Genomic DNA, 57,671 nt, shown 5'->3' with positions numbered 1-57,671 from the left:
CCTTTCGTACCCAGCCACAGTGTTCCTTTGGCGTCCCAAAAGATTGAACGGATCGGTTTTCCTATACTTTGATTCAAATCCTGATAAGTTACAGACAAAATAGAATATTTTCCTTCAGAATAAACAAATACACCTTGCCCGTCGGTAGCAATCCAAACAATATCCTGAAAACGGTCTTTCAGAATCCGGAAAACCCCTGATTTAATTCCTAAATCATCGACAGCATATTCATTATTTGCCTGCAAAGATATTTTCAGCAAACCATTCGTCTGAAAAGCAACAAAAAAAGATGTGCCATCGCGAAGTATATCTACAACAGTACCCCTTCCCTTCAAAGCTTTTTCCCAATTACAAACAAACTGCTTTTCTTGTCTTACCAAGTTATATCCAAACAAATTACAATTTCCGTCGAGCCAATAAATCTGATTATTATCCCCGAATCCATAACATACATCTGTTTTCTCACGATTACTTACAGCAGAAAGCCTGTATTCTCCCTCCGGAGAATGCTCCATTTGGTAACATACAATCTCATCTTTCAGGAAAAGGACCAAATAATGCTCATTCACGTAAAGATTAACAATGTCTTCTTTATTCAAGGTGCCTATCGGAAGTTGGTAAAACTCCTGCTTCATCGCGTTGAAAGCATAGAGAATATTACTGCTCGAAAAGAAAAACAAATCGCCCAATTCGTTCTTCACCATCATGTCGCTGCCTTTAAACTGAGAATACTCTTCTACCCGATGTTTGTTCCGGTCTACCTTAGTAAGTCCGTAATTGGTCTGCACCCAAATCACACCCTCATGAGTTTCAAGCATTTCCTCTATCACATAGCCTGAGAGGTTCAGCTGCCCCCAGCCATTCCAACTATATGCTTTCGTACCATCGTATATATTCACCCCGTCACACGTTCCCATCCATAAAAAGCCCTTGTTATCTTGCAACAAAGAAAGCACAGCGCTGCTGGTTAGTCCGTCGGCATTTGTTATTTGCCTGATGTTATAAGCCGATAAAGAATTTATTGTACATAAAAGGAGAACAAACAATCCTCCCATAAATTTCAACACAGTATTCATAGCATCATTTTTATCAATAACCGGATACAAAGGTATAGAAAATTAACAAATATTCCGACTTTACAGTAAGTACAAAAAAATGGGCGAACCTTACGGAAACGCCCATCTCGCCTATGGAAAGAAATGCCTACTTTTTTTAATTTATGGGCTTATTTTAACTTAATCCTGCATAATCAATAACCTGAAAAAACGCTACCCATAGGACTTATCTGTTCTATGGGTAGAACAGGACAACCCATCCGCATGAAATGACCAACACTAACGGTAGCGTTTTGACGACATAACAGACGTAGAATTTCTACCGTACTTCCGTGAGCAGAAAAGTGTATCCCAACCATTGTTTCGACATACTCATCCGTATGTTTCAGACACACCTACCGAATTAATTATCACGTCATTGACTGCTAATCATAAGGGCTGAAGCACACACATGGCCTCCATCAACATACAGCCGGTCAGATGAGGAGTCAGCCCTACGCTTTCATTATCTTCGGGTGCCTTTCTCCAACGTCCGCCATACAACATAGTTTTGGAATTAATACCTTGAGTAGCCATAACCGTAGCGCAACGGGTAATGTAATCATGAAACTTTTTACGGTACGTAATATCTAAATCCGATTCGTTTATCAGTTTCACGAAATAACGGAAAAAGATTCCATGAAACAAACCGCCGTCACCTTTTTCCGCATCAGACAGCACGCCGTCATTATCAGAAAGGTGTTCAACAACGTAATTAGCCGCTTTTACCGCATCGTCAAGATACTGTTTGTCGCCCGTAATTTTATAAAGCTCATGCGCCGCCCCCAGAAACGTCCCGACATTGTAAGTAAACACCCAGTTTTTCTGGATTTCACCCTTTCCGTTGATATTGTCATAAACAGCACCAGTCTCACGGTCGAACAAATAATTCTTCTCCCATACGAAAATCTTGATAGCCTCATTCAGATAAGCATTTTTCACCTTCCCGCCGGTAAACCCTGCCTTATCGAAAAAGTTATACAAACGAGCTGCAATCAGAGCCGCCGGTCCGTTTGAACAAGCATTCTTCGATTTTGCCACATCCGTTTTCCATGTAATGCCTCCATACCACGGCGCTTCATCTTCAGGTCCCCACGTAGGCCAAATCCAATCGTCATATACTTGCCTTGCCTTTGCTATATACTGTTTCTCTCCCGTACATTCAAACATCCGGATTTGCGCCAATACAATCCACTCCATATCATCGACAAACACATTCCACCACGGGTCTTTGGGGTTCATCTTTCCGGCGAAGTTATACCGGGGCATCCCTTCCCACCACAAAGGGAAAATCTCCTTGTAACGTACGTCGCCTGTACGCATATACGCATCAACCAGCACATCCATCGCATGTGCCTGCGGCCAATAATTATTGGTCGACATATCGGAAAGATCGCTGCCATAGTTGAAATAAAAACGGTCTTCATAATCTTCGAAGCCTGCTCCCCAAAAATGCTTGATAAGCGCTTCCGACGTACCGTCCGCCATCTTGTTCCAATACGCCTTATCTTTCTGCGCAAATGCTCCCAAAGCCAGACAGAGCGCAAATAAAATTGTAAAAGTCTTTTTCATAATCAGTTATCTTTATATTAAATTTCATTCCACGGTTATCACAAGTTCTTTCCCCTCTTGCAGTTGGGCATGGGACACAAAATAGCCGTCGATAACCTTACCTCCACAAGTTATCTGCCGAATCTTTTTTCCGCTTCCCTGCTTGGTAATGGTGAAAGGCTTGCCTTGCAATTCAAAAGTAACTTTGTCGAACAGCGGAACGGTAACAATATACTCGGCATCGGCAGGAGAATATGTGTACAGACCAATGGCATTAAACACATACCACGACGACATTTCTCCGGCATCGTCCATACCGGCGTATGCCAACTTGTCTTGCCCCATATCGTAGTAATGTCCCATCAACGAATCGAGTACCGCCTGTGCTTTTTCCTGCTTACCTATGAAGTAATAAGTATAAGGGATGCTATGCCCCGGCTGATTTCCATGACAATAGTTCCCGATGAATCCCGTCATGTTATCCACTTCATATCCGCGCCACGGTTCTGTGAAAAGAGAGTCTAATTTGGCCTCAACCGCAGCGTTATCAGGATAGAGTTTAATCATTCCCTCCGGGTCATGTGGTGCAAAGAAGAGTGCATTCCAAGCATTAGCCTCGCGATACATATACTGATAGTAAGGATAATAAGGGTCAAAGTCTTTTATCCAACTACCGTCATCAATCTTACCTCTCCAAAAGCCTGTACTTGGATCGAACAGCGTCTTATAGTTTTCAGAACGTTTCATCAGTAGTTTATAATTAGCCTCATCGCCCAATTCTTTCGCTACGAGTGCCACTGCATAATCGTCATAAGCATACTCTACGGTTTTCGTCACCGCACCTTTATATTCGTCCTGCGTAGGGACATTCACTGTATCTTTCTCGGCTATCCAACCACGCTCAATATATTCATCCAAATACCGACGTCCTCCCTCACCCGGAACGGTAGCATTTTTCAGAATCAGCTTATATGCCCTGTTAAGATCAAAATCATGTAATCCACGTAACCAGCTTCCCGAAATAAAAGTTGAGGCATGATCGCCATGAAAAAATGTTGGCATGTATCCATTGCTCTTTTCTCCTTTGTCAATGATAGATTTAATTACATCTGTGGTTACTTCGGGCGAGAGCATCCCTAACAGAATCAGCTTATTGCGATAATCGTCCCAAAAAGACGGATTTGTATAGTAATTAAATCCGTTATTAACCACGTTGCCCTGAATGTCTGTGTAGTCAAAATTCACATCACTACGCAACGCAGGCCATTTGAAAGAGTTATACAGACAGGAATAAAACAAATTCTTTTCGCGATCTGTACCTCCTGAAACTTTGATTTTAGACAACAGTTTTTCCCATGTATTATCCGCTTCGCGAGCCACTTGTGCAAAATCTTTATTCAGCATCTCCTGTTCAAGGTTCATTTTCGCATTCTCTACGCTGACGAACGAGAATCCAATTTTCATTTCCAATGGCTGAGTACCTTTACTATCAACAAAGCGAACGATAGCCACTTCGTGTTTATCGTCTTTCTCCATCGTCACATCCGCTATTGGATAATTGGTTATACCATAGAAGTAAATTTTACCTTCTCCAGCCTGATACCCCGTAAGCACTTTTTCACCGGATTTCTCAATGTTCCATTCTGTCACCGCATTGTTTGAACGACGAATATCTACCAGCAAAGCTTTATCATCGTCTTTACGATAGGTATATTTATGATAGGCACACCGCAACGTACTGGTAAGTTCCACATTTACACCATACCGAATCAAATAAACCTGATAATAACCCGGATGCGCCGTTTCGTTCTCATGACTGAAAGGCGAACAGTAATCACTTGGAGAAACCTTACCGACCACAGGAAGCATCGGAACATGCAACAAATTCCAATGCCCCTTGTTCGTATGAGAAAATCCATAAATAACGCTATCCTCATATTGATAACCAGCCCCACTACGATATTGAGTTACCGGACTTACTTGCACCATAGCATTAGGCAAAGTAGCTCCGGGAAACGTTTCTGCTCCCCAAGTCCGGGCTTCTTTTTTACGCTCGTATCCCAAATCTTCCTTTTCCCACAACGTTGCAGTACCTAAAAAAGGATTTACATACTCCGTCAATCTACTCTGATTCTCACAATTCGTAAATAGTATGAGAGAAATTATATATATAAAAATACGATTCTTCATTTTGTATCTTATTTGACGTTTTCTTAAAAAGATATATTACAAAACCTTATCAATAGCTTTTTTTATCAATTCTTCCATGACCAAATATCCTTCAGATGTAGGATGAACTCCATCTTTCGTGTATTGAGGATTCAATGCCCCATTTTCTCCATAAACCATTTTCTCGTAATAATCAACATACATTATCTTATGCTTACGAGCATACTTCTTAAGACGTGCATTAAGAGACAATATCTTAGCTTGTGCATCCAGCACAGACGGATTCCAGCCAAAAGAAGCGGCAGGCAATGTAGAGGTCAATATAACTTTAATTTTATGTGCTTGGGCCAACTCTACCATCGAAACAATATTGCCAAAAGTATATTCTTCATTATAAGGACATGTGTTTTCTGCAATGTCATTAGTTCCGGCATTGATAACAACCAATGTCGGAAGTAGCTTAATAACGTCTTCGCGAAAACGCAACAAGAACTGATAAGATGTTTGTCCGCTAATACCACGCCCTATATAGCCGTTGTCGGTAAAGAAATCAGGATGTGCGTTCACCCACCCTTCGGTGATGGAGTTTCCCATAAAGACAACCCGCTTTGATTTTTTCCCAAGAATCGGCACGTTTTTATTTTCTTGAGCATAACGGTTTAAACCGCCAAAATCACGATTTTGCGCATTGACTTCTGTACAAATTAAAGATAGGAGAACTACTCCTATATAAATAACATATTTAATCATTTTATCCACACTTATTATTCACACTTTTCTTTATTCATTTAAAATCTATTAGTTATTATAAAGGTTGTCTGCATTATATCCGATGCCAATCTCCCCGACTATCTTAATAAACAAACACCCCATGCTCCAAACCCAAACTTTTCATACTGTGGGCATATCTTTTTGCTGTTTTATTCGTTTTCAACGAATTTGCATAATTACCAAGAGGAGTTATCACCTTAATCGTAATGATGTTATTCCCTTTCTTCATTTTACCTTTAAGTCGAAAGCGATGATCTCCATACCAACCTGTACCGAGCTTTTCACCGTTTACATACACTTCCGATACCCCTCTTACGCTTCCCAAATCAATAACTGAGTAACTGTCCGGATTTGCAAATTCTTTATTCAAAGTATAAGATAATTCGCCCGCAAAGGTTTTAAGCCACGGGAATGGCAGTGAATTAAAATCGGTCAGAGTATCCATATAAAATTCTTTTCGACTGCCGTCGAAATGGTTTGCTTCTACTTTCCATTTTCCCGTCAGTTCAACAGCATTGTCAGGGCGACATGGCATCGGTGTGTACCAGTCGCCAACTGCATCCGAATCAAATACGATTAACTTGGATTCGGAAGGTCGGAGCATAATATCCATCTGCCTTCCGCCGTCGGATAGCCTGTAACGCTCACCGGTTTCGGGCAACCATATCCAAGCATTCTTACCTTCGGTACTTTCGGGAAATTTAACCATCGTATGATGTGAGGATACCCGACTGAAATTGGTTATAAAGAAAATATCTTTATCGCCCGATTTATAGTAATTACAAAACACCCATTTTGAGGGATTGTCAATTTTTACATAAGGCGTAATGCTTAAACTGTCTTGAACCTGTCTATACCATTCCGTAAGACTTCCGCGCGGAGAAGCTATTTTGACAAAACGTTGCGGATATTTTACTTGAATCCGACTTATTACATCATTTACCTTGCGGGAACGAGCTTCAAAATCATTCATTCCGATACTTTGCCACGGAATACACCCTATGCAGATTACACGGCCTCCGGAGGCTACAAATCTTTCGATAACGCCAGCCGTTTCGGGAGACAAGCTCTTCACTTCCATAAGAATCAACGTTTTATAGGAACGAGGACCGAACGACAACTTACCACCCTTTATTTTCGACTGTTTAATAATGTTCTCACTGACATAATCACACCCATTGCCATTTTGATGCAGATTCTGCCACAAATCATGGGCATAATCCGGATAAACATGAACCGGATAGGGGTCGCGCTGCTGACCTAACTCTGACCACATGTCTTCCAATGGCGGCAAAATGGCAATATCTGCTTGCGGAATACTGTTTTGCAACACGGCAGAAAGACGCGCTTTATAATCTGTCCATAACCGATAGTACGGATACATTGTGTTCTTCTCGCTGAAATACTCGCCGAATTTTATCCAACCGGGGAAAGGAGCTTCAACTGGACTGTAATTAAATCCATGCAAAATGGAATGATTTACACCCGAAATATTGCTCATATCGCCGGCTATCTTGATTTCCTCCAAAGTCGACTGAAATATCTCGCCTGTATTGGTTATTTCTTCGCAACTTACGATACCATTTCCTGCCAGCAAAGAGCCGGATGCAACAAATTTGTTTATCATCGAATGTGCATGTCCCAAATAAATTTCCTTGTCGGGATATTCGGTTCCAAGACCGTCTCTGAACCATGTCTCACATTCGGGAATGTCAATATACATTGATGACTCTATCGGGTGTAAGGCCCTGCCATACGCCTGCACACGCGACTGAATACCATTGTCATGACACCACTTATTGAACGTATCAATAAAGTTTTCCTGAAACAGTTTAATCTGAAAATGTTCAAAATCATTCCGCACTCTCTCAATCACCTCTTTCTTCACTTTTTCCGAAAAGTTACATCCGTAATCATCCGGCAAAGGCTCTCCCATGCTTCCCACCTTCCTTATCACATAAGGCAGATAAGGCAGCAGTGAATAACCGTAATATGTTTCCCATTCTTTTAACAGACTGTCGCTCCAATTTGCACCTTCCAACTCAAAACTGTCGACAAACGCTGCTCTAATGGCGTTCTTCAATTCAGGCGATTTATATGGCAAAGCCGACGAAAGACGATTCAGGTATGCGATAACAGCATTCTTGTCGAAATGATTCAATACCGGACCGCAAGCTCCGGGAGCACCTTCTATCACGCTCATATATCCTACCATTTTGACAAAGAAATATAACACGTATTTTCCTGCCGGCACGTTTATCTCAAAATCGGATTTGTCGGCCAAGTAATCGAACGATGTACCGGGAGTAAAAGTGTCAACCTTTTCAGGCATCAGCCGGATATACATCAACTCTTTTTTCGAATCACGATTTTTCGACATAATGGGAGGATCTACCCTATCCAGTACCTCACTTTTCTTAACTGATACTTTAACACCCTGAGTCCCTCCATCTATCTTCATCGTTTCTACTGTCAGCATCTGCAACTGATGTTTTTCAGGAAGAAACTCTCCGCCAAAAGGCCATCCGGAACCGGCAATCATATCGCAAACCATACCCCTGTCTTTACAGCCTTTTGCAGCCACCTTCACCATATTCACCCACTCATCTGAAAGATAAGGCATAACTTTATAACCCAGAGTATCCGCCTCATCCGGAAAACGGATTGAGTTAATTTCCACTCCTCCTATTCCCATCTGTTTCATTACATCCAGTTCATGTAATATTTCTTTTTCATTTAAACGTAACCCATTCCACCACCATCTAACAAAAGGACGATATTTCGACTCCGGATTCTGAAATACCTCATAAAGGTTCTTCGATTCAATATTGATATTAGGTTTTTCAGGCAAATTTTTACTTGCAACTCCAAAATAGATTACAAATAAATATGCCAAAATGAAGACTATTCTGTGATTCATACCAACAACAAGTAATAATAAATGAAATGTTTTCTAAATCTCACTTTATTCATGCAAAAGCCTGTTTAAATTTGTTCAGCCTCAGTCCGGAACATAAAAATTTCGTTCCGATGAATGAGCAAGTTCTTCGCATAGAACGGGAATGTTTATCTCCATAAAGAACCTAATTTAAGCTCTGTCAGAAACTCGAAAAATTCTACCCATAGAACCCATCAACACTATGGGTAGAAATGGTCAACTCATCCGCATGAAATGACCAACACTAACGGTAGCGTTTTTTCACTATATCTGCCGGAGAATTTCTTCTTATATTTTCATTGGCGAGATAGCTTTAATAAGTTCAAAATAAACAACTAACCATTGTTTTTTAAGAAAGAAACAAACTGTAACCGTATTTCTTCTGCTCTTCAACCGTTAAGTTGGAAAATTTAAACAGGCTTCCAATAATGTCCTATTATATTTCAATGTTACATACTTACTGTCATACTTTTAAACCTAAGAGCCTGATTAAATTATCCGATAGGGATATTTTAACAGGCTCTTAATTTTTATTTCAAAAGTGCTTTTGCTTCTATCAACGCGCATCCGCTCGCCTGTGCTCCAAGCTCAGTAGTACCCGAAGCAGGAGTAGTCCAATTTGTACCAAATAGAATATCCAGCTTATTCACACCTTTCCGCCATAACACATCGGCATTATTGTTGAAGAAAGTAACAAACTTTTTACGGTATACCTCGTCAAGATCGGGTTCCATAATCAGCTTGACGAAATAACGCATAAAGATTCCTTTGAAAAAGCCACCATCGCCTGTTCCTTCATCCCGCAACACATTGTTTCCACTGTCAATCATGCCAGCATCGCTGATACAGAAATAAGCAGCTTTACGTGCATCTTTCAAATAATTAGGTTCTCCGGTCACTTTATAAAGTTCATGGGCAGCCCCTAAAAATGTACCTTGATTATAGCTTAATGAAAAGCCGCCAATTTCACCAGTCTCCCCATTCAAATTATCATAAACAGCCCCGGTAGCCTTGTTAAAAAGGTTTTCTCGCAACCATGTATAAATCTTCACGCCCCAATCCTTATAAGTTTCATCCTGAGTTACGGCATAAAGACGCATAGCCAGCAAAGCGGCAGGTCCGTTTGAGCAAGCATTCTTACTCCAGCGTTGGTCGGCTTTCCACGATACTCCGCCGCCCCCGTACTCTTCGTCCCATCCGCCTTCGATGTATCCCCACAGCTCCTTAGCCGTGTTCAAGTATTTTTCCTCCTGAGTGGTTTCATACAAACGTACCATAGTGAGACCAATCCATTCCATATCATCATAAAAATTATTCCAATAGGAATTTCCATTTTTCACTCTGATACCCTCGTACCACGGAGTAAACAGGTCAGAATATTTAGTATCTCCACTGCGCAAATAAGCATCAATAACCACATCCATAGCCTGAGCCTGCGGCCAATACTGAAACCCTGTTCCGTTTCCATCGTTCTCATAATTAAAATAGCCTTCTTCGTTCCAAAAACGGTCGGGCAATGTTGAACTGGCACTATCAGCAGCAGCACTCCAGTCTATCACATAACCGGTATCATATACGTACTCATCTTCAATCTTACTGCAGGAAGCCAAAAGCAATCCTGTAATAAAAAAGAATAATAACCTATATTTCATAACTCAATCAGTTTGCAAGTTCTACATGATGTGTATAATTTTCTCCCGTAAAAATCACAGAAATCCGTGTTACAGCTCCCGGATTTGCTCCGTCAGCGGCTCCATCAAATTCGTTATTCAATTTCCACTTTTGGTCCCATTGGTTATCAGGAGTCTCTGCAATATAGAAATAAGGATCATCTGCCGAAATATCTCCCGGATTACTATCCGTCGTATTTTTAGTTCCCCACATCTGTCTTGTTCCGTCGGCATATATCATTAAGAATTTATAGCGCTGGTCTCTTCCCCAACTTTCTTGCTTAAATTCAACTATACCTTCACCTTCGAATACACCCTTTCCTTTATAAGGAAGCTCAAAGGTAACCTCATTACTCGGGCAGAAGAAGAATCCCAAGCTTTGTATCTCAGTCATCTTAATCGAAGCCGTTGTAAAATCGAATACAATACGATAAATACCACCCTTAGATACCGTTGTTTCACCTTCGCCTTCAATTATAACACCACTTTCATTAACGTAATAAGATTTGGCTCCATCTGAATTATTATCAACCAACCGATAAGACTTGCCTTCTTCCAGTCTGGTAAACACTTCAAATACCCCCAATTCATTAGGCATAGAACAAGGAACAGCTTGTGTAATATCCGTACCTCCTTCGGTAGCTTCACCCGTCAAATAAACTTGGTTAGGCAATTCGGTAAATCCTTTCAAGCAAGTTATAGCAAGCGTTCTCGACTGCGTAGACATTGCAGAGTTTAATCCCCGGGAAGCCACTACCGTCCACTTCAACGTTCCGGTTTCACCCCCATTGATACCTGCAGCTTTGCCCACTTTATCCAATACCTTATGCGTAATCGTGGCATAATTACGCACACCATTATTATCAGCTATTACACGATAGATCGGATTTGTAAAATCGCCGTCTTCTTTATCAAAAACAACTTCATACAAGGGCGAACCACTATCTTCGGCTTTAGCTGCTGCCCACTCAAAAAACAGTGAGGCCGTAGACGAAGCAACCAGTGTTACACTTTGCCCATCTGTCGGTTCATACAGTTGGGTTACAGGACTCACCTGTACATCTTTATATTCCATATCTTTAGTACATGAGGTAGAAAATAATATGCTCATGCATACAACGAATACATAAAAAAATCTCAGTTTCATCATTATAAGTATTTAAAGTTAATCAATTAGCATATCCGGGGTTATTGGGAGCCAGATTATGATTCAAGTCAATCTGACTTTGAGGAACTGCCCATAAATAATCTCTTTGCTCATTAAAGTTATAGGTATCTACACGAATTTTTCCTACGCCTTCGAAAGTAGCACCGTTAACGTCTCCTGCCAGATATTCAGAACCGGCCTTCCAACGTTTGATATCAAACCATCTTAATCCTTCCATTGCCAACTCACAACGACGCTCATTGCGAATCAACTTCCGCATATCATCTTCAGACAAAGAAGGATATTCCAATGCACCAGCATCTGTAAATCCGGCACGCTCACGGATACGTTTGATTGTCATATCCCAAATATCTTTGGTAAACTCACCTTTCTCAAACTTAGCCTCGGCATACATCAATAGCACATCTGCATAACGCATGGTGATAATATTCTGACCAGAGTTCAAATCACCAACGTCCTGCGGACTGTAATATTTGCGTACATAATAACCAGTAGCTGTATTATTACTTCCATAAACATATTTATCGACAGTTGTTGATGTATTAGGGTCAATATGAATAACAGTTCCCTGACTTCCATCGTTTACATTACCACTCCAATCATATCCATCATATATAATCGTAGCCGTCATACGAGGGTCTCTGTTAGCATACGGATAGTTCTCATTATAATTACTTCCTTGCTCCTTAATACCCTTTCCATTCAGCATAATATAGCTATCTACCAAAGATTGCTGAGGAACCCGATTAATCGTTCTACCTCCCACACTTAACGGAGCCATATCTACCATATCTCCCCAAGTAAGAAGTTTCTTTACATACGAGCGATCCATTATCACTTCCTGATTATATTCGTTTTCTTCCTCAAATAATCCTCGATAAGAAGGATATAAATCATAAGTACCATACTCTCCCTGATTATTGATAAGGTTTTCTGTATAAGTTATTACCTGATCCCAATTACCTTCCATCAGATAAACACGTGCTTGCAACATACTTACCGCACCTTTTGTTATTTTACCCTTTTCAGCATCTGATAAAGACGTATTGACAGGAAGAGCATCTTCAATATCAGTCAATTCATCATGAATGAACTGTAAAACCGTAGCGGCAGGAGTACGCCCAATCGAATTCGCCTCATCTAATGTTAGGTCTGTCGTAAAAAACGGTACATCACCATAAAAATTAACAAGACGGAAATAAATGGCAGCACGAATAAAACGAATTTCGGCTGTCATACGAGCTTTTACAGCCGGATCCATATTGGCAACCAAATCTACCTTATCTAAAAAGACATGACAAGTTTTGATTCCTCCATACAGATTTTTCCATTCACTGTCAAAAAGCCCGATTGAAGGAGTTGCCTGTCCCTTACGTATGGCACGCTGGTCGGTAACCGTACGCCCGTCAATCACATTGTCGCTCAAGCTCTCATCCGACCACATTTTTCCAGCGTCATACATCTGGCTATACGCCATATTAACCACATTCTGAGCTTTTGCTTCCGAAGTCCAATAACTATTATCGGTAAATTTATTTGTAGGCAAATTTTCCATGTCGTTACAAGCCGCCAACAACAGCCATGTGCTTGCAACAGACAGCATATATGTTTTCAATTTCATAAAATCACATTATTAAAATTCTACATCGATACCAAAGCCATAATAACGCAATGTGGGATAAGAACGTCCGCTATTGGCTCCGCCTGCCGACATCTTCGAGTCGAACTCGGTAGATTCAGGATCAATAAAACTATTATTACTAAAAGTAAGCAAGTTCTCAGCGTTTACGTATAATCTGAGTCTTTCCATGCCTAATTTCTTCGACCATGATTTGGGTATTGTATATCCTATTACCAAATTCTTTAAGCGCATATATTTACCATCCAGAATCTGCATGTCCGAACCAGTTCCATAGTTATTCTTGTTTGAATCAGAACCGGGAGCAGCCAAACGCGGCCATTCGGCATCTGTATTGGTCGGAGTCCAGAAATCGAGTTGATGCTTAAATATATTATATGAATAATTTTGATGTAGCGGCTCAATCAACTCACCGCGCAACATCATATCACGCTTTCCTACACCTTGCCAAAACATACTGAAGTCAAGACCTTTCCAAGAGAGGTCGTAAGTAAAGCCAAACGTATACCGCGGGAATGCATTACCTAAAATAAATCGGTCTTTCGAATCGATTACTCCATCATCATTTCTATCGACAAACTTAACATCTCCGGGTTGTACTTTACCGCCTACGGGTATAGCCGAAGCCTCTATTTCTTCATAACTTTGGAAATATCCGTCTGTTTTATAACCGTAATATGAATTCAAAGGTACACCTTCACGGATGATACGTTCCAACTCATCAACTTTTGTAATCTGCTCATGACCGGGATATGTCAAGACTTTATTATAAGAATCGCTCAGATTGAAACCAAACCGATGCTGTACTTGTCCTGTCTGTAAATTATAATTAATGCCTATTTCCCATCCTTGATTCTGCATTTCTCCAATGTTATCCATCGGCATATCCGTTCCGAAAACAGTGGGAACTATGGGTTTCATTAAAATATCGGTCGTACGTTTATAAAAATAATCAAAAGTCAGGTTCAATTGACCGTGGAAAAACGATGCATCGACTCCGACATTAAAGGTTTTTGTCTTTTCCCAAGTCAAATCATTCAGTCCTAATGCAAAACCAGTTCCCGAAACGACAGAATTATTATAAGCATAATTATTGTCATATACCGTATAAGTGGTAAAGCGGTCGTAAGTACCAATAGCCTGACTACCCAGTATACCGAACGAAGTACGTAATTTCAAATCGCCCACCTTGTCTTTATAAGTACTCATAAAGTTTTCTTCAGACAAGCGCCATCCCAAAGATATGGAAGGGAAGAAACCCCATCTGAAATCTTTATGGAATTTGGATGAACCGTCATAACGGAAACTAAACTCTCCATAATACTTATCAGCAAAAGAATACCCTACACGTCCCAACAAAGAAGTAAGACTGGTACGGTTTGTATCATCTACCGAAGTTTTCCCTGTAATATTACCAGCTTCTCCCGTAGTAACATCTGTTCCTATGCCTAAATCCGGGTCAACATATTTCTTTTCTATTTCATTGGCAGTATAGGTATATGATTCATTCGTCACACCCAACAAGCCATTAACAGTATGTTTACCAAAAGTTTTGTTATAGTTCAATAACAGCTGAGAATTTATCAGGTAGGCATTACTGTTCCAATTACTGGTTTTATTATTAGCCAGATTAACCGGACGCGGAGTAGTTGCATCCTCACTTGCATAATATTCAACCGCATTATTCCGGGTAAACCGTGTATCGTTGATTACATCTGCACCTAAAACCCCTTTTAAAGACAATCCGTCGATTATCTTCATTTCGGCAGATACATTTGCATTCAGGTAATTATTACGGTACTTATTCGTTCCGCCAGCTTCCAATGAGCCAAGAGGATTAAACTCCGATAAGATATCGTTTAACAAATAACGCCCATCTGCCGATTTCATCTTATAATAGTAGTAAGTAGGGACACGTTCGGCATCAATTTCCAGACTGCTACCGGTGGTACTGAGACTGTTATTTCGCGTATAGGCAAGAATGGCGTTTATTTTAAAGCGACCTACTTCAGTACTGATATTCGTACGGAAATTATAGCGCTCTACCCCGAAATTCTTATTACCTACGTAATTGCTTTCCTGATCGAAATATCCCATCGAAATCATATACGTAGTATTGGCAGAGCCTCCCGAAACACTAAGATTATAGTTTTGTTGCAAAGCTGTGCGCATAATCTGATCATAAAACCAGCTTTCTTCACTCTGATGTGCCGCCAAGTCGCGGATTTGCTCAGGAGTAAATTTCGGATCACTTCCAACATTGGTATATGCCAAGTTGGTTAACGTCGCATTCTGATATCCCGCCAATGGAGAAAACAAAATATCCGGATTCTGCCATCCTACCGAACCACTCAAACGCACGGTGGGTTTTTCATTCTTTTTACCTGTTTTGGTGGTCACCACAATCACACCGTTTGCCGAACGAGAACCGTAAATAGCTGCAGTACCTGCATCCTTCAACACAGAAATATTCTCAATATCGTTAGGATTCAATTTATTAAAGCTGCCTCCATCAGACACTATTCCATCAATTACTATTAACGGACTATTATCATTCAGCGTACTGATACCTCGAATATTAAAGTTTGTCTTATTATCATTGGGATTATAACTCGTCTGCTGAACAATTACACCCGGAGCTGCCCCTTGCAAGGCTTGTGTAACATTGGCAACAGGACGCTTGGTTATCGTTTCAGATTTCACCTGACTGACAGCTCCTACCGCACTTTTCCGCGTAGTAGTACCATATCCTACCACAATCACTTCATCAAGCTGCTCCGTATCTTCCGATAATGTTACGATAAGGTCTGGTTTATTACCTACCTTTACTTCCGTTGTCTTATAACCGATATAAGAAAAAGACAACACATCTCCCTTTTCACACTGAAGAGTGAAATTTCCATCTACGTCGGTAACAGTTCCCTGCCCCGAACTACCTTTTACAGAAATGCTGACCCCGATTAACGGCTCTCCATTCATATCCTTCACATTGCCTCGAATTGTCACAATAGCCTGTGACACCTCTTGACTGTTTACCGCTGCATAAATAGCATCGACAGGAGAAGTCAATGTAATGGCCGCCAGAGCAGCTAACATTTTTAGATTAGTATTCATTTTTACTGATTTAAAGTTATGCACATTCTATTAATTTCAGAAATAAGGTTCAACATCGAAATACAGTTCCTTACTCTATCCCGTTCAGTACCTCTAACTTACCCTCTGTAATCAATTTCAGAATCAGTTCGCCGAACAGTGTATTTTGCCATGCAAACCACGGACGGGTAAATTTAGACGGATCGTCTTTATGGAAAGACTCATGCATGAAGCCCGTACCAGCATCGGTACTCATCAACATCTTTATGCACGAGCGGATTTCGTCATCGTCTTGACTGGTAAATGCTTTCATCATAATACTCATGGGCCATACCATGTCGTAACCGATATGAGGACCGCCTATTCCTTCCCCCGCTTTTCCTTTAAAGAAATAAGGATTATCTTCACTCCATACAAAACGGCGCGTGTTCTGATAAATCGGGTCGTTTACATCCACATCGCCCAAATAAGGCATTGCAAGCAAGCTGGGTACGTTAGCATCGTCCATCAGCAGATGATTGCCAAATCCGTCTACCTCGAATGCGTATATTTTACCGTATTTAGGATGATTGTAGATGGCGTATTTCTTCAGTGCCGTTTCTACCTCATTTGCCAGATCGGTACACTGCTTAGCCAATTCCGGCTTCTTATTCACCTGCTCTAAAACTTCGGCAGCTTTTCGCAGTGAAGTAACTGCAAAGAAGTTGGAAGGAATCAAGAACTGAAATGTTGTGGCATCGTCTGAAGGACGGAAAGAAGAAGCTATCAGACCTACAGGTTTTACAGGGTTACCCCAACCGTCGTTCGTCATCGTATCTAAAGCGCGCTCCGTCTTTCTTTGGAAAGAGTAAGAACCGCGGCCGTCTTTACGTTGCTGATCTTTAAACGTTATCAGGATATTTTGAATAGCCTCCAACCATAAGTCGCCAAAAACAGAAGCATCACCCGTAGTTTTCCAATAATGATATGCCAACCGCAAAGGGTAGCACAGCGAATCTATCTCCCACTTACGCTCGTGGAGTTCGGGCTTCATATCGGTTTTGTCGCTCATCCATTCTCCGCCTACTGCCCCATCATTAAAACCATTTGCATAGGGATCGATATTGATACATTTCCACTGACGGAGAATAACCCCCCGAATCATTTTTCTCAAAGCCTCATCTTCGTTTGCCAAATCTACATACGGCCATACTTGAGCTCCCGAATCCCGCAACCACATGGCATGGATATCTCCTGTATAGACGAATGTATCATCATCGCCATCTTGAGTTCGATAATGTACCGTAGTATCAAGCGTGTTAGGGAAACAATTTTCAAACATCCATCTCAAATAAGGATTGGTCAATAACTTTTTCACCTCTTTTATTTTGGCTTCTACCGCTTCAGAATGAAACAAGCGTTTAGACGGGTCGGGGCGTTGTGATACATAATCTCGGATACTCTCACAAACGGCAACCGGATAAGTATCCGTCAGGGAAAAGGCATAGCCATCTGCTGGTATCAAAGCACCCCCCAAAACAGTTCCCAACAATAAACTTTTTACGTAAAATGAGTTTTTCATAGGCATTATATTTTTTAAGCACAGCAAAGATAAGTGAATGAATATGGCTTTCTATATCCAAAACTGACAATCATGTAATACATAAAAAAACAAGGCACAGCCAAGTTGCAAACTCTGTATATATACATGCCAAGAATGTATACATACATGTCATCCATCGTTAAAGAAACACTATATACCGAGTTTGCCAACATAAATTTCTTATACGGAACAATATGGATAGAAAGACTTCATGCTACCCAATAAAATAGAGCCGGCGTATCTTGCGGTACGTCGGCTTTTCTCATATATCATCATTTTCGACAAACAAAAGCGGGTTGCTTACTTCTTGATGAAAGCTCTTACTACAAACCACGCATGACGGAATACGGTAGACAGAAAACCGTAATGACGACACATGATACGGAAGCGTTCGTGAAGCGAAGCCTTATGATTCCGCGTCGTCATCCCTTCGTTAAGATAGTCAATCAGTACCAGATGGGTGTTATGCAAATTGGTACTTTGTTTCATTATGCGGATACACCAGTCGAAATCGGCTGAAAAGCGATAGCGCAGGTCATAGAATACCACACGGTCACGGCGCACAAAAAATGCCTGATGACAAACTAACATTCCTGCTTTAAAACTTTTCCACGTCAGTGTTTCGGGAGCTGACAAACGGCGCATCCGCAAGAAATGTCCATCCTCGTCTACGATAGCCGTTTCACCATAAAGAACGTCGGGCAATTCTGCCCCCGTAATAGAGTGTACCATCGACAAAAGCGTATCGTCTTCGTGTAAAGCATCGCCTGCATTCAGGAAACACAAATAATCGCCCGTAGCCAGCCGAATCCCTTTATTCATTGCGTCATATAAACCCTTATCCGGTTCGCTGATTACAGTCTGGATATGTTCTTTATACTTATTTACGATTTCCATCGTTCGGTCTTTCGAGCCACCATCTACAATGATGTATTCTACGTTACGATACGACTGAGTAATCACGCTCTGAATGGTATCTTCCAATACAGCTCCGGCATTATAGGTTACCGTAATAATGGAAAACTTCGGATGTACGCGGTGTAAATTATGCATGATTTCCTGTTATCTGATTATAAATCCGAATATACTGTCCTGCCACGATTGATTCTGAATAAGTGGTTACCGCTTTCCGGTAAGCCGCATCGCTCAAAGTCTCATAATCGCCTTCGGTCAGCGTCCAGTAAATGCCGTTTGCCAAGTCTTCCGCCGAACGGTATTGAGCTACATAGCCATTATGCAAATGGTCAATCATCTGCGGAATCCCCCCTACATTAAATCCTACGCAGGGAATGCCACACGCCATAGCCTCCACTATCGTATTAGGCAGATTATCTTGCAAAGAAGGAGTAACATAAAGGTCGACGGCATTATAGATATTAACCAACTCTTTTTCGTTGCTTACATAATCAATCTTGTAAGTAGGAAACGGAAACAGCGCATCATACTGGTCGGAATGTTTTCCCATAACCACCACTCCTATCTTGCTGCTGCATTCCGGATAGTCGCGTGACAACAATTTGCAGGCTTCTATCAGATATTCTATCCCTTTCCGCTTGTCGGTTATTTTCATTGAGCTGAACAAAAGTAATTTTTTATCAAGAGGAAGATTCAATTTTTCACGGGCAAATTTCTTGGCACGCGGACGGAATAAATTCGTATTAATGGCATTGGGAATACTCAGGATAGTCTGTCCACTCAATAGAGAGCTTTTCTTCGCCATCGCTTCCAGCCAGTGGCTGCAAGCCACAAACGTTATGTTAGCCCCTGCATAGAGCTTTTCTTTCTTACGATACACGCGCGAAGACAAATCGTGCTTGTGAGACTTTATGAGTAATTCGCAATTATGACATTCGCCTGTATATTTTTCACAACTTCCGGAATAATGACAAATGCCCGTAAAGGGCCACATGTCATGCATCGTCCATACCACCGGTTTACCGGAATCAATGATACGGCGAATATCCCCCAGCGAAAGCATTCCTTGATTAATCCAATGAAGGTGAATCACATCGGCTTGGCGGAACTCCGGAAGCGAAGTTATATCCGTACCCATATTGGCTATATCTACGGCAAACAAGTTTTCACGCTTGAATCCGTTTGCAGCCCATATTACAATCCGCTCCCACGTAAACTGCCAGATTCTTCTCCATGACTTTTTCAATGGCACGACAGTAACCTGATCAGTCTGCTTGTTCCTCACCAGCATCTTAGCCTTGATGCCATTGTCTTTCAGCGCCTCCATCAGTCGGTTTGCAGCTATCGCCGCTCCTCCGATGCGCTCCGTCGTGTTAATAATAAGTACCCTCATGTTCAGCTATCTGGAATGTTTTTGCAAAGTTAGGAGTTTTTTCTACACGACAAACACGGATATGCAGAGTTTTCAAACATCCGTACCGAATCGCTATTTGCCGCGAACAATCCGCTTAATATCGTTCAACTTGTTTAATGCTTCTAATGGAGTAAGATTATTTACATCTAAATTCAGAATCTCATCGCGTATCTGACACAATACCGGGTCGTCTAACTGGAAAAAGCTAAGTTGCACTCCATCCGAAGAAACGGTTTTGGGAGTTACGGAGATGCCTTCCTGACGGTTTTCCGACTCTAACTGGCGCAGGATTTCTCCGGCACGCTTGACAATGGTTTTCGGCATTCCAGCCATCTTTGCCACGTGTATGCCAAAGGAATGTTCACTGCCGCCCCGCTCCAACTTGCGCAAGAATATCACCTTGTTATCCACTTCCTTCACTGATACATTATAATTCTTGATGCGCTTGAACTGTGCTTCCATGTCGTTCAGTTCGTGATAATGGGTAGCAAAAAGCGTACGCGCACGGGCTCTCTTATGTTCATGGATATGTTCTACGATAGCCCACGCGATGGAAATACCGTCGTAAGTAGAAGTTCCACGCCCCAACTCATCGAACAAGACAAGGCTGCGCGGAGAGAGGTTGTTCAGGATATCGGCAGCTTCATTCATTTCCACCATAAAGGTCGATTCGCCCACCGATATATTATCGCTGGCTCCTACGCGAGTAAATATCTTATCTACCAGTCCTACATGGGCATTTTCCGCCGGAACGAAGCAACCTATCTGCGCCATTAACGTGATGAGCGCCGTTTGGCGGAGCAAAGCCGACTTACCTGCCATGTTTGGGCCGGTGATGATGATGATCTGTTGGGTCTCGGTATCCAAATAAACGTCATTGGCAATGTATCGTTCGCCCGGGGGAAGCTGTTTTTCGATAACCGGATGTCTTCCCTGATGAATATCAAGCACATCGTCTTCAGCTATAACCGGACGTATATAATTATTTGCACGGGCTACGTTGGCAAACGAAAGCAGACAGTCTAACCGGGCTATTTGCGTGGCATTGATTTGAATAGCGGGGATAAATTCCGACAGTGCCATAACCAGCTCATTATACAGCCGGGTTTCCAACGCCAATATCTTATCTTCCGCTCCCAAGATCTTTTCTTCGTATTCTTTCAGCTCCTGAGTGATGTATCGCTCGGCGTTGACCAGTGTTTGTTTACGAATCCAGTCTGCCGGAACTTTGTCTTTATGCGTGTTACGCACCTCGATGTAGTAACCGAACACATTATTATAAGCAATTTTCAAGCTGGGAATGCCGGTCAACTCGCTTTCGCGTTGCTGAATCTGGAGCAGGCAGTCTTTCCCCGAATAAGCAATCCGACGCAGTTCATCCAATTCTTCGTTTACCCCGTCGGCTATCACCCCGCCTTTGTTGACCAGCAGCGGCGGATCATTTTTTATTTCTTTGGCTATCTTGTCGCGAATGGAAACGCAAGGATTCAGTTGCTCGCCAATGCGCCTCAGGCTTTCGTTATCAGCGTTCAGGCAGGCATTTTTGATGGGTTCGATGGCTTGCAGCGCCACTTTCAACTGTACCACTTCGCGAGGCGAGATGCGCCCTACGGCGGCTTTCGAAACGATGCGTTCCAAATCGCCTACCCGATGCAGTTGTTCTTCTACGAAATCCTTGAAATCGGGTTCGCGGAAGAAGTAGTCTACCACGTCCAAACGCTCGTTGATGGGTTTCACGTCTTTCAGGGGGAATACAATCCACCGCTTCAACAAGCGGGCTCCCATCGGACTGATGGTGTGGTCAATAACATCCAGCAGGCTCGTACCTCCTTCGTTCATGCTGTTTACCAGTTCCAGACTGCGGATGGTAAACTTGTCCAGACGCACGTAACGGTCTGCTTCGATGCGCGAAAGCGAAGTGATATGGCTTATCTGGTAATGTTGGGTCATATCGAGGTATTGTAAGATAGCCCCCGACGCAATGACGCCGTTCGTCAAATGTTCTACGCCAAACCCCTTCAAATTCTTGGTTTCAAAATGTTTCAGCAGTTTTTCGCGGGCAGAAGTCTCGGTAAATACCCAGTCGTCCAGCTCGAAAGTGAAGAACTTGCTTCCGAAATTTCCTTCAAACATGCCGCGCTTGCCCCGCTCGAAAAGCACTTCTTTCGGAGCGAAATTGTTCAGCAACTTGTCTACATAGTCGAATGTACCTTCGGCTGTCATAAACTCGCCCGTAGAGATATCAAGGAATGCCACTCCGCACGCCGATTTACCGAAATGAACGGCGGCAAGGAAGTTATTTTCTTTATACGAAAGAACGTTATCGCTGATAGCTACCCCCGGAGTCACCAGCTCGGTAATCCCTCGCTTTACCAGCTTTTTCGTGGTCTTCGGGTCTTCCAGCTGGTCGCAGATGGCAACACGACGTCCTGCCCGTATCAGTTTGGGCAGATAGGTGTCAAGCGCGTGATGTGGAAAACCCGCCATTTCTACGGTCTTCCCTTGCCCATTGGCACGTTTGGTCAGCGTAATGCCCAGAATCTCGGAAGCCGATACAGCATCTTCCGAATAGGTTTCGTAGAAGTCACCGCACCGGAACAGCATGATTGCGTCCGGGTGTTTTGCCTTCAGGTCGAAGTATTGTTTCATCATGGGGGTCAATACCACCTCATTATCCTTTGCCACAGTTAAGTCCTTTCTTTATTAGGGGTTAGATATTCAATCACAACATTGTCAACCGGGCAAAGATACGCTTTTTGCCGCGATTTGCCGAGAATCACGCCCTGCAATTTTTCTCTGCCAAACAGTAAGAGCCTGCTTAAACTCCCGATAAGGCAGTTTAAACAGGCTCTTATTTTAAATCAAAATCTTACCTATTAGTCCATGCAGCGTTTTTTTATCTCTGCCGCATGATATCATTTCACCATCACTCCTACTTCACCCGGCTTAACGTGTGCTTTCGAACCGTTGGGAGAAGTTGCTTCCAATTTAATGAAACGCGCACTTGCCCCGGCGGGGAGACTTACGGTTTGCGGAAGCGGATTATACATGATGTTGCTGAATTCGCCGTCGGCTTTCAGCGTTTTCCATGTCTTGCCGTCTGTGCTGACCGAGAAGGTATAGCGGAACGCCATATCGGGCTTTGCCTGCGCGCCTTCGGGTGCGTATGTAAACGATTGCAACGTAACGCTCTTGCCCAAATCAATAACCAGCGGAGTCTCGCTTACCAGTTTCCACGATTCGCGCGGCAGGTTATTCCATTTGTTTTCCGCCACGGCTTCCTGCAAGGGAGCTGCATAGTAAGCAGCCACACGGCTCAGGTTGGCATTGCGGCGTGAAGAAAGGATTTTCACTTTCAGTTTCTCTGCCTTCATATCGGGTATTTGCACCATGCGCTTGTAACCGATGGTGGTTCCGGTAGCTATTTCGCGCCATGCGCCGTCAATAAGGGCTTCGAGGGAGAATGCTTCTACACGTTGCCCTTTCGCAATGTCTTCTTGCAGCATCACTACATTTATTACAGAGTCGGGAGTCAGGGTATAGACTTGTTCTTTGCCCGAAGCCACCTGTTTCAGCCCTTCTCCGTCGGTCACGCGGTTATGAGCGAATATTGATTTGCGGTAAGCCGCAAATTCTTTCAGACGGGCTACATCTGCTTCGTGAATCAATCCCCGGCGGTCGGGCGGTATGTTCAACAGCAACACGGAGTTATATCCTACCGAACGGAAATAGATATCCGACAAGTGTTTCAGGCTCTTTACCTGATTATCTTCGCGTGAATGATAGAACCATCCCGGACGGATGGATACATCGACTTCAGAAGGATACCAGAACAGTTCGTTTGCCTTTGCCAAGATATCGCGGCCACCTAAGTCGGAGGATGTTTCAGAAATGCCAAGCGCTTTTTTGTTGGCTGCCGAGCGTGCATATACTCCCGGTGTCAGTACGGTTGCGCTCCATTCGGTTTCGCGTCCCAATCCTTTTTCATTGCCTACCCAGCGCACATCGTCGCCCATAATCGCCATGACAGCTTCGGGCTGGAGCTTACGGATGGTCTGGTAGAAGGTATCCCAGTCGTATTCCTGCTTCTTACCGTTCGGGCCTTCGCCGTTCGCTCCGTCAAACCATACTTCGTGTACTTTCCCGTAGTTTGTCAGGAGTTCGGTCAACTGTTCAACGAAGAATTTATTGTATGCCGGCGAATCACCATAACAGGAGGCATTTCTATCCCACGGCGAGAGGTATACGCCAAACTTCATATCGTATTTGTCGCACGCATCGCGAAGTTCGCGCACCACGTCACCTTTGCCGTTTTTCCACGCCGACGAAGCTACCGAATGTTTCGTGGTCTTCGTAGGCCACAGGCAGAAGCCATCGTGATGTTTGGCTGTCAGGATAACCATTTTAAAGCCGCATTCTTTCAATACTCTTACCCACTGGTCGGCATCCAGTTCCGTAGGATTGAACAGGTTCGGGTCTTCCGTTCCGTCGCCCCACTCCCGGTCAGTAAATGTATTGATACCAAAGTGTAGGAAGGCAGTCAACTCCTGCTGCTGCCACGCCAACTGTTGAGGTGTAGGAACCAAACGGGCAGCAATATCTACCTTTTGTTCTACTGTGGCTCCGGTAGGAAAGGTTACATGTTTTACATAATACGATTCCGTTTCTTGTGCCTGAATCGTCGGCACTCCTGCCAAGAAGAGCAGCAGGGGTAATAATAGCTTTTTCATTCTTTTTATTTTTAGCTTGGTTAACGGGATATCCCTGAAAAGCAAAGGTAACGAATCGGCTTCATGTATGCAACGTTTCGTAGTAAAAATAAATTGGCGCGAATCCGATATCGCATCGCACTCGCGCCCATCATGATAAAGAAATGTTTATTCGGCAATACAGATGCTTACGCGGTTCTGGCGTGCAGAATCAAACGGTTGCTCCGTATCTCCTTTATAGTCTACCGTTATACGGTTGGCTTCAATACCTTGCGCCTTCAGTGCAGCGGCAACAGCTTCGGCGCGTTTCTTTGAGAGTTGCAGGTTGTAGTCCGCCGTTCCTGTCTGCTTGTCGGCATAGCCGCAGATGGTTACCTTGCAGTTGGCATGTTCTTTCATGAATGCGGCGAGCTTGTCCACCTTGCCCTGTTCGCTCTCGCGGATGGTTGCCGAATCAATCCGGAAGAATACGTTTTCGGTGGTCGTAACCTTTTCCACTACCGGCTGCGGTGCGGGTTGTTCCACTACCGGTTCTTCCTTAGGCTCTGCGGGAGGAGCGGGAACGGGTTCCGGGTCGTAATAAACCGGCTCGGTCTTGCGGGTGGTCTTGCCGAACTTGATGGTGAATCCCGCCAAAGCGTTGAACTGCCAGTCGGCATTTCCTGCCTTCTTCGAGTTGAACTTGTCGGAAAGTACGTTTCCGTTTACTTCGAGGTTGAAGTAAAGGCGTTTGCTCAGGCGGATATTCGTACCGAGTCCCATGCGGCCCGCCACGTTGAACTTGTTATCCCGCCAGAGGTATGCCAGCGTATTGCCCGCGTCGTTTATCGCTACCGCCTCGTCGTTGTTGAACGCACCGTTCAAGCCGATTCCGGCAAACAGGTAGGCGTTGAACACACGGTCGGGATTGTAGCGGCAGAACAGCGCACTCAAATCCAATGTGGCATCGATGTTTCCTTGCAGGTAGTTGTAATCATAAATCTGCTGCGGACACACCCAAGCACCCTTTGCCTGCCATCCGCTGATGCCGGCACGAAGTCCCCACAGCGGGGTGAACTGGTAGCCTCCGTAAATGGCAGCAGCCGGTGAAATCATGTCGCCAAACTTGATTTCGCTTTTGGTAAACGCCGCGCCCGCCTGTACCTGCATGTACCAATGCGGATTAAACACGGTTTTTCCTTCTTCCTTGATACGAAGATTCGACGTGTCGGTGGTCTGTGCAAATGCCGTACCCGAAACGCACAGTCCGAGCACCAATGCGGTTAAGTCTCTTCTTAGTTTCATAATTATATGGTTTTAAAGGTTTATGAATATCGCATTTCACCCATGCAGGGGCGTATCGCATACGCCCGAAAACATGAATGACAGACATTCATTTAAAGGTTAAACGATTCCCTTAAAAAGTAACCTCTGCCGGGGCGAAAGCTCTGTCGCCGGCAAGGGTTTTGATTTCCTTGCTTCCCTGTCCTGCGGTTTTTATCGCCAGATACCACTGTCCGTCTATGCGGACGGGGTTAAACATCAGCGAAACACCTTTCGACGGTCTTTCATCTGCCGCACGCAGGCGAGAATACGTAGTATATTTCATATCGTTGTTTCCTTGAGTGGCAAATGCCAGATACTCGAACGCATAATCTACCACGGGGAAACGGGTGAAACGTTTTTTCATGTTTGCTTTTTCTTCGTCGGACAGCTTGCGGAGCTTCGTACCGTCGACGGTATAAAGCATGTCGATAGCCTGTTCTACGCTATCGGCTTTCAGCAGCTCCATGCAGCGTGTAGCTTGGGTTTTCACTGCCGATGTGTCGGCAGCGGTAAGTGTAGCCGCAAACTCGGCTTTCGCATCGCCCAATGACTTGGGGCGCGCGGCTTCTTTTTCTTTTCCTCCGCCGCACGAGGCAAGGCAACCTGCCACAGTGACAAACAAGATTGATTTTATTACTTTATTCATAATGATTCGTTAAGACAATAAAAGGTGTACCCAATACGGGGCACACCTTTTATATTTAGATTATAATCGTGGAAGATTATTATTCATTAGCCATTGTAGCATCAACATGAGCCTTGATTTCGCCCTTCAATGTACCCCAAGCGTATTCAATTTCAACCGGGATAATCATATCGAAGTCGCGAACGTTAGCTTCGTTGTTTCTGTAAGTGATAGAAGAAGTATTCAATTCTCTTACACCGCTGATGTCAACAGTTGCAACACCGCTTGTTTGGATGCTACCACTTCTTGCATCGAATACAGACAATTCTACTGCAGGAGCAACACTTGATAACAGATTCCATGAACCGTTCAAATTACAAGTAACTTCGTCCAAAAGAACTTTCATGTTTTTAATGTGGTAGTAATCATACAACGGACATCCGTTTTCAACAGCCGATGTATAAGCACCGCTTGTACCAACGATCAATACTTGATCACGCCAGTCAGACAATCCGAACAAGTCACCTACGATTACTGTAGAGCCGTTAGCCTGTGCATCGATGAAGTTAGCATCGTTACCCGGAAGAATATCCAGCGGACGCAAGAAGCGTACATTGAATGTTTCGTCAGCCAAAGGCAGGTCACAATCATCGTAAGTAGCAACAAGGGTTACTTTTGCATAAGTGTTAGGATAAGCATGACCCCACAAGTTCAATACTTCTTTAGCTATTGCATTGTCTTGATAATCCAAAACGCCTGTTGCCGGATCAATCTTAGCAATTACAGTATTATTAGCATACAATATAGAACCTGTTGAATTTATAGTCAAATCGTAGATAGTTCCATCAGGAGCAACGATATCGTCCTGAGTATCCGCAAATCTGAAGTAATAATTCGTTCCTAAAGTAGCCAAATCATAGTGCTGTTGCTGCGTTTGCTGAATAATCTGAACTTGGTTTCCTACATAGTATTCATCGATGTCTTTGAAGTAATTCATAACATCCCATGAAGCAATGCCTGAATTGGTAGGACGCGGTACATTCATACGTATAGTGTCTCTATCTTCCTTAGCCACGCTTTCAGGATACCAATAGCGGTCGATTCTTTCTTCGAAAGTAACTTCGGGCTTTTCAACCACCTTGATAGTCATACCAACATATACATGGTTGATACCACCGTCTTTGTTAGTGATGAACTTAGCATACAATGTAAACTCACCGTTCTGAGTAGCTGCAAGGATATTGTTCAATTCAGTCAAGCCACCAGCCCATTCAACTACATCATTCGTTGTCGGAACTTGAGCATCTTTGTGTTCTATCATTACACCATAGATGTTGTTTGATACCAACTGCATTTCGTTGTTAGCGTCCTTGATGTAAGTTTCACCCGGAACCATTGAGTAAGCATCACGGAAGTCGCTTACACTCATGTGCAACATTTCGATTACTTCATCGCTCATGTCTGCCCAAGAGAATGTATTGCTGAAGCCGTCGCATACATAAGGAGCTTCCCAGCTGTCAACTACTACACCTGTTTCGTTCATTTCGCGAGTGATGTTAATCTTAATGTATCCTGCCAAAACGATATCGCCTGCTGCATTCTCCAATGTAACAAGAACAACCGGGCGACGACCGATAGCAGAAACACCTTCTTCAGAACCTTCACCAATAGGTTGCTGTGTAATCTCGCCGTTTCCGGTTGGATTACCTTCATCATCAGTTTCACCGATTACCATACACGGAGTAAATTCACCGGTGTTCTGGTTAACCATACCGTACATGCTTTCAGAAGTCTGGTTTGTACCTACAGTGTACGGTAACATTTGATATTGCCATTTCAAACCATATCTGTTAACAACTTCGTCGTAACCCATGCTCATGTGTACGCCTGAAGTTGGCAAAGTCCAGTTCTGAGACAAGTAGTGAACTTGCAACAGTTGGCTCAAATCCAATGTTCCACCGTTGTATTCCCAATCCAAAGTAGCAACATTTTCTACTGCTTCTTGACCGGTATTATACAAATCTTTCGGGCAAGCCGGATTTTCGTTTGTAGAATGGTCGATGAATGCAATGGCTTTCAGCGATTCAACTACCGGAACAAGAGCTGCATAGTCAGAAGTAATGGTCTTTTCTTCGCTTGCATTCTTAGTCTGTGCTTCAAGAGCCATTACAGAAATGTTAGAAGATTCGGTATGTTCACCACCCTTACCTGCCAGCAATTCCGGGCTTTCAAGTTGGTAAGTAACCTTCAAATCACCATCTACTTTTTCCTTGTCAAGGAAGTTAACCGTTACGCCGGCACCGTTAGCACGTGTTGAGATGTATTCCGGATTGTCATACAAGAAACGATAGTTGTAATCATCTTCAGCAGCGCTTGACGGATTCATGTGGTAAACCACTTCATCCTTAGAACCAATGGTATAAGCACCAGCAGCAACCGGACTGTTCAAATCAGGAATATTATAGCGAACTACTTTCTGCGTATATTCATCGAAATAGTCTCCGGCAACTTGACCTTCCAAAGTTACGTAGTTACCATCAAGGTATTCATATTTAGTAGCTTCAACTCCGTCGAGATACAATTCAGGAGCAAATACCAAAGCTTTCAGGATTCTGCTCAAATTGATAACTACAGTTTCGCCACCTTCTACTCCGTCAACAGTCAAAGTTTCATTGTAAATATCCCATACAACAGAAACACCGCCTGCAACAGGGTTCGTCCAAGCAACTCCTGAATTAGTTTCAGTTTTGTTACCTTCAGCGTCGATTTCAACTTTTACCCAGAAACCTTCAAATTCGCCTTCAGTACCCGGATAGTAATAAATACCACCAGCTACACTTGAACCCGGAGTTCCCGGTTCTCCCTGAGGACCTTGAGGACCTGCAGGACCTTGTTCTCCCTGTTCACCTTTTTCGCCTTGTGCACGCCATCCGCTATCTTTACCGTCGATAAACCAGTTACCGTTCTCACCGATAGTAATAACCGAACCCGGAGTACCGGCTGCACCATCAGCGCCGTCTTTACCGTTCGTCAATTCGAAAGTAGTTCCGTCGCTCAACGTAACGACTACACCGTTGTCGGTTTTCTCTACACCACTGATAGTAGCACCTTCGTTGACTTGTGTTTGAAGTGCTTCTAAAGTACTTCTCACTTCATCTACACGCTCGTTTACTGAGTTGATATCATCATCGTAATCAGAACATCCGGTGAATGTTCCGCCCGCCATGATGAGACTACCCAACAGAAGAGCACCTACAAATTTTTTGTTCATAAAAAAAGATAATTTAAGAAAGTTAATAATGTATTCTTTACCTTTTGCTTCTATTTTATGTTTGCTATCTTTGCATATCCGGCAAGCGTGCTGTAAAAGAAAAGGAACGCAGTTTGACAGGAAAGAAGGAGAACTTAATATCTTATGCTAAATGGAGATTGGTTGCTTACATCAGATAGCTTCTTTTTGTCTCCCTGCGTTCGCTTCGAACAGTCTTTGCCCCTATTTCAAAGATTTCAGGGGACAAATGTAACTTATGCTAATACATTGCTGTTTGTCGAAGCGTATATTTAAGTTTACGTATTGACAAATCAAATGTATTAACCTACAAATCAACAACTTCCAACTGTTCTTTATTTAAAGAAAAATATGAAAAGACAAAAAAAGAAAAGCGTAAAAATACTGTCGGGCGGACTTTGCACACCCGCCTCATCCGCCTCAATTTCCCGCCCCAAACCATAGGCTTCGGACAGCCTGCGGAACACCCGAAAACGCAAGCGGATGCGTTGCCCAACACATGCGGTAGAACCGGGTAACGCTTGCGGTAGAACCGGCTTACGCATCCGCATGAATTTTTACCCCGCTCCGGAGGTGCTATTTTTGTCTGCCGATGCGGAAAAAGGTCGCAAATTATCACTAACTTTGCAAACGCAACGTAACCGAAACACCCAAGCAATCAAAACTCTTATATAATATATGGAAAAGAAATTCAAACGAACCACCGTTACTTCGGCACTGCCTTACGCTAACGGACCGGTTCATATCGGACACTTGGCAGGGGTTTACGTGCCTGCCGACATTTACGTGCGCTACCTGCGCCTGAAGAAAGAAGACGTGCTCTTCATAGGAGGCTCGGACGAACACGGTGTGCCTATCACCATCCGCGCCAAGAAAGAAGGCGTTACGCCGCAAGACGTGGTAGACCGTTACCACACGCTTATCAAAGATTCGTTCAAGGAGTTCGGCATCTCGTTCGACGTGTACGGACGTACCAGTTCGGCTATTCATCACCAGACGGCTTCCGATTTCTTCCGCAAGCTGTACGACAAGGGTGAGTTTATCGAAAAGACCTCGGAACAGTATTACGACGAGGAGGCGCATACTTTCCTTGCCGACCGCTACATTACGGGAGAATGTCCGCGCTGCCATGCCGAAGGCGCATACGGCGACCAGTGCGAGAAATGCGGAAGCACGCTTTCGCCTACCGAACTGATTAACCCGAAGAGTGCCATCAGCGGAAGCAAACCGGTAATGAAAGAAACCAAACACTGGTATCTGCCACTCGACAAGCACGAGGGCTGGCTGCGCAAATGGATTCTGGAAGACCATAAGGAGTGGCGGCCGAACGTGTACGGACAGTGTAAGAGCTGGCTCGACATGGGGCTGCAACCGCGCGCCGTGAGCCGCGACTTGGACTGGGGAATCCCCGTTCCGGTAGAGGGAGCTGAAGGAAAAGTATTATATGTATGGTTCGACGCGCCCATCGGGTACATTTCGAACACGAAAGAGCTGCTGCCCGACTCGTGGGAAAAATGGTGGAAAGACCCTGAAACCCGCCTCGTACACTTCATCGGAAAAGACAACATCGTGTTCCACTGCATCGTGTTCCCTGCCATGCTGAAAGCCGAAGGAAGTTACATCCTGCCCGACAACGTACCGGCAAACGAGTTCCTGAACTTGGAGGGCGACAAAATTTCGACTTCGCGCAACTGGGCGGTGTGGCTGCACGAATACCTGCGCGATTTTCCCGGCAAGCAAGACGTTCTGCGCTACGTGCTGACTGCCAACGCTCCGGAAACGAAAGACAACGACTTTACGTGGAAAGACTTCCAAGCACGCAACAACAACGAGCTGGTGGCCGTTTACGGTAACTTCGTGAACCGCGCGATGGTGCTTACCCACAAGTATTTCGACGGGAAAGTGCCTGCCTGCGGCGAACTGACCGACTACGACCGCGAGACGCTGAAAGAATTTGCCGACGTAAAGACGGAAGTAGAAAAGCTGCTTAACGTATTCAAGTTCCGCGATGCACAGAAGGAAGCAATGAACTTGGCACGCATCGGCAACAAGTACCTTGCCGACACCGAACCGTGGAAGCTCGCCAAAACGGACATGAACCGCGTGGCTACCATCCTGAACATCGCACTTCAATTAGTGGCTAACCTTTCCATCGCTTTCGAACCGTTCCTGCCGTTCAGTTCGGAAAAACTGCGCAAGATGTTGAACTTAGACAGCTTCGACTGGGAACAGTTGGGACGTACCGACCTGCTGCCTACCGGACACGAGTTGGGCAAGGCGGAACTGCTGTTCGAGAAGATAGAAGACAGCGTAATCGAGGCTCAGGTACAAAAGCTGCTCGACACGAAGAAGGCTAACGAGGCTGCCAACTACAAGGCAAACCCGATTAAGCCCGTCATCTCGTTCGAAGACTTCGAGAAGTTAGACATCCGCGTAGGTACGGTACTGGAGTGTGAAAACGTGCCCAAGATGAAGAAGCTCCTGAAATTCAAGATTGCCGACGGACTGGAAAACCGCACCATCGTGAGCGGTATCGCCCAACACTACAAGCCCGAAGAGCTGGTAGGCAAACAGGTATTGTTCATCGCCAACCTTGCCCCGCGCCAATTCAAGAACGGATTAGTGAGCGAGGGTATGATACTGAGCGCCGAAAACTTCGACGGATCGCTCGCCGTGACTTCGCTGCTGAAAGAGGTGAAGCCCGGAAGCGAAGTAAAATAATGATTTGCTGAAAACCCACCATGCCGGAACGCTCGCTGAAAGACAAAACTGCCAAAGGCCTCCTGTGGGGAGGCATCAACAACGGGGCGATGCAACTGCTGAACCTGATATTCGGCATCATCACCTCGCGCATCCTCAACGACACCGATTACGGCATGGTGGGTATGCTCAGCGTTTTCTCGCTGATAGCCGGCTCGCTGCAAGAAAGCGGTTTTACCGCCGCATTAGTAAACAAGAAAGACATACGCCACGAAGATTATAACGCCGTGTTCTGGTTTTGTTCGGGCGTGAGCCTCGCGCTCTATCTGATTCTGTTTTTCTGCGCTCCGCTCATCGCCGGCTTCTATAACCAGCCGGTTCTGGTTCCGCTGGCGCGCTACTCGTTTTTAGGCTTCCTGATAGCCAGTTTAGGCATCTCACACAGCGCGTACCTTTTCCGTAACCTGATGGTGAAACAAAAGGCGCTGACCTCTATCATCGCACTGACGGTTTCCGGAATAGCAGGAGTCGTGTTAGCCCTTACAGGCTTTTCTTATTGGGGCATCGCCACCCAAAGCATCGTTTACGTGGCGGCAGTAAATCTCTGCTACCTCTACTTTTCGCCGTGGCGTCCCACGTGGAACATTAATTTCCGTCCGCTGAAAGGAATGATTGGTTTCAGCAGCAAGCTATTGGTAACAAACATCTTTACACACATCAACAACAACCTGTTTTCCATCATCTTGGGGCGTTACTACTCGGAACGGGAAGTAGGACAGTTTAATCAGGCTAACAAATGGAACCTGATGGGGCACTCGCTCATCAGCGGCATGGTAAACAGCGTGGCATTGCCGGTATTGCGCCAAGTGTCTGACGACACCGGCCGCCAGCAACGGGTATTCCGGAAGATGCTCCGATTTACGGCGTTTATGTCGTTTCCCGCCATGTTAGGGCTGTCGCTCGTGGCTCCGGAACTCATCACCATCGCCATCACCGACAAATGGCTGCCCAGCGCACACATCCTGCAACTCTTGGCAGTAGGCGGCGCGTTCATCCCCGTAACGAACCTCTACACCAATCTGATTATCAGCAAAGGGAAATCGAATATCTTTATGTGGAACACCATCGCACAAGGAATGGTGCAACTGATAACCATGTACCTGCTCTACCCTTACGGCATCCACACGATGCTTGCGGTGTATGTAGCGGTCAACATAGCATGGCTCGGCGTGTGGCATTACTTCGTATGGCGCGAGATACGCCTCGGCTTCTTCTACGCCCTGAAAGATATTTTCTCGTTCGGCATCATCGCCGCCGCAGTCATGGCAGGCGTGGCGTTCATCACCCGCCCGATAGAAAATATCTACCTGCTGGCTCTTGCCAAAATACTTTCCGCCGCCGCGCTTTATACCATTATCCTTTGGGCGAGCGGCTCGGTAACGTTTAAAGAGAGCCTGCAATATTTATTGAAAAAGAAAGCATAAACATATAATAGAAGACATAGACATATAGATTATGAAGACCGTTTCTGTCGTAATGTGTACGTATAATGGAGAGGTTTTCTTACGCGAGCAATTAGACTCTATCGTAACACAAACCCACCCCATACACGAACTGATTATTCAAGATGACTGCTCTACCGACCACACAGCCGAAATCGTGACGGAATATGCCCAACGCTATCCGTACATCCGCTTTCACCGGAACACGCAGAACTTGGGATTTAACCGCAACTTCCAAGATGCGCTATCAAAAGCCACGGGAGACTTTGTTGCCATTGCCGACCAAGATGACATCTGGTATCCCGAAAAGATACAGAAGCAAGCGGAAACCATCGGCAGACACGACATCTGCATATCTGCCTACCATACGGGAAGCACTTACCGGACAGACGGTTCGATGCAGACGGTCACTCCCTGCTACGAGCTTTCCTACCTCCTCTTTTACGACAGTACGCCCGGACACAGCATGTTGATACGCAGGGATTTCTTACAGGATGTATTCGCCCAATGGGACGGACACATCGTTTACGACTGGTGGCTCTCGGTAAACGCCCATTTAGGCAGGGGAATCGTATGCGTAGACCGTCCCTTAAACTGGCATCGCCCTCACAATGCTTCCGCCATGACCTGCCTCAAGGAACGGTATGCCTCCCACATTCCGCCGAAACCCACATGGCAACCCTACGTTTACGGCATACGCAAATACCGCGAACAGCAGCTCCTGCCTACATGGAAGTTTTTCTACGGATACATCGAACACCGCACCTCCGACCCGAAATTCGCCCTTCCCCATACGCTGAGCCACCTGATGCTGAAACGAGATGTGCTGAGCTTCCTGCGCCTCTGCCGCCTGTGTATGAAGTACAAACAACATATCTACTTCTATCCGCGCCAGAAAGGAATAGCCAGCTATGTTCGCGCTTTCTTCTATCCGGCGATACGCGCATACGGAAATACGTATTTCTATCTTTAACATTGCTCTCCGAAATAGTCAAAACTGCTTAATCAATCATTACTTTTGGGTATTTTTCCATTTTTTAAAATGCTTCTGATGGCTTTTTCTGAAATAAGCCCTATCTTAGCAAAAGATTAACGAAAACCTTGATTTCACCATGAGCAATATTAATTATTATTGTGTCATTATGGCTGGCGGAATAGGGCGTCGGTTCTGGCCTTACAGTCGGAAAGCATTGCCCAAGCAGTTTCTTGACTTTTTCGGAACAGGACGCACGTTACTGCAACAAACTTACGACCGGTATAAACAAATCATTCCTCCCGAAAACATTTATATCACTACTCACCGAGATTACAAAGAGTTGGTAAAGAATCTGCTCCCCGAAGTAGATGAAAGCAGACTGATTGTTGAAGAAGAACGCCGGAACACGGCTCCCGCCATCGCTTATGCGTCGCACGTTATCCAAAAAGTTAATCCGGACGCTACCATTGTAGTAGCACCTTCGGATCATCTGATTCTGAAGATGGACGAATTTAAGCAAGCCATCCTGAAAGGAATGGAATTTGCATCACACTCCGGTAAACTGCTGACTTTAGGCATCAAGCCAAGTTATCCTGAAACGGGATATGGATATATCCAGATAGACGAAAAAGAAAAAGATAATTTTTATAAGGTAAAGACATTCATCGAGAAGCCGGCACGCGAATTTGCCGAAGTATTTGTACAGAGCAACGAATTTTATTGGAATTCGGGCATATTCATCTGGCACGTCAATACGATACTGCAAGCATTCCATGAAATGATGGCAGAAGTTTGTCCGCGCGTGGAATGTGACACTCCTGATTTCAGTGCCTGCCCGAACAGTTCCATTGATTACAGCATCATGGAAAAGGCAAACAATGTTTACGTACAGCTTTGCGACTTCGGATGGGCAGACATCGGTACATGGGGTTCGCTGTACGACGCTTCGCCGAAAGATGAAAACCGAAATGTCATCGTCAACAGCAATACGCTGTTATATAACTGCAAAGAAAACATCATCCTGATGCCGGAAGATAAACTTGCCGTGATTCAGGATTTAGAAGGGTATCTGGTAGTTGAACGGGGGAATGCCCTGCTGATTTGTAAGAAAGACGACCAAAACGCCATCCGCAAATTTGTTAATGATGTAGAAATGAAATTCGGAGAAAAATATTCATAAACATTCTTCCCGACATAAAAAAGATTCACCCCGAAAGGCAACGGACAAATCCGTTATATGCGCCTTTCGGGGTGAATTATTTATTTCAAATAGGAAAATTGGTCTTACATTACAGGGTATTGTCTGCTTCCCATGCGTTACGGATAGCGTCTGCTATTTGGGTAAACTCCTCATCGCTCAATTTCAATTTCGGATTAGAGAACAACATATCCGATTCTTTCTGTATCGGAATCAGGTGAATATGTGCATGGGGCACTTCCAAACCGATAACTGCTTCGCCTACCTTTTTACAAGGGATGACTTTCCGGATTGCTTTTGCCACAGATTTGGCAAATACATGGATTGCTGCCACTTCGTCGTCGTTCAAATCGAAAAGGTAATCTACCTCACGTTTCGGCACTACCAACGTATGCCCTTTCACCAACGGGTTAATATCGAGGAAAGCATAGAACGATTCGTTTTCTGCCACCTTGTAGCTGGGAATTTCTCCTGCAATGATTTTACTGAATATTGTTGCCATAGTGATAAATATTAAAAAGGCAAGCCTGCACGAAGCAGACCTGCCTTGCTATGTTTTTAAAAAGATATACCTGTAACTTCGAGGCTGATTTTACCCTGCGGGATAGTGATTTCTGCAATATCGCCTACTTTTTTACCCAACAAGCCCTGTGCAATCGGAGTAGTAACAGAAATCTTTCCCTCTTTCAGGTTGGCTTCACTTTCAGACACGATAGTATAAGCCATTTTCATGCCTGTCTTTACGTTTTTCAGTTCCACGCGAGTAAGAATCTGAACGGTGTCGGCATTGAGTTTTGATGTATCAATAATCTTGGCGTCGCCAATGGTAGCTTTCAGCTGATTGATTTTCATTTCCAGCAAGCCTTGTGCTTCTTTTGCCGCATCGTATTCTGCATTTTCTGACAAATCGCCCTTATCACGTGCTTCCGCAATGGCAGCCACAATTTTCGGACGTTCTACAGATTCCAAATGTTTCAATTCGGCAACCAGTTTCTGGTAGCCTTCTTCTGACATATAAGCCATAATTTTCCTCCTAAATATTCGTTATTACTATATTATAAAACAAAAAAGAATTCCGACATGTTCGATATGTCGGAACCCTTCCTTTCTTTATCTTCGCACAAAGATAAGCCTTTTTATGATACTAATCAAGTATTTGCGTATATGCTTTTCAACATGTTAAAGATATTTTTGAATCGCATCCTCCAAATTGGTTTTCTCGTCGACGCGCAAACTTAACTCATTGTTACGGTTTACGATAAATGCCGCCGGAAGCTGGGTTACTCCGTAAAGCGAAACGAAGCTGGAATAAGGACCTTGAGGGTCGCGCACGCAAATCCACGGAAGGTTATCGGCTGCCGTTTTCCAGAAATGTTCGTCTGAATCGAGCGAGATTTGATAGATTTCCAAGCCGCGTGAAGCGTACTTATCATACAGTTCGCGCAAGGCGAGGTTACGTGCTCCCGATGCCGGAGTAGCATAAGCCGTAAAGTCTATCAGGATGACTTTCCCTTTCAGGTCGGTAAGACGGCGCGTGTTTCCTTTTACGTCTTTCAGTGCGATATCTATAATCGATGTCTCCTGTACGATGTTTTCGGGAACCGACACCTGCGTAACTTTCGGTGCACGGGTGTTTTTCATTCCCTTGATTACCATATTATATAGGTTGCGCGAACGGTCGGCGTGAGGGTAAAGGTTGTTCAGACTGGTAGCCACGGCTGCAAAACATTTCACGTCTTCCTTGCTCGTCAGCGGGTCGAAAATCATGTAGCCGTTCAGCTGCTGGAACAGGGCGAAATAAGCATAAGGCTTGTTAGGACCTTTAAAGATATACTCGCGCTTTACTTGGTCTTTATAAGCGTTGACTAACTTCAGCAGGCTGTCTTGTGCAATACCAGCCGGGATTCCGGAGCGTCCCAAGCGGGTTACCTTGTCTTGCAGCTCTGCCTGAAGCAAGGTAAGTTCTTTAATCTTTTCGTTCGTTTCCGAACCCTCAATCCGGTATTGCAGGGCAAATGCAGGATATTCGGCATGGACGGTTACGGTTTCCGTAGAATCGACCGAGAAATTGATTACTTTATTTTCTACACGCAGACGGTAAAACTCCGGCGATGCAGGGCGTGGAGACTCGAAACAGAAAGAACCGCTGCTGCCCAGCTCTACAGAATCGAGCAGGATAATTCCGCTCAAGCCGCTCTGCTCCAAATATAACATTTTATCGGTTGCGCCGGTCACTTCGCCTTCTACCTTGAAAGCCGGCTCTTTATGACAAGCCGTCAATACGGCTGCCAATACCGCCATTACGATATAAAAATTTCGTTTCATTTATATACAATTCATTAAGATGCAACGTTTTGTTACAAAATGTTTATTACGATTTGCAAAGATACGGCTTTTCATGATTTCACAAAGTTTTTGCCCGACAAAATACGTTAACTGACACGAGGTTTCAACTGTGGGAAGGGGGTCAAAAACGCAAGCCGAAGAGTTGGTCAACGCATCCGCATGGACAAGCACAAACATCCGCTTGCGTTGGGCAACGCATCCGCATGTTTTTTTCGCCCTGTTCAGAACCCGAAAATCAGGCTCCTCCTTGCTCCTGAAACACCTATAAGCGGCTGAAAAAGACTTTAAAATGAAACTTTTATATCGTAACCTCCTGATACTCCAAAATAAATTCCTATCTTTGCGCGTACTTTTAGACAAAAAATTTTTAAACACAATTTTATGATCAATCCTATTGTTAAGACGATCGAGCTTGGTGATGGAAGAACCATCACGCTCGAAACGGGAAAGCTGGCAAAACAGGCAGATGGGGCTGTTATGCTACGCATGGGTAACACCATGTTGCTGGCTACTGTTTGTGCAGCAAAAGATGCAGTTCCCGGTACAGATTTCATGCCTCTTCAGGTAGAATATAAAGAAAAATATTCAGCGTTCGGACGTTTTCCGGGTGGTTTCACCAAACGCGAAGGAAAGGCTTCGGATTATGAAATCCTGACTTGCCGCTTGGTTGACCGTGCGTTACGCCCGCTTTTCCCGGACAATTTCCATGCAGAAGTTTACGTAAATATCATCCTGTTCTCGGCAGACGGCGTAGACATGCCCGATGCGCTGGCAGGTTTGGCTGCCTCGGCAGCATTGGCTGTTTCCGACATTCCGTTCGGAGGCCCGATTTCAGAAGTACGTGTAGCGCGTATCGACGGAAAGTTTGTTATCAATCCTACCTTCGAACAACTGAAACAAGCCGACATGGACTTGATGGTGGCTGCTACGTATGAAAATATAATGATGGTGGAAGGCGAAATGGAAGAAGTTTCGGAACAAGACTTGCTGGAAGCCATGAAATGTGCCCACGAAGCTATCAAGGTTCACTGTAAAGCGCAGATGGAACTGATGGAGGAAGTAGGCTCGACAGTTAAACGCGAATATTGCCACGAGGAAAACGACGAAGACTTGCGCAAGGCGGTTCACGATGCTTGTTACGACAAGGCTTACGCCGTAGCTGCTTCGGGCAACAAGAATAAGCACGAACGCCAAGATGCTTTCGACGCTATCTGCGAAGAGTTCAAAGCACAATTCACAGAAGAAGAACTGGAAGAAAAAGCAGCGATGATTGACCGTTATTACCACGATGTGGAAAAAGAAGCAATGCGCCGCTGCATCCTCGACGAAGGCAAGCGTCTGGACGGACGTACCACTACCGAAATCCGTCCTATCTGGTGCGAAGTAAGCCCGCTGCCCGGTCCTCACGGTTCATCTATCTTTACCCGTGGCGAAACACAGTCACTGAGTACCGTTACACTGGGTACGAAACTGGATGAAAAAACAGTAGACGACGTACTCGACCAGCACAAAGAACGTTTCTTGCTTCACTATAACTTCCCGCCGTTCTCTACCGGCGAAGCAAAAGCACAGCGTGGCGTAGGCCGTCGCGAAATCGGACACGGTCACTTGGCATGGCGCGCTTTGAAAGGACAAATTCCTGCCGACTATCCGTACTGCGTACGTGTAGTTTCGGATATTCTTGAATCAAACGGTTCGTCATCTATGGCTACCGTATGTGCAGGAACGCTGGCTCTGATGGATGCAGGTGTACCTATCAAAAACCCGGTATCTGGTATTGCAATGGGATTGATCAAGAATGCCGGTGAAGATAAATATGCTGTTCTGTCGGATATCCTCGGCGACGAAGACCATTTGGGTGATATGGACTTTAAAGTTACCGGTACGCGCAATGGTATCACTGCCACACAGATGGATATCAAGTGCGACGGACTGACATACGATATTCTGGAAAAGGCTTTGCTTCAGGCTAAGCAAGGACGTGAATACATCCTCGGCAAACTGACCGAATGTATCGCCGAACCGCGTGCCGAACTGAAACCGCACGCTCCGCGCATCGAAACGATGACTATCCCGAAAGAATTCATCGGAGCAGTAATCGGCCCGGGCGGAAAGATTATTCAGGGTATGCAGGAAGAAACGGGAGCTACCATCACGATTGAAGAAGTAGACGGAGTAGGACGCATCGAAGTGGCCGGAACGAACAAGAAGAGCATTGATGACGCAATGCGTATGATTAAGTCGATTGTCGCCGTACCCGAAATCGGTGAGGTTTACATGGGAAAAGTTCGTTCGGTAATGCCTTACGGCGTATTCGTAGAATTCTTGCCGGGCAAGGACGGTTTGCTTCACATCTCTGAAATCGACTGGCGCCGTTTGGAAACCATTGAAGAATCAGGACTGAAGGAAGGCGACGAAATAGAAGTGAAACTGTTGGACATCGACCCGAAGACGGGCAAGTTCAAACTGTCGCACAAGGTGTTGCTTCCGAAACCTGAAAACATGAACGAAGCTCAGCCTAAGCGCGAACACCGTCAGCCGAAACAGCATAAGCAGTAATCGCGGACGACGCAGCTTAGTGCGTAAACATAACAAACGCAGGTTCACTCAAGACCTTCAAAAAAGGATGAATGAACCTGCGTTTCTTTTTATTCCAACTACAACTGTCCGCTGGTGCGGAAGTAACGTTCCATAACCATCAGTTGCAGCAATTCTTCGCGCTCATCGTCGCGGAACTGCGACACGTATTCGTGAGCATGACGGATAATTTCTTCTGCCTTTTCGGGATGGTCGATGTAGAAGCGGAGCTTCTCCTCAAAGTCCGAAAAGTCTTCTTTCACCTCCACATAGTGATAATCGGGTATCAGCGTCCCTTCCATAAACCAAGTCTCACACGTGGGGCGCGTCATGACTGCCAGTGAGTTCGATGACATGACCCACTTCAGATTCGAAGCCACATCGTTTCCCTCTAATGCGATAATAAATTTATAGTCCAGATGTTCGCGGATGGTCTTCTTAGCCGTCATCCATTCATCCGGACAGCCTTCGTTCCGTCCCACTACCCCGCAGTCGCACATCGGATTGCCGAAAAACCGGGTAAGGAAAGCCGTGCGCAAGCGGCTCTGACGAATCTTGCCCCGGAAGATAGCGCAATCTTTTTTCTCACGGAAGGGCTTCGCGTCATGCACGTACATGAAATGGCGCAGCTTGTCTAACTTCAGAACCACCGAATTTTGGTTATCAGCCACCAGCAGTCTGCTTTTGACCACCGTAGGTACGTCGGGGGTGAAATACACGTCGCCGGGACAGAAGTTCCAGCGCAGCCGTTTCGGGAAATAACGGGTCACGTCGTGCTGGTCGAAGTAATACGCCGTATGAAACATCTTCCGCCGGTAATCGCCGATGGCTCCCGTATAGTGAATCCAACTCCGCGAACGCTCCAGCTTGTCTTGCCCTGAAATCTTCCACGGCGTGTTGATTCGTATGTAGTAATCTACACGCTGTTTCAGGTAGTCGTAATCCGCGCGCCGACGCGCTTTTTCCAATTTCTTGCTTAACTGATGCCGATACCATGCGTCGGGCACAGCCAGCCCGATGAAGTTTTTCAGGAAGTCGAGAAACTTTATGGGCTTTCCGCTTCGGAACTTATAAAGAATATTATCCGCCATTATGAGTGTATATTAGTAAATCATTGAGGACAAAGATACTATTTTTCTATTATACCTATAAAAAAATCAAAGCCTGTTTGAATTTACCGATCCGGCAACTCAAACAGGCCCTTCTGTCAGTCATGAAAATTTCTATTCGACAGACCAATGAGTCTTCCGAATAGAACAGAGAGATTCATCCGCATAAAATAAAATTTCTACCCGAAGCGTTTTACCGCCCTGTAACTTGCAGATATTCACGCCTTTTGACGGCATAGTCGGTGTATGCTTCCACGTATTGGTCACGACAAGAGTGTGAAGGAGGTGGCAAACGAAGCCGGGTTCGACAATCTTTCTTTCTTCGGGAAGTATGTACGGCGCGAACTGGGTGTCTCCCCCAGAAAGTATCGCCTGAAAAAAGACATCTGATTATCAACCATTTGTCATACCCTTTTACGCTACCGCATGAGATGGGTAACACATGCGGTAGAACTGCCCCACGCTTCGAATAGAAAAAATTTTTCTAACCGAAAGACTTTTCGGGCTTCGGAGTACCTCCGTGACCGCCGGTAAACAGTTCCGTTTCCGAAGCCTTGCCCGTGGGCAATTTTCCGTCATTGCGTTGCCGAAAGCCTGCACAATCGATTGTTTACCTTTGCCGATTAAAAGAAGTTTACTTACCTTTGTAGAGTAATATGAAACACAATGCATTATGGATAGAACAATGATAGAAGACGCCTTATATCCCGACTGCCCGATACGGAATATCTTAGCACGTCTGTGCGACAAATGGTCGCTTTTGGTTATCTATACGCTCAACAAGGCAGACACATCTCCGGTAAGGTTTAAGGAGTTGCAGCGCGAAATCCCCGACATATCGCAAAAAATGCTGACGCTTACCCTGCGCACGTTGGAAGAAGACGGTTACGTAACACGCACCGTATATCCCGAAGTTCCTCCGCGAGTGGAATACGCATTGACCCCGCTCACTTACTCGCTGCTGCCCCATATCAACGCACTGATAGGATGGGCGATAGAAAACAAAGACGCTATCATGAAAGACCGGAAAAAAGCCCGCAAGAAATGACGCGCTCTCCCCTGTCCGCGTCCCGTCCGTTCAAATCCGGACGTTTCATGCTATTATATCACAGATTTTTCTTATGTTTGCAAAAACCTGAATTATTAAAGGCATGATACATATTGCTTGTAACATAGACAGCAATTACGTGTGCCATTGCGCCGTAACGCTGGTATCTTTATTTGAGAACAATCGGGAAGAGACTTTTTCGGTACACATTCTTGAGCGCGGACTTTCGGCTGCGGAACAGCAGACACTGACCGACCTTGCTGCACGCTACGGCAACCGGGTATTTTTTTACGAGCCGATGCCCGAAATGCTGGCAGGATTCACCATCCGCAAGTTCAGCAAGCGCATCTCGATGGCTACGTATTACCGCTGTATCTTGTCGGAATTGCTGCCGCGCGACATTGACCGCCTGCTGTATCTGGATTGCGACATCGTGGTGTTAGGAGACATACGCCCGTTCTGGAACACGCCGTTAGACGGTATCGGCGTAGCGGCGGTAGAGGACATCGGAAGCACCGACGCACCTCGTTACGAAGTACTGAAATATCCGATGGAAGAGGGTTACTTTAACGCGGGCGTGCTGCTGATTAACTTGGAGTACTGGCGTAAACACGATGTGGCACGGGCTTGCATCGAATACTTCCACCAATACCCCGAAAGAATTGTCTATAACGACCAAGATTTGTTAAACAGCATATTGTATAAACATAAGGTATTCGTTGACCTGCGCTGGAACGTACAGGACGCTTTTTACCGGATACCGAAACCGCAGGATGCAGAGGCGTGGCGCGCGAAATACGGAGCGTGTCTGAAGCATCCCGTTATCCTGCATTACACCAACCGAAAGCCGTGGGATTACGACAGCCAGCATCCGCTGCGCAACGAGTATTTCCGTTACCTCGACCTCACTCCGTGGAAAGGACAGCGCGCGTTAAATAATCCGCTGAACCGCATCAAGCGTTTCTTCCGCCTGTTGCCGTTCTACATCCATCTGAGAAAACCCAAATACATACGGATGACAGATTTATAATGCCATGATAAAGAAACAGAGTAAAACGAAACGTTTTTTTAAACGCATCGAAGGATTTTTCGCCTCTTTCAAACAACGTTATATCATCAATTACCTTTTAACCAAAGCCGGAGGCAAGGAACTGATTGCCCGCTATGCCCGACGCACGAACGACGACTGCCGTCCTCTCGGAGCCGACGCGCCGATATGGGTATGCTGGTGGCAGGGAGCGGATGCCATGCCCGACATTGCCAAAGCGTGCTTCAACTCGATAAAGATGCACGCCGGCACGCATCCGGTAATTCTGATAACGGGCGAAAATTATAAGGAATATGTAACGTTGCCTTCCGAAATCGTGGAGAAGCAACAGAAAGGCATTATTGATTTGACCCATTTTTCGGATATACTTCGCGCCGTGTTGCTCCACCGGCACGGAGGCATTTGGATGGACAGCACCGTGCTGCTCCCTGCAAAAAACATCGATGAGTTTATCCATGCGTCCGATACGTTCTGGAGTTGCCATCATCTACCACAACGTGTCACGAGGCGGATGGACGAGTTTCTTTTGGGCGTGCGGAAAAAACAATCTGCTGCCGTCTTTCATTGCCGACCTACACATCAGCTACTGGAAACGGTTCGATAAACTGATTGATTACTTGCTGTTAGACTACACATTTGCCATCGCCCGCAAGTACATCCCCGCCATCCATCGGATGATAGAGGAAGTCCCCATCACGGTAATGGGACCATTGGGCAAGTGTCTGAATGACGAGTACACCGAAGCCGAATGGAAACGTTTCTGCACCGACTACGATTTCCACAAACTAACATATAAAATCCAACTTCATAAGACAACGCCCGAAGGTAAAAAGACATTCTACGGACACATCATGGAGAGTTATTTCCCCAAAGAGCAGGCTGTTTGATTCCGATTGTCGGAAAGCACGATTAACGAATGTCCGACATTCGCCGATGTAGGGGCGTATCGCATACGCCCGAAAACACCCACGTGGATAACTTTACGCATTCAGGGCGTATGCGATACGCCCCTACTGTTCGGTAACCGCAGCATTTGATAAAAATCGCTGCCATGACCTTTCCGTTTATTAACCACAATTTATTTAGGCTTATTTAAATACTCAATGGAAGGGGCAAAATGTAATCCGTCAATACATCCTTTTTTTACTGCCTTCAAAAACTCTTCAGAATGATTATCCTTACGTTTTCCTATCCGATGTTTATAAACCCGATACATATTAAGTACAGATAAAACAAAGAATAACTTCACTTTAATTTGTTGACGCTTCATGTAACAACGGTTGCGCGCCTGATAATAAAACCTCCATGCCATCGTTGCCGGAGCTTTATCAATAGATGGAGCATAATTAGAAACCGTTTTGTGATAAACAACGCTTGTTTCAACATAAAAACATGGATATCCGGCTCTTGCGATGCGCAAAGTGTATTCTATATCATCACACCAAATAAAAAATTCCTTAACGGGTAAACCTAATTGGTAGACAGCTTCCGAATTTATAAGAACCGATACAAACGAACACAAATTACAGCGAAAAGCCGATACATTTCCTTTAGTCACTTTCACCGGATTCCCATTTTCATGAATAACCGATGCTTTATTCATAACATGAGGCGTACCGTCTGTCCAATTAACCCTACTACAAATAAATCCCGGCGTTTTATCCAATGAAACAGCCTTTACCAGCTCTTCTAATGCAGTGGGTTGTGGAATCGTATCATCGTCCATTAACCAAGCATAATCGCAACCGTCTAAAACTGCAGTTTTCAATCCTAAAGAAAATCCTCCGGAACCACCGATATTTTCTGTGGTACGGATAATCATATAGCGTGACTGATTAGCCAAACTCTCTAAAAAAGCACCTGTTCCGTCTGTTGAACAGTTATCAACAATAACTATTTTATGAATGGGATAAGTTTGCTTATCTAACGCATCCAAACATTCTTTTAATAAGGCTAACCTATTATAGGTTACAACCACGCAATTGATTGTCATAAAATATCGTTTATTAGGGATTATGTTTATTCTCCTTCCACGCCAGCCACTGCTCTTTCGTACGTTTCCATCGCTTGTGCGTCCACAGCCAGTAAGCCGGTTCGCGGCGGATTTGTTCTTCCAAGCGGCGGGCATACATGTCCGTCAGTTCATAGTCGGGATATTCTTTCGGATGAAGCGACATCAGTTCGAACGTCCCCCGATAATATCCGCGCTTGATGCGCTCTACTCTTACATAATAAATAGCGGCATCAATTTGTTTACCTATCCGTTCGGTTCCTATGAAAAAAGATGTATCGTGGTTTAAAAAAGTGGTCCAATGGTTCATGTTCTCTATCTTGGGCGCTTGGTCGGAGATGAATCCTATCATCACTTTTTTAGGTTGCTGTTTCAGTTCGATGATGCGGCGCAACGTGTCTTTCATCAGGATGGATTCGCCGCCGAACCGTCCGCGCAAGTGCAGGAAAAGCTCGTTGAACGCGCGGTTATAGATAAGGTGATAAATCTGTCCGCCGTGCATTTCAGATACCCAGCCGCTCAGCGAAGCCACGTACTCCCAGTTGCAGTAATGCCCCAGATAAAGCAGGCAGAACTTTTTTCCTTCGCGCTCCATGTTGGCACGCACCTCGTCGAGACCCACAAACTCCATGCGCCGGCGCATCTCCTCATGGGATATGGAAAAGAGCTTGATTACTTCTACCACGTAATCGCAAAGGAAATGGTAAAAATCTTTCTCTATCTTCAGTATCTCCGACGGGCTTTTTTCGGGGAAACATTCCGTAAGGTTTTTCTCTACCACCTTGCGGCGGTACTTAATCCAGTGGAACAGGGGGAAAAACAAGATATCGGACACAACGTAAAGCAGCCTCAGCGGAAGCAAAGACAACAAATAAAGAAATGCAAACAGTATACGGTATGCAAAGTTCATTACAAACAAGCGGTTACAATTTTGGGCAAAACTACAAAAAATATGGGTTACAACATAACGTTACCTATCGGATTTTGCACTATCTTTGCCGAATACAAGAAGTTACATCCTCCGTTATGAAAGAATTTTTCCAACTCATGGGGCGTTTTGTCGCGCCTTACAAAAAATATGTTTGCTGGGCTGTGGTTCTGAATCTTCTTTCGGCCATATTCAATGTATTTTCTTTTTCACTGCTGATTCCTATCCTGAACATCTTGTTTAAGACCAATGCGCAAGAGCAGGTTTATACTTACATGGAGTGGGAATGGACGGTTGATTCGCTGAAAGAAACGGCGGTCAATAACTTTTATTATTACGTTAACCAACTGATTGCTTCGTTTGGTCCTGCCACTACCCTGCTGTTCCTCGGACTGTTTCTTGCGCTGATGACGTTCCTGAAAACGGCTTGTTATTTCGGGTCGTCGGCAGTAATGATTCCCCTCCGTACGGGTATCGTGAGGGATATCCGCACGATGGTTTACTCAAAGGTAATGTATCTTCCGCTGGGTTTCTTATCGGAGGAGCGGAAAGGCGACATCATAGCCCGCATGAGCGGCGACGTTTCGGAGATAGAGAATTCGATAACCAGCTCATTAGACATGCTGCTGAAAAACCCCATCCTGATTATTTCTTATTTCACCACCTTGCTTATCATCAGTTGGCAGCTTACGCTGTTTACCATCCTCGTACTGCCTACAATGGGATGGCTGATGGGAAAGATCGGACGTAAGCTGAAGCGTCAGTCGCTTGAAGCTCAGGGAAAATGGAGCGAAACCATGTCGCAGCTTGAAGAAACCCTCGGAGGTATGCGCGTAATCAAAGCCTTTACCGCCGAAGAAAAGATGATTAACCGCTTCAACAAGTGCAGCAACGAATACCGCGACGCTACGAGCCGCGTATCTACCCGCCAGTCGATGGCTCACCCGATGAGTGAGTTTCTGGGCACGGTGCTGATTGTTTTCGTATTGTGGTTCGGCGGTTCGCTGATATTGGGCAATAACTCTTCGATAGATGCTTCTACCTTTATCTATTACATGGTTATCCTGTACAGCATCATCAACCCGCTGAAAGATTTCTCGAAAGCAAGCTATATGATTCCGCGCGGCTTGGCGTCTATGGAGCGTGTGGATAAGATATTGAAAGCGCCGAACAACATCGTAGAGAAGCAGCATCCATGCCATATATCGGAACTGAAAAGCGGCATCGATTTCAATCATATCACGTTCAGCTACAACGGGCAGCACCAAGTTTTGAACGATATTAACCTGCATATCAACAAGGGTGAAACCATCGCGCTGGTAGGACAAAGCGGTTCGGGAAAATCGACATTGGTTGATTTGCTTCCGCGCTTCCACGATGTTCAAGGTGGCGAAATTCTTATCGACGGCGTTAATATCAAAGACTTGTCTATTATGGACTTACGTTCGCTGATAGGCTATGTGAATCAGGAAGCCATCCTGTTCAACGATTCGTTCTACAACAACATTACTTTCGGTGTAGACAACGCTACGAAAGAGCAGGTCATCGAAGCGGCAAAGATAGCCAATGCACACGATTTCATCATGGAAAGCGAAGAAGGTTACGACACCAACATCGGAGACCGGGGGTGCCGTCTGTCGGGCGGACAACGCCAGCGTATTTCCATCGCCCGCGCCATCCTGAAGAATCCTGCAATCCTGATATTAGACGAGGCGACTTCTGCCCTTGACACGGAAAGCGAGCGCTTGGTACAGGAGGCACTGGAGCGGCTGATGAAAACCCGTACTACGATAGCCATCGCCCACCGCCTGTCGACCATCAAGAACGCCAATCAGATTTACGTGCTTTACGAAGGAAGAATCGTGGAACACGGCAAGCACGAGGAATTGCTCGCCAAAAACGGTTATTACAAGCGTCTGAACGATATGCAGGCGCTGTGACATCCGGAGGGAGTTTTCTGCTTCCGCACGAGGCTCAAAAATTCTATTCGGAAGAGTCGTCAGTCTTCCGAATAGAACTGCATCGTTTATCGGCATGAATTTAAAATACTAACCGTAGCATTTTGCGGCACAAACCGCAAGGAATTTTCTTGGCTCTTAAACCGCTCGTTAATACTTGCCTAACCGCTCGTTAACCCCATCGGTATAGGCTTTCCAGAATTTGGCAAGGTCGCTGAACCGATAAGCATCGGTAAAGGGGGCTGTAAGCAGAACCGTCAGCATGTAACCCAATACGGCATTGAAGCTGCGGAGGTATTTTACCGCCCAGTTACGCCCGTAACGGTGGTTCAGATAGGCTGCATTACGTACTTGGTAGAATCGTTTCCATTTCTTTTTCCGATTGCGCTCTTTCCACGTATCATTTGAAAAGAATTTTTCTTTATCCATCAGCGCATCGGGTATGTACCATATTTTATATCCTGCCAATACCGCGCGCAGGCAGTAGTCGGTATCATCGCAGAAGATAAAGAGTTCCTTGTTGGGCAGACCGATTTTCTCTACCGCTTCCCGGCGGATAAACAGTCCTTCGAAAGCTGTGCCGCATATCTCTGTGGGAGCATTTACCACCTGCTTTTTCAGTTTGTCCTGATACATGGATGCGAACGGATTGGTGAGGTTGACCTGCCGGAAATCGTTGGTGAATATCTTGCCTTCCATCAGCCGGCGCGGTGCGAGAATCCCCGCATCGGGACGGGCAGTGTGCGGAAGCAGATGTTCCAAGCAGTCGGGGCGCGGAAACACATCGTCGTCCATACACCAAATCCAGTCGGCTCCCTCCTGAAAAGCGTATCGGATACCGGTATAAAAGCCACCCGAACCGCCAACATTCTCTTGGTGAATCACACGTAAGTCCGTCTGTTCGTCCAACCACTCTTTCGTTCCGTCGGTACTGCCGTTGTTTACTACCACAATGGAATGGAGCGGTGTATTCTGCCGCAGGCAACCGATATTCCGCTTCAGCAATTCTCTCCGGTTGTATGTTACAACCACAGCTATAATCTTCATAAGCCAGTATTAATAAAGTCCGTCAATTTTTCCGGGCTGCGTGCTGCGGAATGCAACCAACAGCTTATAACACTCTTCGGCATCGAAGCCGCGCAAACGGGCATATTCGTCGGCAAAAACCCGGTGCATGTGGGGCGTGGCGGGCAGGCGTTCCAAATTCTTGCATCCGGCACGCAGGTCGAGTTTACCTACCGAAAGGCGGTTGAGGTCTACGATTTCGATCTTGATTCCTTCGCTTGTTTTACCGAACAGAATGTTTCCGCGTCCGTAGTCCTTATGGGCATAGCCATGCTCATGAAGGATGGCTGTGGTGCGGGCAACGGCGCGTATTACATCGTCTTCGTAATCAAACTTCTGCTTAAACAGGGCTTCGTAGGTATACGGACACTCGGAGGCGTAAGTGACGTAATAGCTGCGGTCGAACAGCAAGCCTTTGCGGATATTCAGATAACCTACCGGACGGGGAGTTCCTACGCCTGCCTCCAAGAACAGTTGGGCGTGTTCATACGAACGTTTTGCTTTGGAGGGGCGAAACACTCCGTATACAAAACGATTGATGAGATTGGGCCGGTGGAATGACTTTACCACAAACGAGCGTCCGCCGTAAGTTATTTTGCGCAATTCGTTACGTCCCTTGTGAATCACGATTCCCTCTCCCCGCTCGAAACGTTCGGGAACGGACAACACGAATGATTCCAAGTCTTTACATGCGGCATGTACGACAAGTGTACGGTGATTGAACAGACTCATAACTTCCTACTATCAGATTTTATCCAGCCCTTTCGTGAACTTCAGCCAATAATACTTCAGCGGATTCTTGTATTTCAATTGTTTCCACGGACGACTTCCGTGCGGACGATGCCATACGGGGAGGTTGGCGAAAAGATAGTTTCGGAATCCTTTCTTCAACGCTTCGTGAGAGATGGTTACATCGTACCAATTCTTTGCCGGGTCTAACTGATGGAAATCGTATGTTTGCAGAAATTTCGGCGTAAGCAGCGAACAGCAGAAGCTGCAATGCTTCTTTTCCGGATATATTTTCCCTTCGTTGCCTTTCGCATGAAGGTAAGGATAATTAATCGCTCCCGTTTCGTCTACGGTCACGGCTGCGGCTATCGCACAGTCGCCTCGCTCTGCCGCACCGTTAAAGAGTGACTGAAGCGTATCTTTCTTCACGACTACGTCCGATTCGACAATCAACATTCCTGCATCGGCTGCAAGGGCCTCTTGTTGCGCCATCTGCAACACCAACAAATAGTTAGGAGAAGGATGGCTTGTTACATCCGACAAATTTATCAAACGGAAACCATAACGGCGAGAAGCCTCTTCCAGTCGCCGGGTATTTTCTTCGGTACTGAAGTCGTTATAGACGGTATAAGTAAAAGGTACGGTTACCTCCGACTGCATGATGGCTTCAATGGTTTCGAGAGTGAAATCAATCGAATCTTTTACGGGAGTTAGTACATGAAGGCATTTCATATTTTTATCAGACTAAATAAGATGATTATAAAACTTGGGCACAGAGCTGCAATGCGGCAGCCACGGTATCGTCCATGTCGGCATAAGTATATTGTCCCAACCGTCCTCCGAACAACACATTCTCTTTCTTCGCTGCCAGTCTCTGATATTCGGCAAACATGGCAGAGTTACGTTCGTCGTTTACCGGATAATAAGGCTCTTTACCAGCCTCGAATGAATCAGGATATTCGTAGGTAATGACGGTTGTAGGCTGCGTACCGTACTCAAAATGTTTGTGCTCAATTATTCGCGTATAAGGAACACTACCTTCCGTATAATTCACCACGGCATTTCCCTGAAAGTCTTCTATCTCCAGACGTTTATGGTCAAAACGCAAACTGCGGTATTCCAAGCATCCGCACTGATAGTCGAAGAATTCGTCAATACATCCGGTAAATAAAATTTTGTCTGCCAAAGCATCCAACTCGTCGCGATGTTCGAAGTAGTTTGTGTCAAGCCTAACTTCTGTACCTTCCAGCAGCCGGTCAATCAACACATTATATCCTCCTTTCGGGATTCCTTGATAACCGTCGTTAAAGTAGTTATTATCGAAAATAAAACGGAACGGAACACGCTTGATGATAAAAGCCGGCAATTCCGTTGCAGAACGTCCCCACTGCTTTTCGGTATATCCCTTTATCAGTGTATGGTAAATATCTTCTCCGCAGAGTTTCAAAGCCTGCTCTTCCAGATTGGCGGGCTCGGAGATAGCATCGTATTTCCGGCGTTGTTCGGCTATCTTGGCTTTCGCTTCAGCCGGCGTCTTTACTCCCCAAAGCTGATAAAACGTATTCATGTTGAAAGGAAGGTTATATAACTTTCCCTCGAAACAAGCTAACGGCGAATTGGTATAACGATTAAATTCTACAAACCGATTTACGTAGTCCCATACTTCCTTATTGTCTGTATGGAAAATATGCGCGCCATACTTATGTACATGAATGCCGTCTACGTCTTCGCAGTAGATGTTTCCTCCCCGATGATTACGTTTATCAATCACCAAACAATGCTTTCCGGCACGCTTGGCTTCATGAGCGAATACTGCTCCGAAAAGCCCCGCTCCCACAATCAAATAATCATATTGCTTCTTGCTCATACCGTTTTAATATCTTGAAAAGCAAAAATAGGTAAAGATTTCTATTCCCGCAATTATATTCGGCATAAAGTAGTTACCTTTGTGCCCCTTGTAAAGGAAATTGAAAAAGAAATGAAAGTTATAGTTGATAACAAAATACCTTATATCCGGGAGGTTATGCCGCACTTGGCAGACGAAGTGGTTTACTTACCGGGTGAAGCGTTTACACCAGAAGCGGTGAAAGATGCCGAGGCACTGATTATCCGCACCCGCACACACTGTAACCGGCAACTGCTGGAAGGAAGCCGGGTCCGCTTCATCGGGACGGCAACGATCGGGTTCGACCACATAGATACGAATTATTGCCGTAGCGCAGGCATTGCATGGAGTAATTGTCCGGGATGTAATGCGGGAGCAGTGGAACAGTATGTACACGCTTCGCTCTTGCTGCTGGAGCAAGAAAAACAAATTCGCTTATCGGATACGTGTTTAGGCATAATCGGCGTAGGACACGTAGGCAGCCGGATAGCAGCTATGGCACAACGATTGGGTATGCGTGTTTTACTAAACGACCCGCCCCGTGCCGACCGAGGTGAGAAAGGATTTGTTTCTTTGCAGACTTTGGAACAAGAATGCGACATTCTTACTTTTCATACACCGCTGGATAAAGAGGGTAAATATGCTACCTACCATCTTGCCGACCATTCTTTCTTTACCGGCTTGCGCCGAAAACCTTACATTATCAATACCTCGCGTGGCGAAGTTATCGATACCCGCACGTTATTAGAGGCGCTGGATAGCGGGCAAGTAAACGGTGCGATTATCGATGTGTGGGAAAACGAACCAGACATTAACCGGGAACTGCTTGATAAAGTGTTTATCGGAACGCCGCACATAGCCGGTTACTCTGCCGATGGAAAAGCCAATGCCACCCGCATGGTGCTGGAAGCCTTTTGCCGCTTTTTCAACAAGCCCGCCGATTTCCACATTCAGCCTGCCGGCACTCCGATGCTTGCTCTGTCGGATGATGAGAATACCCGCATCCTTCAGCTATATGACCCTCGCCGCGATTGCGCTGCACTACGCGCACATCCCGAACAGTTCGAACAGTTGCGGGGAAATTATCCGCTGCGCAGGGAATAGAGATACTACTTTTAAGGGCATCGGTTCAAGTAAGCCGATGCCCTTAAACTTTCACATATCAACCATCGCATTTGCGGCATCCGGCAAATAATTTTATTCCGAAACCCGTTAAGGAATAAACATCAAAACTCCCTGATTTTCCTCACAATGTGAAATATTGTGTACGAAAACGGTGCGAAATGCAAAAGAATTATAAGTAAAGAATAATAATATCTATTTTATTTGGATGTAATAAGTGTGTTTACTACATTTGTCACGTGATTTTTTTCATAGTATTAGATTTAAGGTTAACAAGGTTGGGAGAAAGCGTTCTCCCATTTTTTTTGTCCGTTCGTAAACGGTTTTATCCATCAGGTAAAAAGGTGTCTTCGGGATAAGTTTATATTTTATTGGAAATAAAACAACAGATGAAAGATATCATGAAAAAACAAGTATTATTTTGCACATTGGCATGGCTCGCTTCGCAGGCGTTCGCCCAACTGGCTACGGTTACAGGACCAGACTCTCGGCTAAAAGTTAATTTCAATCTTCAAAAAGGAACTCCCGTATATGCGGTTACCTACGACGGAAAGACGATATTGGAAGACTCTCCGCTGGGTTTCGTATCGAATATCGGCGACTTCAGTAAAAACATGTCTTTTGTTGGACAAAAAACACAAAAAATAAGCAAGACTTATACGCAAGACCGGATAAAACGCTCGGTAGTTAATTATACGGCAAACGAACTGGTACTGACTTTCCAGAATGCCGACAAAACACCGCTTGACATTGTTTTCCGGGTGAGTAACAACGATGTGGCTTTCCGTTATGAAATTCCCAAATCGGGCGAACCGGGCAGCATCGTCATCCGCGAAGAAAAAACCGGATTCGATTTCCCCTCCTCTACCACTACTTTCCTTTGTCCGCAGAGCGACGCCATGATAGGCTGGAAACGTACCAAACCGAGTTATGAAGAAGAATATACCGCCGATGCGCCGATGAATGTCCGTTCGCAATACGGCCACGGATATACATTCCCCTGCTTGTTCCGTATCGGAGATGACGGATGGGCGCTGGTCAGCGAAACGGGCGTGGACGGAAAATACTGTGCCTCTCACCTGAGCGACGCTACCCCCGACGGACGGTATACCATCGCATTCCCCCTGCCGGAAGAGAATAACGGAAACGGAACTTCGGCTCCGGGCTTGGCTTTGCCGGGAAAAACACCGTGGCGCACACTGACCGTAGGCAACAGCTTAAAACCGATTGTGGAAACCACCGTACCGTGGGACGTGGTAGAACCTCGGTTTGAAACGGAACACACTTACCGTTTCGGACGCGGGACATGGAGCTGGATTTTATGGCAAGACGGCAGTATCAATTACGATGACCAAATCCGTTACATCGACCTTGCCCATGCAATGGGATATGAATATGTATTGATAGACAACTGGTGGAATACGAATATCGGCCGCGAACGCATGGAAGAGCTTATCAAATATGCGCGCAGCAAAAACGTTTCGTTATTCCTTTGGTATAGTTCAAGCGGTTACTGGAATGACATCGAACAAGGTCCTACCAACCTGATGGACGACCCGATAGCACGCAAGCGCGAAATGAAATGGTTGCAGAAAGTTGGAGTAAAAGGTATTAAAGTGGACTTTTTCGGAGGCGACAAGCAGGAAACCATGCGGCTGTACGAGGCTATCCTAAGCGATGCCGACGACCACGGACTGATGGTTATCTTCCACGGCTGTACGCTACCGCGCGGATGGGAACGCATGTACCCCAACTACGTGGGAAGCGAGGCGGTATTGGCGTCGGAGAACCTGATTTTCAACCAACATTTCGACGATAACGAAGCGTTTAATGCCTGCCTGCATCCGTTTATCCGTAACACGGTCGGCTCAATGGAGTTTGGCGGTACGTTCTTGAACAAACGGTATAACCGGACGAACGACGGAGGTACTATCCGCCGCACTACCGATGTGTTCCAACTGGCTACGGCGGTTCTTTTCCAAAATCCGATTCAGAACTTTGCGCTTGCACCGAATAACCTGACGGACGCACCGAAGGTAGCACTCGACTTTATGAAACAAGTTCCTACCACGTGGGATGAAACCGTGTTTATCGACGGCTATCCCGGCAAATACGTTGTCCTCGCTCGCCGTCATGGAAACCGCTGGTACATTGCCGGAATCAATGCCCGGAAAGAACCACTGAAACTGACGCTTAATCTGCCCATGCTCAACAGCGGAGAAACTGTATCATTCTATTCTGACGGCAAACAGAATGTTCCGCAGCTATCGGAGCAGACCATCAAATCGCCCGAATCGGTACAAGTTACCATTCAGCCGGAAGGTGGAGCGATATGGGTTACGAAATAATGGCTGACATTTATCAGAATATATAACAACAAAACGGCTTGCATGAACCAACATAATCATGCAAGCCGTTTTGTTTATCGGACTTATTTCAATGCTAAAGACCTTGAAAAATTCTACCCGTTAGACTGCTCAACGCTATGGGAAGAACAGGTAAACACTACCGCATAAGATAGGTAACGCTAACGGTAGCGTTTTCGGGAGCATCAACAGGCAAAAACAGCCACTTATCCGGCCCAACTATCCCGGTCTAAATTCCGGTAGCTGATGGCTTCCGCCAAATGATGGGGCTGAATCTGTTCGGAAGCCTCCAAATCGGCTATCGTACGCGAAACCTTTAAGATGCGGTCGTAAGCACGGGCAGAAAGATTCAGCCGCGTCATGGCGTTGCGCAACAATTCCAAGCCTTTTGCATCGGGAGTAGCATACATATTAAGCAGGCGCGAGGTCATCTGAGCATTGCTATATATGCCTGCTTCGTTTTCAAACCGTTTCGCCTGAATCTGGCGCGCACGCATCACCCGCTCGCGGATGGCGGCACTGGATTCGCCGGGCGTACGCTCAGCCATCTTCTCGAACGGAACAGGAACAATTTCTACCTGAATGTCAATGCGGTCGAGCAGCGGACCTGAAATACGGTTCAGATAGCGCTGCACTTGGCTGGGGCTGCATACGCACCTGCGCGTGGGGTGATTGTAATACCCGCAGGGACAAGGGTTCATCGATGCCACTAATTGGAAACTTGCGGGATAATCGAGCGTATACTTGGCACGTGAGATGGTGATGTGACGGTCTTCGAGCGGCTGACGAAGCACTTCGAGCACCGCACGGTTGAACTCCGGAAACTCATCAAGAAATAATACGCCGTTATGTGCCAAACTGATTTCGCCCGGCTGGGGAGTTGTCCCCCCTCCTACCATCGCTACTTGGGATATGGTGTGGTGCGGACTGCGAAACGGACGGATGGCTATCAGTGACACATCCCGTCCCAACTTACCAGCAACGGAATGAATCTTGGTCGTCTCTAAACTTTCGCCTAAAGATAAAGGAGGAAGAATACCGGGAAGCCGTTTTGCCATCATCGACTTTCCGCTGCCCGGCGCACCAATCAGCAGAATATTATGACTTCCTGCCGCCGCCACTTCTAACGCACGCTTTACGTTTTCCTGTCCTTTCACTTCAGCAAAATCAA

Annotated in this window: 40 protein-coding genes and 1 pseudogene (2 of these 41 cut by a window edge); 13 read left to right on the top strand and 28 right to left on the bottom strand. The window is 45.3% G+C overall.

The features are described 5' to 3' along the window. The 17 genes from M3085_RS10265 to M3085_RS10185 form a co-directional block, all read right to left on the bottom strand. Window positions 1–1,076, bottom strand: the start of a protein-coding gene (locus M3085_RS10265; protein WP_249052951.1) for a hybrid sensor histidine kinase/response regulator transcription factor. It extends 2,947 nt beyond the left edge of the window; 1,076 of the gene's 4,023 nt are visible here — the first part of the coding sequence; it begins with the start codon at window positions 1,074–1,076; its stop codon lies beyond the left edge, outside the window. 408 nt (window positions 1,077–1,484) lie between these two features. Next, on the bottom strand, window positions 1,485–2,666 hold the full coding sequence (locus M3085_RS10260) for a glycoside hydrolase family 76 protein (protein ID WP_178257263.1): 1,182 nt from the start codon (window positions 2,664–2,666) through the stop codon (window positions 1,485–1,487). A 24-nt stretch (window positions 2,667–2,690) separates the two neighbouring features. After that, window positions 2,691–4,835 carry a GH92 family glycosyl hydrolase gene (locus M3085_RS10255; RefSeq protein ID WP_249052950.1) on the bottom strand — a complete coding sequence of 715 codons (2,145 nt, stop codon included), beginning with the start codon at window positions 4,833–4,835 and terminating at the stop codon, window positions 2,691–2,693. 36 nt (window positions 4,836–4,871) lie between these two features. Next, window positions 4,872–5,564, bottom strand: a complete 693-nt coding sequence (locus tag M3085_RS10250; protein WP_191710150.1) for an SGNH/GDSL hydrolase family protein — start codon at window positions 5,562–5,564, stop codon at window positions 4,872–4,874. A gap of 103 nt (window positions 5,565–5,667) precedes the next feature. Next, entirely contained in the window at window positions 5,668–8,505 is a 2,838-nt protein-coding gene (locus tag M3085_RS10245) for a glycosyl hydrolase (protein ID WP_249052949.1), read from the bottom strand. A gap of 548 nt (window positions 8,506–9,053) precedes the next feature. After that, window positions 9,054–10,175 carry a glycoside hydrolase family 76 protein gene (locus M3085_RS10240; RefSeq protein ID WP_249052948.1) on the bottom strand — a complete coding sequence of 374 codons (1,122 nt, stop codon included), beginning with the start codon at window positions 10,173–10,175 and terminating at the stop codon, window positions 9,054–9,056. 7 nt (window positions 10,176–10,182) lie between these two features. Beyond that, entirely contained in the window at window positions 10,183–11,268 is a 1,086-nt protein-coding gene (locus M3085_RS10235; RefSeq protein WP_225230926.1) for a SusE domain-containing protein, read from the bottom strand. A gap of 94 nt (window positions 11,269–11,362) precedes the next feature. Next, a complete protein-coding gene (locus M3085_RS10230) occupies window positions 11,363–12,982 on the bottom strand; it encodes a RagB/SusD family nutrient uptake outer membrane protein (RefSeq protein WP_178257258.1) in 1,620 nt (539 codons plus the stop codon). Window positions 12,983–12,994: 12 nt separating this feature from the next. Further along, complete coding sequence (locus tag M3085_RS10225; RefSeq protein ID WP_178257257.1) at window positions 12,995–16,114, bottom strand: SusC/RagA family TonB-linked outer membrane protein; 3,120 nt, start codon at window positions 16,112–16,114, stop codon at window positions 12,995–12,997. Between the two features lie 70 nt (window positions 16,115–16,184). Beyond that, window positions 16,185–17,654, bottom strand: a complete 1,470-nt coding sequence (locus M3085_RS10220) for a glycoside hydrolase family 125 protein (RefSeq protein ID WP_410554575.1) — start codon at window positions 17,652–17,654, stop codon at window positions 16,185–16,187. A 321-nt stretch (window positions 17,655–17,975) separates the two neighbouring features. After that, window positions 17,976–18,728, bottom strand: coding sequence for a glycosyltransferase family 2 protein (locus M3085_RS10215; RefSeq protein ID WP_178257255.1), 753 nt, complete (start codon window positions 18,726–18,728; stop codon window positions 17,976–17,978). Further along, on the bottom strand, window positions 18,721–19,983 hold the full coding sequence (locus M3085_RS10210; protein ID WP_178257254.1) for a glycosyltransferase family 4 protein: 1,263 nt from the start codon (window positions 19,981–19,983) through the stop codon (window positions 18,721–18,723). The genes M3085_RS10215 and M3085_RS10210 overlap by 8 nt, the downstream gene beginning before the upstream one ends. 93 nt (window positions 19,984–20,076) lie before the next feature. Continuing rightward, window positions 20,077–22,656: a DNA mismatch repair protein MutS gene (gene mutS / locus M3085_RS10205; RefSeq protein WP_249052960.1), complete on the bottom strand. Its 2,580-nt coding sequence runs from the start codon at window positions 22,654–22,656 to the stop codon at window positions 20,077–20,079. Between the two features lie 263 nt (window positions 22,657–22,919). Next, complete coding sequence (locus tag M3085_RS10200) at window positions 22,920–24,734, bottom strand: alpha-L-fucosidase (RefSeq protein WP_204499353.1); 1,815 nt, start codon at window positions 24,732–24,734, stop codon at window positions 22,920–22,922. 147 nt (window positions 24,735–24,881) lie between these two features. Beyond that, window positions 24,882–25,997, bottom strand: coding sequence for an OmpA family protein (locus M3085_RS10195; protein ID WP_204499351.1), 1,116 nt, complete (start codon window positions 25,995–25,997; stop codon window positions 24,882–24,884). Window positions 25,998–26,109: 112 nt separating this feature from the next. After that, window positions 26,110–26,664, bottom strand: a complete 555-nt coding sequence (locus tag M3085_RS10190; protein WP_204499349.1) for a hypothetical protein — start codon at window positions 26,662–26,664, stop codon at window positions 26,110–26,112. 79 nt (window positions 26,665–26,743) lie between these two features. Continuing rightward, entirely contained in the window at window positions 26,744–29,914 is a 3,171-nt protein-coding gene (locus tag M3085_RS10185) for a PL29 family lyase N-terminal domain-containing protein (protein ID WP_249052947.1), read from the bottom strand. A gap of 696 nt (window positions 29,915–30,610) precedes the next feature. On the opposite strand from M3085_RS10185, the gene metG reads away from it, so the two are divergent. The 4 genes from metG (at window position 30,611) to M3085_RS10165 (ending at window position 36,290) form a co-directional block, all read left to right on the top strand. Then, window positions 30,611–32,653 carry a methionine--tRNA ligase gene (gene metG / locus M3085_RS10180; protein WP_178257249.1) on the top strand — a complete coding sequence of 681 codons (2,043 nt, stop codon included), beginning with the start codon at window positions 30,611–30,613 and terminating at the stop codon, window positions 32,651–32,653. A 20-nt stretch (window positions 32,654–32,673) separates the two neighbouring features. After that, a complete protein-coding gene (locus M3085_RS10175) occupies window positions 32,674–34,116 on the top strand; it encodes a lipopolysaccharide biosynthesis protein (RefSeq protein WP_249052946.1) in 1,443 nt (480 codons plus the stop codon). 31 nt (window positions 34,117–34,147) lie between these two features. Further along, window positions 34,148–35,107: a glycosyltransferase gene (locus tag M3085_RS10170; RefSeq protein WP_249052945.1), complete on the top strand. Its 960-nt coding sequence runs from the start codon at window positions 34,148–34,150 to the stop codon at window positions 35,105–35,107. Window positions 35,108–35,246: 139 nt separating this feature from the next. Beyond that, complete coding sequence (locus tag M3085_RS10165) at window positions 35,247–36,290, top strand: mannose-1-phosphate guanylyltransferase (RefSeq protein WP_249052944.1); 1,044 nt, start codon at window positions 35,247–35,249, stop codon at window positions 36,288–36,290. Window positions 36,291–36,399: 109 nt separating this feature from the next. On the opposite strand, the gene M3085_RS10160 is transcribed toward M3085_RS10165, so the two are convergent. The 3 genes from M3085_RS10160 to M3085_RS10150 form a co-directional block, all read right to left on the bottom strand. After that, window positions 36,400–36,810, bottom strand: a complete 411-nt coding sequence (locus M3085_RS10160; protein WP_178257245.1) for an HIT family protein — start codon at window positions 36,808–36,810, stop codon at window positions 36,400–36,402. A gap of 56 nt (window positions 36,811–36,866) precedes the next feature. After that, a complete protein-coding gene (greA, locus tag M3085_RS10155) occupies window positions 36,867–37,331 on the bottom strand; it encodes a transcription elongation factor GreA (protein ID WP_178257244.1) in 465 nt (154 codons plus the stop codon). Window positions 37,332–37,487: 156 nt separating this feature from the next. Further along, window positions 37,488–38,633 (bottom strand): redoxin domain-containing protein, encoded by a 1,146-nt coding sequence (locus tag M3085_RS10150; RefSeq protein WP_204499339.1) that lies wholly within the window; start codon window positions 38,631–38,633, stop codon window positions 37,488–37,490. A 402-nt stretch (window positions 38,634–39,035) separates the two neighbouring features. Here M3085_RS10150 and pnp point away from each other — a divergent pair, with 402 nt between their 5' ends. Continuing rightward, a complete protein-coding gene (gene pnp, locus M3085_RS10145) occupies window positions 39,036–41,213 on the top strand; it encodes a polyribonucleotide nucleotidyltransferase (RefSeq protein WP_191710141.1) in 2,178 nt (725 codons plus the stop codon). Between the two features lie 98 nt (window positions 41,214–41,311). Here the strand turns inward: pnp and M3085_RS10140 are convergent, their stop codons facing one another. Next, window positions 41,312–42,322 carry a glycosyl transferase family 90 gene (locus M3085_RS10140; protein WP_178256067.1) on the bottom strand — a complete coding sequence of 337 codons (1,011 nt, stop codon included), beginning with the start codon at window positions 42,320–42,322 and terminating at the stop codon, window positions 41,312–41,314. 264 nt (window positions 42,323–42,586) lie between these two features. On the opposite strand from M3085_RS10140, the gene M3085_RS10135 reads away from it, so the two are divergent. From M3085_RS10135 to M3085_RS10120, 4 genes and pseudogenes are all read left to right on the top strand, one after another. Continuing rightward, window positions 42,587–42,730, top strand: coding sequence for a helix-turn-helix domain-containing protein (locus tag M3085_RS10135; RefSeq protein ID WP_410554569.1), 144 nt, complete (start codon window positions 42,587–42,589; stop codon window positions 42,728–42,730). Between the two features lie 283 nt (window positions 42,731–43,013). Further along, on the top strand, window positions 43,014–43,388 hold the full coding sequence (locus M3085_RS10130; protein WP_249052943.1) for a winged helix-turn-helix transcriptional regulator: 375 nt from the start codon (window positions 43,014–43,016) through the stop codon (window positions 43,386–43,388). A gap of 103 nt (window positions 43,389–43,491) precedes the next feature. Further along, on the top strand, window positions 43,492–44,418 hold the full coding sequence (locus M3085_RS10125; RefSeq protein ID WP_191710137.1) for a glycosyltransferase family 8 protein: 927 nt from the start codon (window positions 43,492–43,494) through the stop codon (window positions 44,416–44,418). 4 nt (window positions 44,419–44,422) lie between these two features. Continuing rightward, a pseudogene (locus M3085_RS10120) lies at window positions 44,423–45,323 on the top strand (capsular polysaccharide synthesis protein). 191 nt (window positions 45,324–45,514) lie between these two features. Here the strand turns inward: M3085_RS10120 and M3085_RS10115 are convergent. Further along, the gene (locus M3085_RS10115) at window positions 45,515–46,429 is read right to left on the bottom strand and encodes a glycosyltransferase family 2 protein (protein WP_204499332.1); all 915 of its coding nucleotides are present in this window, start codon (window positions 46,427–46,429) and stop codon (window positions 45,515–45,517) included. A 13-nt stretch (window positions 46,430–46,442) separates the two neighbouring features. Beyond that, window positions 46,443–47,357, bottom strand: a complete 915-nt coding sequence (locus M3085_RS10110; RefSeq protein WP_191710134.1) for a lysophospholipid acyltransferase family protein — start codon at window positions 47,355–47,357, stop codon at window positions 46,443–46,445. 116 nt (window positions 47,358–47,473) lie between these two features. Between M3085_RS10110 and M3085_RS10105 the strand changes: the two genes are divergently transcribed. Continuing rightward, window positions 47,474–49,315 (top strand): ABC transporter ATP-binding protein, encoded by a 1,842-nt coding sequence (locus M3085_RS10105; RefSeq protein ID WP_178255769.1) that lies wholly within the window; start codon window positions 47,474–47,476, stop codon window positions 49,313–49,315. Window positions 49,316–49,483: 168 nt separating this feature from the next. On the opposite strand, the gene M3085_RS10100 is transcribed toward M3085_RS10105, so the two are convergent. Genes M3085_RS10100 through glf form a run of 4 tightly spaced genes read right to left on the bottom strand, consistent with a single transcriptional unit; the run spans window position 49,484 to window position 52,994 of the window. Further along, window positions 49,484–50,380: a glycosyltransferase family 2 protein gene (locus tag M3085_RS10100; protein WP_191710133.1), complete on the bottom strand. Its 897-nt coding sequence runs from the start codon at window positions 50,378–50,380 to the stop codon at window positions 49,484–49,486. A gap of 9 nt (window positions 50,381–50,389) precedes the next feature. After that, window positions 50,390–51,130 (bottom strand): lipopolysaccharide kinase InaA family protein, encoded by a 741-nt coding sequence (locus tag M3085_RS10095; protein WP_249052942.1) that lies wholly within the window; start codon window positions 51,128–51,130, stop codon window positions 50,390–50,392. Between the two features lie 12 nt (window positions 51,131–51,142). Then, complete coding sequence (locus M3085_RS10090) at window positions 51,143–51,859, bottom strand: glycosyltransferase family 2 protein (protein WP_191710132.1); 717 nt, start codon at window positions 51,857–51,859, stop codon at window positions 51,143–51,145. A 25-nt stretch (window positions 51,860–51,884) separates the two neighbouring features. Further along, window positions 51,885–52,994, bottom strand: a complete 1,110-nt coding sequence (gene glf, locus M3085_RS10085) for a UDP-galactopyranose mutase (protein WP_249052941.1) — start codon at window positions 52,992–52,994, stop codon at window positions 51,885–51,887. A gap of 111 nt (window positions 52,995–53,105) precedes the next feature. Here glf and pdxB point away from each other — a divergent pair, with 111 nt between their 5' ends. The 3 genes from pdxB (at window position 53,106) to M3085_RS13860 (ending at window position 56,650) form a co-directional block, all read left to right on the top strand. Continuing rightward, window positions 53,106–54,116: a 4-phosphoerythronate dehydrogenase PdxB gene (pdxB, locus tag M3085_RS10080; RefSeq protein ID WP_249052940.1), complete on the top strand. Its 1,011-nt coding sequence runs from the start codon at window positions 53,106–53,108 to the stop codon at window positions 54,114–54,116. Between the two features lie 419 nt (window positions 54,117–54,535). Then, a complete protein-coding gene (locus M3085_RS10075) occupies window positions 54,536–56,482 on the top strand; it encodes a glycoside hydrolase family 97 protein (protein WP_249052959.1) in 1,947 nt (648 codons plus the stop codon). Between the two features lie 42 nt (window positions 56,483–56,524). Further along, a complete protein-coding gene (locus M3085_RS13860; RefSeq protein WP_262891994.1) occupies window positions 56,525–56,650 on the top strand; it encodes a hypothetical protein in 126 nt (41 codons plus the stop codon). 56 nt (window positions 56,651–56,706) lie between these two features. Here M3085_RS13860 and M3085_RS10070 read toward each other — a convergent pair whose 3' ends face one another. Then, window positions 56,707–57,671 carry the 3' portion of a YifB family Mg chelatase-like AAA ATPase gene (locus M3085_RS10070; RefSeq protein WP_191710129.1) on the bottom strand. 574 nt of this gene lie beyond the right edge of the window, so only the last 965 of its 1,539 coding nucleotides appear in the window; its start codon lies off the right edge, out of view — the gene reads right to left on this strand; its stop codon occupies window positions 56,707–56,709.

It is taken from the genome of Bacteroides caecicola, assembly GCF_023337095.1.
Lineage (GTDB): Bacteria > Bacteroidota > Bacteroidia > Bacteroidales > Bacteroidaceae > Phocaeicola > Phocaeicola gallinarum.
The sequence above is the reverse complement of the archived record's forward strand: the minus strand, read 5'-3'. Positions and strand labels throughout refer to the sequence as shown.

Coding starts and splice junctions, on each gene's coding strand:
- M3085_RS10260 (WP_178257263.1), bottom strand. CDS start 2,666: ATGAAAAAGACTTTTACAATTTTATTTGCGCTCTGTCTGGCTTTGGGA.
- M3085_RS10255 (WP_249052950.1), bottom strand. CDS start 4,835: ATGAAGAATCGTATTTTTATATATATAATTTCTCTCATACTATTTACG.
- M3085_RS10250 (WP_191710150.1), bottom strand. CDS start 5,564: ATGATTAAATATGTTATTTATATAGGAGTAGTTCTCCTATCTTTAATT.
- M3085_RS10245 (WP_249052949.1), bottom strand. CDS start 8,505: ATGAATCACAGAATAGTCTTCATTTTGGCATATTTATTTGTAATCTAT.
- M3085_RS10240 (WP_249052948.1), bottom strand. CDS start 10,175: ATGAAATATAGGTTATTATTCTTTTTTATTACAGGATTGCTTTTGGCT.
- M3085_RS10235 (WP_225230926.1), bottom strand. CDS start 11,268: ATGGAATATAAAGATGTACAGGTGAGTCCTGTAACCCAACTGTATGAA.
- M3085_RS10230 (WP_178257258.1), bottom strand. CDS start 12,982: ATGAAATTGAAAACATATATGCTGTCTGTTGCAAGCACATGGCTGTTG.
- M3085_RS10225 (WP_178257257.1), bottom strand. CDS start 16,114: ATGAATACTAATCTAAAAATGTTAGCTGCTCTGGCGGCCATTACATTG.
- M3085_RS10220 (WP_410554575.1), bottom strand. CDS start 17,654: ATGAAAAACTCATTTTACGTAAAAAGTTTATTGTTGGGAACTGTTTTG.
- M3085_RS10215 (WP_178257255.1), bottom strand. CDS start 18,728: ATGCATAATTTACACCGCGTACATCCGAAGTTTTCCATTATTACGGTA.
- M3085_RS10210 (WP_178257254.1), bottom strand. CDS start 19,983: ATGAGGGTACTTATTATTAACACGACGGAGCGCATCGGAGGAGCGGCG.
- mutS (WP_249052960.1), bottom strand. CDS start 22,656: ATGATGAAACAATACTTCGACCTGAAGGCAAAACACCCGGACGCAATC.
- M3085_RS10200 (WP_204499353.1), bottom strand. CDS start 24,734: ATGAAAAAGCTATTATTACCCCTGCTGCTCTTCTTGGCAGGAGTGCCG.
- M3085_RS10195 (WP_204499351.1), bottom strand. CDS start 25,997: ATGAAACTAAGAAGAGACTTAACCGCATTGGTGCTCGGACTGTGCGTT.
- M3085_RS10190 (WP_204499349.1), bottom strand. CDS start 26,664: ATGAATAAAGTAATAAAATCAATCTTGTTTGTCACTGTGGCAGGTTGC.
- M3085_RS10185 (WP_249052947.1), bottom strand. CDS start 29,914: ATGAACAAAAAATTTGTAGGTGCTCTTCTGTTGGGTAGTCTCATCATG.
- metG (WP_178257249.1), top strand. CDS start 30,611: ATGGAAAAGAAATTCAAACGAACCACCGTTACTTCGGCACTGCCTTAC.
- M3085_RS10175 (WP_249052946.1), top strand. CDS start 32,674: ATGCCGGAACGCTCGCTGAAAGACAAAACTGCCAAAGGCCTCCTGTGG.
- M3085_RS10170 (WP_249052945.1), top strand. CDS start 34,148: ATGAAGACCGTTTCTGTCGTAATGTGTACGTATAATGGAGAGGTTTTC.
- M3085_RS10165 (WP_249052944.1), top strand. CDS start 35,247: ATGAGCAATATTAATTATTATTGTGTCATTATGGCTGGCGGAATAGGG.
- M3085_RS10160 (WP_178257245.1), bottom strand. CDS start 36,810: ATGGCAACAATATTCAGTAAAATCATTGCAGGAGAAATTCCCAGCTAC.
- greA (WP_178257244.1), bottom strand. CDS start 37,331: ATGGCTTATATGTCAGAAGAAGGCTACCAGAAACTGGTTGCCGAATTG.
- M3085_RS10150 (WP_204499339.1), bottom strand. CDS start 38,633: ATGAAACGAAATTTTTATATCGTAATGGCGGTATTGGCAGCCGTATTG.
- pnp (WP_191710141.1), top strand. CDS start 39,036: ATGATCAATCCTATTGTTAAGACGATCGAGCTTGGTGATGGAAGAACC.
- M3085_RS10140 (WP_178256067.1), bottom strand. CDS start 42,322: ATGGCGGATAATATTCTTTATAAGTTCCGAAGCGGAAAGCCCATAAAG.
- M3085_RS10135 (WP_410554569.1), top strand. CDS start 42,587: ATGCTTCCACGTATTGGTCACGACAAGAGTGTGAAGGAGGTGGCAAAC.
- M3085_RS10130 (WP_249052943.1), top strand. CDS start 43,014: ATGGATAGAACAATGATAGAAGACGCCTTATATCCCGACTGCCCGATA.
- M3085_RS10125 (WP_191710137.1), top strand. CDS start 43,492: ATGATACATATTGCTTGTAACATAGACAGCAATTACGTGTGCCATTGC.
- M3085_RS10115 (WP_204499332.1), bottom strand. CDS start 46,429: ATGACAATCAATTGCGTGGTTGTAACCTATAATAGGTTAGCCTTATTA.
- M3085_RS10110 (WP_191710134.1), bottom strand. CDS start 47,357: ATGAACTTTGCATACCGTATACTGTTTGCATTTCTTTATTTGTTGTCT.
- M3085_RS10105 (WP_178255769.1), top strand. CDS start 47,474: ATGAAAGAATTTTTCCAACTCATGGGGCGTTTTGTCGCGCCTTACAAA.
- M3085_RS10100 (WP_191710133.1), bottom strand. CDS start 50,380: ATGAAGATTATAGCTGTGGTTGTAACATACAACCGGAGAGAATTGCTG.
- M3085_RS10095 (WP_249052942.1), bottom strand. CDS start 51,130: ATGAGTCTGTTCAATCACCGTACACTTGTCGTACATGCCGCATGTAAA.
- M3085_RS10090 (WP_191710132.1), bottom strand. CDS start 51,859: ATGAAATGCCTTCATGTACTAACTCCCGTAAAAGATTCGATTGATTTC.
- glf (WP_249052941.1), bottom strand. CDS start 52,994: ATGAGCAAGAAGCAATATGATTATTTGATTGTGGGAGCGGGGCTTTTC.
- pdxB (WP_249052940.1), top strand. CDS start 53,106: ATGAAAGTTATAGTTGATAACAAAATACCTTATATCCGGGAGGTTATG.
- M3085_RS10075 (WP_249052959.1), top strand. CDS start 54,536: ATGAAAAAACAAGTATTATTTTGCACATTGGCATGGCTCGCTTCGCAG.
- M3085_RS13860 (WP_262891994.1), top strand. CDS start 56,525: ATGAACCAACATAATCATGCAAGCCGTTTTGTTTATCGGACTTATTTC.